Annotated in this window: 66 protein-coding genes and 1 other RNA gene (1 of these 67 only partly in view); 44 read left to right on the forward strand and 23 right to left on the reverse strand. The window is 42.2% G+C overall.

Features of this window, described 5'->3' with window-relative positions; translation table 11 throughout:
- Nucleotides 1-53: 53 nt before the first annotated feature.
- The 7 genes from dusA to AOG27_RS16725 all read left to right on the forward strand — a co-directional run bounded on the left by dusA (nucleotide 54) and on the right by AOG27_RS16725 (nucleotide 4882).
- The gene (dusA, locus tag AOG27_RS16695) at nucleotides 54-1031 is read left to right on the forward strand and encodes a tRNA dihydrouridine(20/20a) synthase DusA (protein ID WP_082389307.1); all 978 of its coding nucleotides are present in this window, start codon (nucleotides 54-56) and stop codon (nucleotides 1029-1031) included.
- A 248-nt stretch (nucleotides 1032-1279) separates the two neighbouring features.
- Nucleotides 1280-1954 carry a PspA/IM30 family protein gene (locus AOG27_RS16700; RefSeq protein ID WP_054554144.1) on the forward strand — a complete coding sequence of 225 codons (675 nt, stop codon included), beginning with the start codon at nucleotides 1280-1282 and terminating at the stop codon, nucleotides 1952-1954.
- Nucleotides 1955-1964: 10 nt separating this feature from the next.
- The gene (locus tag AOG27_RS16705) at nucleotides 1965-2171 is read left to right on the forward strand and encodes a PspC domain-containing protein (RefSeq protein WP_054554145.1); all 207 of its coding nucleotides are present in this window, start codon (nucleotides 1965-1967) and stop codon (nucleotides 2169-2171) included.
- A 9-nt stretch (nucleotides 2172-2180) separates the two neighbouring features.
- A complete protein-coding gene (locus tag AOG27_RS16710) occupies nucleotides 2181-2507 on the forward strand; it encodes a hypothetical protein (RefSeq protein ID WP_054554146.1) in 327 nt (108 codons plus the stop codon).
- A gap of 80 nt (nucleotides 2508-2587) precedes the next feature.
- A complete protein-coding gene (locus tag AOG27_RS16715) occupies nucleotides 2588-3094 on the forward strand; it encodes a copper chaperone PCu(A)C (protein WP_054554147.1) in 507 nt (168 codons plus the stop codon).
- A gap of 8 nt (nucleotides 3095-3102) precedes the next feature.
- Nucleotides 3103-4089, forward strand: a complete 987-nt coding sequence (locus tag AOG27_RS16720) for a DUF2333 family protein (RefSeq protein WP_054554148.1) — start codon at nucleotides 3103-3105, stop codon at nucleotides 4087-4089.
- Between the two features lie 4 nt (nucleotides 4090-4093).
- Entirely contained in the window at nucleotides 4094-4882 is a 789-nt protein-coding gene (locus AOG27_RS16725) for a TIGR04219 family outer membrane beta-barrel protein (RefSeq protein ID WP_054554149.1), read from the forward strand.
- A gap of 33 nt (nucleotides 4883-4915) precedes the next feature.
- Here AOG27_RS16725 and AOG27_RS16730 read toward each other — a convergent pair whose 3' ends face one another.
- Both AOG27_RS16730 and AOG27_RS16735 read right to left on the reverse strand, forming a co-directional pair.
- Nucleotides 4916-5803 carry a TIGR03899 family protein gene (locus AOG27_RS16730; RefSeq protein ID WP_054554150.1) on the reverse strand — a complete coding sequence of 296 codons (888 nt, stop codon included), beginning with the start codon at nucleotides 5801-5803 and terminating at the stop codon, nucleotides 4916-4918.
- Nucleotides 5772-6350: an SRPBCC family protein gene (locus AOG27_RS16735; protein WP_054554151.1), complete on the reverse strand. Its 579-nt coding sequence runs from the start codon at nucleotides 6348-6350 to the stop codon at nucleotides 5772-5774. Before AOG27_RS16735 ends, AOG27_RS16730 begins: the two co-directional genes overlap by 32 nt.
- 177 nt (nucleotides 6351-6527) lie before the next feature.
- On the opposite strand from AOG27_RS16735, the gene AOG27_RS16740 reads away from it, so the two are divergent.
- The gene (locus AOG27_RS16740; protein ID WP_054554152.1) at nucleotides 6528-8723 is read left to right on the forward strand and encodes an EAL domain-containing protein; all 2196 of its coding nucleotides are present in this window, start codon (nucleotides 6528-6530) and stop codon (nucleotides 8721-8723) included.
- 121 nt (nucleotides 8724-8844) lie between these two features.
- A complete protein-coding gene (locus tag AOG27_RS16745; RefSeq protein ID WP_054554153.1) occupies nucleotides 8845-11022 on the forward strand; it encodes a YgiQ family radical SAM protein in 2178 nt (725 codons plus the stop codon).
- Nucleotides 11023-11099: 77 nt separating this feature from the next.
- Here the strand turns inward: AOG27_RS16745 and mgtE are convergent, their stop codons facing one another.
- The 12 genes from mgtE to AOG27_RS16805 all read right to left on the reverse strand — a co-directional run bounded on the left by mgtE (nucleotide 11100) and on the right by AOG27_RS16805 (nucleotide 20457).
- Nucleotides 11100-12458 carry a magnesium transporter gene (mgtE, locus tag AOG27_RS16750; protein WP_054554154.1) on the reverse strand — a complete coding sequence of 453 codons (1359 nt, stop codon included), beginning with the start codon at nucleotides 12456-12458 and terminating at the stop codon, nucleotides 11100-11102.
- 211 nt (nucleotides 12459-12669) lie between these two features.
- Nucleotides 12670-12942 (reverse strand): HPr family phosphocarrier protein, encoded by a 273-nt coding sequence (locus AOG27_RS16755; RefSeq protein ID WP_054554155.1) that lies wholly within the window; start codon nucleotides 12940-12942, stop codon nucleotides 12670-12672.
- A gap of 13 nt (nucleotides 12943-12955) precedes the next feature.
- On the reverse strand, nucleotides 12956-13801 hold the full coding sequence (gene rapZ / locus AOG27_RS16760) for an RNase adapter RapZ (RefSeq protein ID WP_054554156.1): 846 nt from the start codon (nucleotides 13799-13801) through the stop codon (nucleotides 12956-12958).
- On the reverse strand, nucleotides 13802-14254 hold the full coding sequence (gene ptsN, locus AOG27_RS16765; RefSeq protein WP_054554157.1) for a PTS IIA-like nitrogen regulatory protein PtsN: 453 nt from the start codon (nucleotides 14252-14254) through the stop codon (nucleotides 13802-13804).
- Between the two features lie 3 nt (nucleotides 14255-14257).
- Nucleotides 14258-14545 (reverse strand): ribosome hibernation promoting factor, encoded by a 288-nt coding sequence (hpf, locus tag AOG27_RS16770; protein WP_054554158.1) that lies wholly within the window; start codon nucleotides 14543-14545, stop codon nucleotides 14258-14260.
- 26 nt (nucleotides 14546-14571) lie between these two features.
- Nucleotides 14572-16068 carry an RNA polymerase factor sigma-54 gene (locus tag AOG27_RS16775; RefSeq protein WP_054554159.1) on the reverse strand — a complete coding sequence of 499 codons (1497 nt, stop codon included), beginning with the start codon at nucleotides 16066-16068 and terminating at the stop codon, nucleotides 14572-14574.
- A gap of 106 nt (nucleotides 16069-16174) precedes the next feature.
- Nucleotides 16175-16900, reverse strand: coding sequence for an LPS export ABC transporter ATP-binding protein (gene lptB, locus AOG27_RS16780; protein ID WP_054554160.1), 726 nt, complete (start codon nucleotides 16898-16900; stop codon nucleotides 16175-16177).
- A complete protein-coding gene (gene lptA / locus AOG27_RS16785; protein WP_054554161.1) occupies nucleotides 16897-17418 on the reverse strand; it encodes a lipopolysaccharide transport periplasmic protein LptA in 522 nt (173 codons plus the stop codon). The genes lptB and lptA overlap by 4 nt, the downstream gene beginning before the upstream one ends.
- Nucleotides 17408-17962 carry an LPS export ABC transporter periplasmic protein LptC gene (gene lptC / locus AOG27_RS16790; protein ID WP_054554162.1) on the reverse strand — a complete coding sequence of 185 codons (555 nt, stop codon included), beginning with the start codon at nucleotides 17960-17962 and terminating at the stop codon, nucleotides 17408-17410. Before lptC ends, lptA begins: the two co-directional genes overlap by 11 nt.
- Entirely contained in the window at nucleotides 17959-18510 is a 552-nt protein-coding gene (gene kdsC / locus AOG27_RS16795) for a 3-deoxy-manno-octulosonate-8-phosphatase KdsC (RefSeq protein WP_054554163.1), read from the reverse strand. Before kdsC ends, lptC begins: the two co-directional genes overlap by 4 nt.
- Before the next feature lie 3 nt (nucleotides 18511-18513).
- Complete coding sequence (locus AOG27_RS16800) at nucleotides 18514-19485, reverse strand: KpsF/GutQ family sugar-phosphate isomerase (RefSeq protein ID WP_054554164.1); 972 nt, start codon at nucleotides 19483-19485, stop codon at nucleotides 18514-18516.
- Between the two features lie 3 nt (nucleotides 19486-19488).
- Nucleotides 19489-20457: a calcium/sodium antiporter gene (locus AOG27_RS16805; protein WP_054554165.1), complete on the reverse strand. Its 969-nt coding sequence runs from the start codon at nucleotides 20455-20457 to the stop codon at nucleotides 19489-19491.
- A gap of 248 nt (nucleotides 20458-20705) precedes the next feature.
- Between AOG27_RS16805 and AOG27_RS16810 the strand changes: the two genes are divergently transcribed.
- The 7 genes from AOG27_RS16810 to murA are packed head-to-tail and all read left to right on the forward strand — an operon-like array spanning nucleotide 20706 to nucleotide 25362.
- Nucleotides 20706-21524 carry an ATP-binding cassette domain-containing protein gene (locus AOG27_RS16810; protein WP_082389312.1) on the forward strand — a complete coding sequence of 273 codons (819 nt, stop codon included), beginning with the start codon at nucleotides 20706-20708 and terminating at the stop codon, nucleotides 21522-21524.
- Entirely contained in the window at nucleotides 21517-22296 is a 780-nt protein-coding gene (gene mlaE / locus AOG27_RS16815) for a lipid asymmetry maintenance ABC transporter permease subunit MlaE (protein WP_054554167.1), read from the forward strand. Before AOG27_RS16810 ends, mlaE begins: the two co-directional genes overlap by 8 nt.
- Before the next feature lie 13 nt (nucleotides 22297-22309).
- Nucleotides 22310-22858: an outer membrane lipid asymmetry maintenance protein MlaD gene (gene mlaD, locus AOG27_RS16820; RefSeq protein WP_054554168.1), complete on the forward strand. Its 549-nt coding sequence runs from the start codon at nucleotides 22310-22312 to the stop codon at nucleotides 22856-22858.
- A gap of 32 nt (nucleotides 22859-22890) precedes the next feature.
- Nucleotides 22891-23538, forward strand: coding sequence for an MlaC/ttg2D family ABC transporter substrate-binding protein (locus AOG27_RS16825; RefSeq protein ID WP_371352324.1), 648 nt, complete (start codon nucleotides 22891-22893; stop codon nucleotides 23536-23538).
- The gene (locus AOG27_RS16830; RefSeq protein WP_054554170.1) at nucleotides 23531-23824 is read left to right on the forward strand and encodes an STAS domain-containing protein; all 294 of its coding nucleotides are present in this window, start codon (nucleotides 23531-23533) and stop codon (nucleotides 23822-23824) included. The genes AOG27_RS16825 and AOG27_RS16830 overlap by 8 nt, the downstream gene beginning before the upstream one ends.
- Nucleotides 23825-23829: 5 nt before the next feature.
- A complete protein-coding gene (locus AOG27_RS16835; RefSeq protein ID WP_054554171.1) occupies nucleotides 23830-24087 on the forward strand; it encodes a BolA family protein in 258 nt (85 codons plus the stop codon).
- A 15-nt stretch (nucleotides 24088-24102) separates the two neighbouring features.
- On the forward strand, nucleotides 24103-25362 hold the full coding sequence (gene murA / locus AOG27_RS16840) for a UDP-N-acetylglucosamine 1-carboxyvinyltransferase (protein ID WP_054554172.1): 1260 nt from the start codon (nucleotides 24103-24105) through the stop codon (nucleotides 25360-25362).
- 67 nt (nucleotides 25363-25429) lie between these two features.
- On the opposite strand, the gene AOG27_RS16845 is transcribed toward murA, so the two are convergent.
- The 3 genes from AOG27_RS16845 to AOG27_RS16855 all read right to left on the reverse strand — a co-directional run bounded on the left by AOG27_RS16845 (nucleotide 25430) and on the right by AOG27_RS16855 (nucleotide 28530).
- Entirely contained in the window at nucleotides 25430-26512 is a 1083-nt protein-coding gene (locus AOG27_RS16845; protein WP_054554173.1) for a trypsin-like peptidase domain-containing protein, read from the reverse strand.
- Between the two features lie 98 nt (nucleotides 26513-26610).
- Nucleotides 26611-27963 carry a Do family serine endopeptidase gene (locus tag AOG27_RS16850; protein ID WP_054554174.1) on the reverse strand — a complete coding sequence of 451 codons (1353 nt, stop codon included), beginning with the start codon at nucleotides 27961-27963 and terminating at the stop codon, nucleotides 26611-26613.
- 123 nt (nucleotides 27964-28086) lie between these two features.
- Complete coding sequence (locus tag AOG27_RS16855) at nucleotides 28087-28530, reverse strand: YhcB family protein (protein ID WP_054554175.1); 444 nt, start codon at nucleotides 28528-28530, stop codon at nucleotides 28087-28089.
- Between the two features lie 178 nt (nucleotides 28531-28708).
- On the opposite strand from AOG27_RS16855, the gene zapE reads away from it, so the two are divergent.
- The 8 genes from zapE (at nucleotide 28709) to AOG27_RS16895 (ending at nucleotide 35314) form a co-directional block, all read left to right on the forward strand.
- Complete coding sequence (gene zapE, locus AOG27_RS16860; RefSeq protein WP_054554176.1) at nucleotides 28709-29797, forward strand: cell division protein ZapE; 1089 nt, start codon at nucleotides 28709-28711, stop codon at nucleotides 29795-29797.
- A 331-nt stretch (nucleotides 29798-30128) separates the two neighbouring features.
- Nucleotides 30129-30557, forward strand: coding sequence for a 50S ribosomal protein L13 (gene rplM, locus AOG27_RS16865; protein WP_054554177.1), 429 nt, complete (start codon nucleotides 30129-30131; stop codon nucleotides 30555-30557).
- Nucleotides 30558-30565: 8 nt separating this feature from the next.
- On the forward strand, nucleotides 30566-30958 hold the full coding sequence (rpsI, locus tag AOG27_RS16870; RefSeq protein ID WP_095209788.1) for a 30S ribosomal protein S9: 393 nt from the start codon (nucleotides 30566-30568) through the stop codon (nucleotides 30956-30958).
- A gap of 620 nt (nucleotides 30959-31578) precedes the next feature.
- Nucleotides 31579-32169: a ubiquinol-cytochrome c reductase iron-sulfur subunit gene (petA, locus tag AOG27_RS16875; protein ID WP_054554178.1), complete on the forward strand. Its 591-nt coding sequence runs from the start codon at nucleotides 31579-31581 to the stop codon at nucleotides 32167-32169.
- A complete protein-coding gene (locus AOG27_RS16880; RefSeq protein ID WP_054554179.1) occupies nucleotides 32169-33434 on the forward strand; it encodes a cytochrome b in 1266 nt (421 codons plus the stop codon). Before petA ends, AOG27_RS16880 begins: the two co-directional genes overlap by 1 nt.
- Entirely contained in the window at nucleotides 33431-34168 is a 738-nt protein-coding gene (locus AOG27_RS16885; protein WP_054554180.1) for a cytochrome c1, read from the forward strand. The genes AOG27_RS16880 and AOG27_RS16885 overlap by 4 nt, the downstream gene beginning before the upstream one ends.
- Before the next feature lie 79 nt (nucleotides 34169-34247).
- Nucleotides 34248-34874 carry a stringent starvation protein SspA gene (sspA, locus tag AOG27_RS16890; RefSeq protein WP_054554181.1) on the forward strand — a complete coding sequence of 209 codons (627 nt, stop codon included), beginning with the start codon at nucleotides 34248-34250 and terminating at the stop codon, nucleotides 34872-34874.
- Nucleotides 34874-35314 (forward strand): ClpXP protease specificity-enhancing factor, encoded by a 441-nt coding sequence (locus tag AOG27_RS16895; protein WP_054554182.1) that lies wholly within the window; start codon nucleotides 34874-34876, stop codon nucleotides 35312-35314. Before sspA ends, AOG27_RS16895 begins: the two co-directional genes overlap by 1 nt.
- A 65-nt stretch (nucleotides 35315-35379) precedes the next feature.
- On the opposite strand, the gene dolP is transcribed toward AOG27_RS16895, so the two are convergent.
- Genes dolP through AOG27_RS16915 form a run of 4 tightly spaced genes read right to left on the reverse strand, consistent with a single transcriptional unit; the run spans nucleotide 35380 to nucleotide 38852 of the window.
- On the reverse strand, nucleotides 35380-35946 hold the full coding sequence (gene dolP, locus AOG27_RS16900; protein WP_054554183.1) for a division/outer membrane stress-associated lipid-binding lipoprotein: 567 nt from the start codon (nucleotides 35944-35946) through the stop codon (nucleotides 35380-35382).
- Entirely contained in the window at nucleotides 35946-36533 is a 588-nt protein-coding gene (locus tag AOG27_RS16905; protein ID WP_054554184.1) for an SIS domain-containing protein, read from the reverse strand. The genes dolP and AOG27_RS16905 overlap by 1 nt, the downstream gene beginning before the upstream one ends.
- Before the next feature lie 32 nt (nucleotides 36534-36565).
- Complete coding sequence (locus AOG27_RS16910; RefSeq protein WP_054554185.1) at nucleotides 36566-36937, reverse strand: YraN family protein; 372 nt, start codon at nucleotides 36935-36937, stop codon at nucleotides 36566-36568.
- Nucleotides 36938-36974: 37 nt separating this feature from the next.
- The gene (locus tag AOG27_RS16915) at nucleotides 36975-38852 is read right to left on the reverse strand and encodes a penicillin-binding protein activator (RefSeq protein WP_054554186.1); all 1878 of its coding nucleotides are present in this window, start codon (nucleotides 38850-38852) and stop codon (nucleotides 36975-36977) included.
- Nucleotides 38853-38913: 61 nt separating this feature from the next.
- Between AOG27_RS16915 and rsmI the strand changes: the two genes are divergently transcribed.
- The 3 genes from rsmI to AOG27_RS16925 all read left to right on the forward strand — a co-directional run bounded on the left by rsmI (nucleotide 38914) and on the right by AOG27_RS16925 (nucleotide 41070).
- Entirely contained in the window at nucleotides 38914-39771 is an 858-nt protein-coding gene (rsmI, locus tag AOG27_RS16920; RefSeq protein ID WP_054554187.1) for a 16S rRNA (cytidine(1402)-2'-O)-methyltransferase, read from the forward strand.
- 42 nt (nucleotides 39772-39813) lie between these two features.
- An RNA gene (rnpB, locus tag AOG27_RS17195) (RNase P RNA component class A) lies at nucleotides 39814-40179 on the forward strand.
- Nucleotides 40180-40548: 369 nt separating this feature from the next.
- The gene (locus tag AOG27_RS16925; RefSeq protein ID WP_054554188.1) at nucleotides 40549-41070 is read left to right on the forward strand and encodes a hypothetical protein; all 522 of its coding nucleotides are present in this window, start codon (nucleotides 40549-40551) and stop codon (nucleotides 41068-41070) included.
- Nucleotides 41071-41112: 42 nt separating this feature from the next.
- On the opposite strand, the gene slmA is transcribed toward AOG27_RS16925, so the two are convergent.
- Together slmA and coaBC are read right to left on the reverse strand one after the other, a co-directional pair.
- On the reverse strand, nucleotides 41113-41700 hold the full coding sequence (gene slmA / locus AOG27_RS16930; protein WP_054554189.1) for a nucleoid occlusion factor SlmA: 588 nt from the start codon (nucleotides 41698-41700) through the stop codon (nucleotides 41113-41115).
- 112 nt (nucleotides 41701-41812) lie between these two features.
- On the reverse strand, nucleotides 41813-43006 hold the full coding sequence (gene coaBC, locus AOG27_RS16935; protein ID WP_054554190.1) for a bifunctional phosphopantothenoylcysteine decarboxylase/phosphopantothenate--cysteine ligase CoaBC: 1194 nt from the start codon (nucleotides 43004-43006) through the stop codon (nucleotides 41813-41815).
- Nucleotides 43007-43150: 144 nt separating this feature from the next.
- Here coaBC and radC point away from each other — a divergent pair, with 144 nt between their 5' ends.
- From radC to alr, 17 genes are all read left to right on the forward strand, one after another.
- Nucleotides 43151-43825 carry a RadC family protein gene (gene radC, locus AOG27_RS16940; protein ID WP_054554191.1) on the forward strand — a complete coding sequence of 225 codons (675 nt, stop codon included), beginning with the start codon at nucleotides 43151-43153 and terminating at the stop codon, nucleotides 43823-43825.
- Between the two features lie 273 nt (nucleotides 43826-44098).
- Complete coding sequence (gene rpmB / locus AOG27_RS16945; protein ID WP_036973115.1) at nucleotides 44099-44335, forward strand: 50S ribosomal protein L28; 237 nt, start codon at nucleotides 44099-44101, stop codon at nucleotides 44333-44335.
- A gap of 11 nt (nucleotides 44336-44346) precedes the next feature.
- A complete protein-coding gene (rpmG, locus tag AOG27_RS16950; protein WP_022946036.1) occupies nucleotides 44347-44502 on the forward strand; it encodes a 50S ribosomal protein L33 in 156 nt (51 codons plus the stop codon).
- A gap of 228 nt (nucleotides 44503-44730) precedes the next feature.
- Nucleotides 44731-45072, forward strand: coding sequence for a 30S ribosomal protein S6 (rpsF, locus tag AOG27_RS16955; RefSeq protein WP_036973113.1), 342 nt, complete (start codon nucleotides 44731-44733; stop codon nucleotides 45070-45072).
- Nucleotides 45073-45139: 67 nt separating this feature from the next.
- Nucleotides 45140-45442 carry a primosomal replication protein N gene (priB, locus tag AOG27_RS16960; protein ID WP_036973732.1) on the forward strand — a complete coding sequence of 101 codons (303 nt, stop codon included), beginning with the start codon at nucleotides 45140-45142 and terminating at the stop codon, nucleotides 45440-45442.
- Between the two features lie 12 nt (nucleotides 45443-45454).
- A complete protein-coding gene (rpsR, locus tag AOG27_RS16965) occupies nucleotides 45455-45682 on the forward strand; it encodes a 30S ribosomal protein S18 (RefSeq protein ID WP_002962753.1) in 228 nt (75 codons plus the stop codon).
- Nucleotides 45683-45717: 35 nt separating this feature from the next.
- The gene (rplI, locus tag AOG27_RS16970) at nucleotides 45718-46170 is read left to right on the forward strand and encodes a 50S ribosomal protein L9 (protein WP_054554192.1); all 453 of its coding nucleotides are present in this window, start codon (nucleotides 45718-45720) and stop codon (nucleotides 46168-46170) included.
- A gap of 303 nt (nucleotides 46171-46473) precedes the next feature.
- On the forward strand, nucleotides 46474-46905 hold the full coding sequence (locus AOG27_RS16975) for a type IV pilin protein (RefSeq protein WP_327077894.1): 432 nt from the start codon (nucleotides 46474-46476) through the stop codon (nucleotides 46903-46905).
- A gap of 5 nt (nucleotides 46906-46910) precedes the next feature.
- On the forward strand, nucleotides 46911-47363 hold the full coding sequence (locus AOG27_RS16980) for a GspH/FimT family pseudopilin (RefSeq protein ID WP_054554194.1): 453 nt from the start codon (nucleotides 46911-46913) through the stop codon (nucleotides 47361-47363).
- On the forward strand, nucleotides 47360-47761 hold the full coding sequence (locus AOG27_RS16985; RefSeq protein WP_054554195.1) for a type IV pilus modification PilV family protein: 402 nt from the start codon (nucleotides 47360-47362) through the stop codon (nucleotides 47759-47761). Before AOG27_RS16980 ends, AOG27_RS16985 begins: the two co-directional genes overlap by 4 nt.
- On the forward strand, nucleotides 47758-48282 hold the full coding sequence (locus AOG27_RS16990) for a prepilin-type N-terminal cleavage/methylation domain-containing protein (RefSeq protein WP_054554196.1): 525 nt from the start codon (nucleotides 47758-47760) through the stop codon (nucleotides 48280-48282). The genes AOG27_RS16985 and AOG27_RS16990 overlap by 4 nt, the downstream gene beginning before the upstream one ends.
- The gene (locus AOG27_RS16995) at nucleotides 48275-50023 is read left to right on the forward strand and encodes a DUF7305 domain-containing protein (RefSeq protein WP_235523717.1); all 1749 of its coding nucleotides are present in this window, start codon (nucleotides 48275-48277) and stop codon (nucleotides 50021-50023) included. Before AOG27_RS16990 ends, AOG27_RS16995 begins: the two co-directional genes overlap by 8 nt.
- Nucleotides 50024-50164: 141 nt before the next feature.
- On the forward strand, nucleotides 50165-50716 hold the full coding sequence (locus AOG27_RS17000) for an RNA polymerase sigma factor (RefSeq protein ID WP_054554197.1): 552 nt from the start codon (nucleotides 50165-50167) through the stop codon (nucleotides 50714-50716).
- Complete coding sequence (locus tag AOG27_RS17005; RefSeq protein WP_082389308.1) at nucleotides 50703-51188, forward strand: hypothetical protein; 486 nt, start codon at nucleotides 50703-50705, stop codon at nucleotides 51186-51188. The genes AOG27_RS17000 and AOG27_RS17005 overlap by 14 nt, the downstream gene beginning before the upstream one ends.
- Nucleotides 51189-51199: 11 nt before the next feature.
- Nucleotides 51200-52141, forward strand: coding sequence for a DUF4097 family beta strand repeat-containing protein (locus AOG27_RS17010; RefSeq protein ID WP_054554198.1), 942 nt, complete (start codon nucleotides 51200-51202; stop codon nucleotides 52139-52141).
- Nucleotides 52142-52252: 111 nt separating this feature from the next.
- Nucleotides 52253-53632, forward strand: a complete 1380-nt coding sequence (gene dnaB / locus AOG27_RS17015; protein ID WP_054554199.1) for a replicative DNA helicase — start codon at nucleotides 52253-52255, stop codon at nucleotides 53630-53632.
- Nucleotides 53632-54509 carry the 5' portion of an alanine racemase gene (gene alr / locus AOG27_RS17020; protein ID WP_054554200.1) on the forward strand. It continues 202 nt past the right edge of the window, so 878 of the gene's 1080 nt are visible here — the first part of the coding sequence; its start codon is at nucleotides 53632-53634; its stop codon lies beyond the right edge, outside the window. The genes dnaB and alr overlap by 1 nt, the downstream gene beginning before the upstream one ends.

Genomic DNA, 54509 nt, shown 5'->3' on the forward strand with positions numbered 1-54509 from the left:
ATTAGGTAATTTAAGTTGCAAGTAAATGCATTGATCTTTAAAGGGGCCATGTTATGAGCACAACGACATTAAACCGCCGTTTTTCCGTGGCACCCATGTTAGATTGGACTGATCGTCACTGTCGAACCTTTCACCGCAAAATGACTAAGCATGCTGTGCTTTACACTGAGATGGTGACAACCGGCGCTATATTATTTGGTAAGGGCGATTACTTACATTTTAATGAGCATGAAGGTCCAGTGGCATTGCAACTTGGTGGCTCAGATCCTGAAGCGTTGGCTAAGTGTGCAAAGTTAGCAGCAGAGCGCGGTTATCATGAAGTAAATTTAAATGTTGGCTGTCCGTCTGACCGTGTGCAAAATGGTCGTTTTGGTGCTTGTTTAATGGCTGAGCCTAAACTGGTTGCTGACTGCGTTGCTGCAATGAAGGCCGAAGTGACTATTCCTGTTACAGTTAAAACGCGCATTGGTATTGATGAGCAAGACTCGTATGAGTTTTTATGTGCTTTAATTGAAGCGAGTCATGATGTTGGTTGTGATGACTTTATTATTCATGCGCGTAAAGCGTGGTTAAATGGCTTAAGCCCAAAAGAGAATCGTGAGATCCCACCTCTGGATTACCCGCGCGTTTATCAGTTGAAGAAAGATTATCCGCAACTGCACTTAAGCTTAAATGGTGGCGTGAAAACAATTGCTGATAGTGTGGCTCACCTTGATTATGTTGATGGCATCATGATTGGTCGTGAGGCGTATAGTAATCCGTTTATTTTGTCTGAGGTCGACGAAAATATTTATGGTGATGAAGCCTTTACGCTAAGTCGTCATCAGGTTGTACGCTCGATGTATGACTATATTGAAGATGAAATGAGCAAAGGCGCTAACTTTTGGCATATTGCTCGCCATATGTTGGGGATTTTCCAAGGCCAACCTGGTGCGCGTGGTTTCAGACGCCACCTTTCAGAAAAAGGCCATGGTAAAGCGGCCGATTTATCTGTTATGGATAAAGCTTTAAGTTTTGTCCCAGAAGCCTAATCACAAGCCTATTAAAAATAGCCTATTTAAAAGCCACATTTTGTGGCTTTTTTTGATCCTAAAATTTAGTGAAAAAGTTAATTATTTAGTCAAATTAGTTATTTTTCATTCAGTCACTAGTCAGCCTGAATCTAAATTTAATTAATCTAACTTATTGTATATAAATAATAAATTTATTTTATTCGTTAGTTGGCACAAGAATTGGAATCTCCTAGCTGTATTAACCCAATAATCAACAGGAGAGTCACATGGGTGTATTAAATCGCGTAAATGACATTATTCAGGCAAACCTTTCTGCAGCATTAGACAAAGCTGAAGATCCTGAAAAGTTACTTAATCTTCTCGTGCAAGAAATGCAGGATGCCCTGACTGAATGCCGTGCAACTGCTGCGACATTTTTAACGCAAGAAAAACAAATGAAGCGTGAAATTGCAGCGAAACAAGCGAAAGTAGCAGACTGGCAAGCGAAAGCAGAAAAAGCGTTGAGTAAAGATCGTGATGATCTTGCCAAAGCAGCATTAGTTGAAAAGCAGCGTTTAACGACAGAAATCGAAGCACAACAAGCTGAAATGGATAAAGTGGCAGAGTCACTCGCTAAATTGACAGAGGATTGTCAGCGTTTACAAAACAAGCTTGCAGATGCAAAAGCCAAACAGCTGACTTACATGCAAAAAGAACGCGTTGTTACAGCACGCTTAAAAGTAAAAGAGCAGCTGCATAGCAGTAAAGTTGAAGATGCATTAGCACGTTTTGACTACTTAGAGCAGCGCGTTGAAAACATTGAGTCGCAAGTGGAAGCGTATGAACTTACACAAGGTGATGCTGCAAATTCAACAGCAGCACAAATCGCAGCCCTTGAGAAAGATGAGGCTATCGATAAAGAGCTTGCAGATTTAAAAGCAACGATGAAGCAGTCGGCTTAGGAGGTTAATGATGAATACTTATCACACATCGACACGTTGGTACCGTGATCTAAGTAACAAAAAGATCTCGGGTGTGTGTAGCGGACTCGCTGCGCGCTTGGGATTCCCGGTATGGTCAACACGCTTGGTCATGATCATATTACTTATTCAAATGCCGCTGTTAATCGGCGTGGGTTATTTAGTGGCTCATTGCACTTTACCAGTGAAAGGTTACTAGGAGTAGAGCATGAAAACGTTAGCTATCATCATTTTGGCAATGTTATTACTATGCACTGATGCAGTTTCATTTGTATCCTTTGACTCATGGCAATTACCATTGTCAATTGCTGACATGAGTTGGGCTGGGCTTGAAGTCATCGGTGCAATAGTGGCAGTCATTGCCGTCGTTGCAGGTGTGGCGTTATTTACTATTGGCCTACTTGGCGCAGGTGTTGTTGCTTTGATTGGTGTTGTGCTTGCGTTTTTATTTGGCTCAGTAATGATTGCATGGCCACTTTTACTTATCGCGGCATTATGCTGGTTGATTGCCGATAACAAAAAATCGCCAGCTTAAGGTACGAATAAACTGCCTTAATACATAAAATATGCTAAATTTAGCGGGTAAGTTAATGTCTTAACAAGGATTAAAACATAATGAAACTGTGGCCCGCACTCTCTTTTCTTACCGCAAGCTTATTCTTTAGTACTTTTTCATCTGCCCATAGTGGTCATGACCACAGCGATGTTGCCGAAGTTACTGTAAGTAACGCGCAGGTACGTGAATTTTTACCAGCCAGTAAAGCAAGTGTTGCTTATCTGACCATTACTAACCCAAGTGAACACGCAGCAGTGTTAACTAAAGCAGAGCTTGATGGTTTAGGTCGTGTTGAAATTCATCAACATACTCATGTTGATGGCATGATGAAAATGGAACAGGTTTTATCATTAAAAATTGATGGCCACAGCAGTGTTGAATTTAAACCAGGTGGTTATCACTTAATGGTGTTTGAACCTGAAGAGCAGCTAAAAGCAGGGCAAGAGCGCAAACTCACGCTATATTTTAATGACGGCAATCGAGTTTTTACTCAAGCTAAAGTTGTGTCTTTACAAGAAATGTCTGAACAGGCATCACAAAAAAGTAAAGGGCACTCACATCACTAGGAGATATTATGTCTGAGCATAAAGGAAAAATAGCCAGTGCATTACTTATTATATTAATTATTTTTTACGCGATTGCTGTTTACTGGAGTAGTGAACCAGCTCGTATGGATGTTGTAAGTAAGGCTAAACAAGAAGCGCAGATGCGTGGTGAAAAGTTTGTAACAGGCTATACAACAACCACAACGTTGATCAATGTAGCAAGTACATTATTAAATAAGCCTGGCGGCTATTTATCTAACGATATGATGCCACCGAGCGTAATGATGGATAACATGCCGGCGTGGGAATATGGCGCGCTTGAAATGACCCGCGATTTAGTCTTGTCGATGCGTAAAGATTTCAGCCGTTCTCAGTCTCAATCAACTGAACACGAAGCGTTAAAAAAAGCACAACCGCAATTTAATATTAGCTCGGTAGCATGGGCATGGCCAAGTGCTGAAACTGAGTATCAAAAGGGCATTGATTTACTCGTTGTGTACCGCACTCAAATTGCCGATCAGAACGATCGTGATAGTCAATTTTATGCGCGTGCAGATAACTTACGTGGCTGGCTAAAAGAAGCAGAAAAACGTCTTGGCAGCTTGAGCCAGCGTTTAAGTGCAAGTGTTGGTCAAGATCGTTTGAATACAGATTTAGCAGGTGATACCGCGGCTCATCAAGCAACTTATGCTCCTTTACAGAACCAAGTGAAAACATCTTGGTGGCAAATTGATGATGTGTTTTATGAATCGCGTGGTGCAACGTGGGCATTACTACACTTTTTGCAAGCGGTTGAATATGATTTTGCCGATGTCTTAGAAAAGAAAAACGCTCGTGTTAGTCTGCAACAAATTATTCGTGAATTAGAGGCCACGCAAGAAACAGTGTGGAGCCCAATGATCTTAAATGGCAGTGGCTTTGGTTTTGTAGCTAACCACTCACTGGTCATGGCGAATTATATTTCTCGAGCCAATGCGGCTCTAATTGAACTTAGCGAACTTTTAGCGCAAGGATAAAATGATGAAAAAGTACTGTTTAGCAGCTGCCCTTTCAATGGCCTGTTTAGCTCCAACAGCACAAGCTGATACATTATTAGGTTTATACCTAGGTGTTGATGGTTGGCAATCAGATAACAGTGGTAGTTTTGCTCAAGATGGAAATCTACAAAGCTTTAAATTTGATGATGAAACGTTCACGAGCTACTACGCAGCACTTGAGCACCCAGTGCCGTTAATACCAAACATTAAACTAAAATACACTGAACTTGAGTTAAATGGTTTTGGTGACATACCAAATGGTGATTCATTTACATTCGGTGATAGTGATTTTGTTACGGGGTCAAGGGTAAATACTGTTAGTGATTTCTCTCACGTTGATTATATTCTTTATTACGAAATCTTTGATAATGATTTGGTTTCAATTGATTTAGGTATAAATGCTAAACAATTTGACGGAGAAATTACAGTAACGGGTACTGCGCAAGAAAGTAACCCAAGTACAACTAAGCCAAACACGACTGAGCGTGTTGATTTTTCTGGTTTCGTACCTTTAGTGTATGGCCGTGCTGAAGTTGGTTTACCATTAACGGGTTTAAGCGTTTTCTTTGAAGGTAGCCTACTGGCTATCGACGATAGTAAAGTCCAAGATTACCAAGCGGGTATTGCATACGCTTTACTTGATAACTTAGCAATCGATATGGATATTAAAGCGGGTTACCGCTCAATGACGTTAGAGCTTGATGATATTGATGATATCTACACAGATTTAGATGCATCGGGCCCGTTTGCAGGTATTCAAGTTCATTTCTAATCGAATTTTTCGATTTATTTTTAGCTGGCGGCTTTACTTTAAAGCTTGCCAGCTAACTTCAAATTCATCTTCTAATGATGTTGCCAGTATTTGCTTATAAGCTTTGTTTATTGGTGATGCGATTAGCTTTCTTAACTCGTCACCAGTCTGGGTAAATTTATAGTAACTGAGTACTAAGTCATTACTTTTTGCTTTTAAAATCAAGCGTTGATTCATAAAGCTCAGTATTAGTTCTTGACCAGCTTTTAAAACCGCCGATTCGATTTCTTTTCGATACAGTAAGTTAATATCCATTAGGGTCAGAATGTCAGGAAAACTAACAGGGGTTTTTCCTAAGTTAAATGACACCTTATTACCTTTTCTAAGTAAATCAAACAGCGAGGGTTTCTTGTAAAAGCCGAGTAAAATTAAGTGGCTGTTGTCTTTTTCGTTGAATCCACACAATGATGTACAGCGTTGAAGAGCATCTGCTTCACGTTGAGTCATGTGTTTAAGGGTTTGTAGGCTTTTAATCGAAAAGGTGCCTGGCGATACTGTTTCACCTGCTAAAATTTTTGCCCACAGCTTTTGCATTGAGGAATTAGCTGTGTCTTCACATAAACTTATAAATCGCTCTATCCAATCAAAATCGGGCTGTTGTTGACCCGTGACATCCGGGCAAAACGCCATAGCCATCGCCATGATGGTTTCAATATTTTCTTGGCGTTTAATAAATTGAATTTCTTGGCGAGTGTGAGCGCGCTCCAATAAGCTTGCTTGCGCTTTAATCTGATAGGCTAATTGCTGCTGACCTTGCGCTGAGTAGCTATCATCGCTCGCATGGTTAATCCTAGCCGATGATGCCTTATGAATCGGGTAGCCAAGTTGATTTTCTATAATATTAGCAAGATTAACTCTCGCTTGAGCCGCTTTCACTGTCATTGGGAGCAATAGCCTTGTTTGTTGTTGCTAACTGTGCATGGGTTTTGATGTTATTGAGCGCCAGTTTCACTGTGTTGTTGAGAATATACTGGCTTAATAATGCAAGGTAGCCACCAATGATAGGAGTATTTACTTCACCTTGTAACGAGCACTCAATATTTATTTCATTACCTGCACCTGTAAATTGGATCGTTCCTTGGGCTATATGCTCTTTATTAAATAAAATATTAAAAGTAAGTTGTTCATTATTCTGTTGTGTTATTGTCATTTCGCCATCGCCGAAACGGCTTTGCCAAAATTGGTGTGCCCCAACGCCTTGGCTTGGCTCTAAAACCGTAAACTTGATGTTGGGATCTACGCTTTTCCATGGTTGCCATTTATGCCATTGATTAAAGTCACCGACTAGTTTCGCTATTTCTGAGCTGCTAGCAGTGACCTGTATTGATTTATGAACCGTATAGCGTTGAGAAAGTAATAGCCCAACGACAAGCATAACTAGCGCACTGAGAAATAGGGCTTTTAGAGTTAAAACAAAAAATTTTATCATTTTACCTCGGGCAATAGTTTTATATCTTTCATAACATTATACGTAACCTAGGCTATAATTTATCTGATATGACTATATATGTTCTGATAAATGTATCATAGTTAAGTGACTGAGAGAATTTTATGCATCACTGTAAAATGTTGGTATTTTTACTAGGGTTGCTCTAAGGAATTATTAATGGCATCAGAAAGTAACGACTTTTTGTTTAGTGACCAAGATGAGGAGCAGCTTGTTGAAGAGACTGTCTCTGAGTTTTGGGACGTATTAATAGTCGACGACGATCCTGAGATACATTCAGTGACTAAGTTAGCGCTTTCTGGCGTTGAGTTCTGGGATAAAGGCTTACGATTCCACCACGCCTATTCAGGTTCAGAAGCGCTTGAATTACTTAAAAGTAACCATTCCATTTCGGTAATTTTACTTGATGTGGTTATGGAATCAGATGATGCTGGCCTGCAAGTTGTAAAGCAGGTACGAGAGTGCCTCAATAATCACAATGTGCGGATTATTTTACGTACCGGTCAACCAGGCTATGCACCTGAAGAAAAAGTGATCCGTGAATACGATATCAACGACTACAAAACAAAAACAGAACTTACTCGTAGTAAACTTATCACAGCCCTAGTAACAGCAATTCGCTCTTATGAACAAGTTTGTCAGCTCGAATTTCAAAGCCGTGCTTTAAATAATATTTTGTATGCATCTAAGGCAATTCTTGGTTTTACTGATATTAAAGCGTTTTCGATGGCGGTTATTAAACAGCTTTCGATTATTTTAGATTGCGAACCACAAGGGCTCTTGTGCGGCTCAATTGAAGATGACAATCAGGTTTATGTGCTAGGTGGCTGCGCTGAATACAATGAGTTTATAGGTCAAGGCATTGAACAACTTGATGATGGCCGTATTATCATGCAAGTCAATAACTGCCTAGCCCAAGGTGAGCATCAGCATACAGATGTAGACAGTACGTATTTATTAAAAAGCAAAAACCGCCAAGCAGCTATTTACCTTGAAACTGAGCACACGCCAAGTCCTTCACAACTGCAATTTGCAGAGATATTCTTAACGAACGTCAGTGTAGGTCTTGATAATGTTCGATTATTCAACCGTTTACGTGATGCAGCTTATAAAGATGTATTAACTGGTTTATCGAATCGTAACGATTTTATGAATAAGGTGGAGCGCTACTACCAGCCGGGCAAAAATGACTTTGTCTTTTTACTAATTGATGTTTCGCAATTCTCTGATATCAACAATGGCTTAGGGCAAGAAATCGGTAATTTATTACTAAATGCAATTGTTGATAGGCTACAACAAGAATACCCTAATGCAGAGCTTATCTCGCGCATTGGTGCAGATGTTTTCGGTTTGTTGTTGGCTGCTGATAAATGCGATATTGAGTTACTTCGTGAGCATTTAAGTTTACCATTTAATGCTGGCGAGCATATTTTGCCAATCAACTTTAACATTGGCTTATGTTATCAAGGTGACTTTCAGCAAGCAGGGATCGAGACTTTAAAACTAGGTTACATTGCTTTAAACCAAGCTAAAAAACAATCTGCTGAAACGGTGGTGACTTATACCCCAGACATGGAAGAGAAAATGGCTTGGCGTTTAGGGATCATTAGACAGCTTCGTCAAGACTTCGAACAACGTAAATTAGAGGTTTGGTTTCAGCCGCAACTTGATTTAAATACTCTAGAAATCATAGGTTGTGAAGCGCTACTGCGTTGGCCATCAGGTAATGGTCAGTATATTTCACCAGCGATTTTCGTTCCGATGGCTGAAGATGCTGGTTTAATTGTTGATATAGGGCAATGGGTGCTAGAGCAAGCATGTATGCAGCAAAAGCGCCTTGAAGCAATGGGCTTTGCAATCAGTATTGCCGTAAATGTTTCAGTACCGCAGTTTAAAGTTAAAGGCTATGCTCAGCAAGTAAAAGACACGCTTATTAAATACGATGTAAAACCGCAGTTTATTGAACTCGAAGTGACCGAAAGTGTGGTTATGGATGAGCTAGCTAATGTGATCACCACATTAAAAGAACTTAAAGAGTTTGGTATTGAGATTGCAATTGATGACTTTGGTACTGGCTTCTCGTCGTTAAGCTATTTGCAAAAACTACCATTAGACAGACTAAAAATTGATCGCGACTTTATCAAAGATTTACCTGGTCAAGATTGTCAGGCGATTGCTGCGTTAATTATTTCTCTTGGCGCAAGGTTAGGCTTAAAAACCATTGCAGAAGGGGTTGAAACACAAGCGCAAGCAGATTATTTAGCTCAGCTTGGCTGTGATGAAGTGCAAGGCTTCATGTACGCTAAGCCTATGCCAGAAAAAGAGTTAATTACTTACCTGCAAGCTAAGCAATAGCCAGTTCCAGTCAGTGCATACAAATTAAACAGCGCCCTCCCATGTGAAGGGCGTTTTGTTTTCTATAATAATCTATAAGACTGAGGTATAATTCGCCCCTTTTGTTAGCAGAGTACACTTTATGAGCGCATTAAAAGCCGAGCGAGGCCTGTTTTCTTACCCTAAATATTGGGCTGAATGCTATGGCACGGCGCCATTTTTACCAACCACTCGTGCAGAAATGGACGCGTTAGGCTGGGATAGCTGTGACGTGATCATTGTAAGTGGTGATGCGTATGTAGATCACCCAAGCTTCGGTATGGCTGTGATTGGGCGTATGCTTGAGTCACAGGGTTTTCGTGTGGGTATTATTGCGCAGCCTGACTGGAACTCAAAAGATGCCTTTATGGCGTTAGGTAAGCCTAACTTATTCTTTGGTGTTACAGCGGGTAATATGGACTCGATGATCAACCGTTATACTGCTGAAAAGCGTATGCGTCATGATGACGCTTATACGCCGGGTAACATAGGCGGTAAACGTCCTGACCGTGCGGTAGTTGTATACAGCCAACGCTGTCGCGAAGCTTATAAAGATGTGCCGTTGATCATTGGTGGTATTGAGGCGAGTTTACGCCGTATTGCTCATTATGATTATTGGCAAGAAAAAGTACGCCGTAGTGTATTGTTTGATGCTAAAGCTGACATTTTAATTTACGGTAACGCTGAGCGCCCACTTGTTGAAGTTGCCCACCGTATTGCTGCGGGTGAGTCGGTTGAGACAATTCAAGATATTCGTGGTACTGCGGTTATTCGTAAAGAACCATTACCGGGTTGGCGTGGTAGTGACTCAACTGCAATAGATAAAATCGGTAAGATTGATCCAATTCCAAACCCGTATGGCGCAGATGATGTGGGTTGTAGTAAATCTGAATTTAAAAAAGCAGGTATTGATTTAAGTGCCGAGGCGGCTAAGCCAATCACGATTCAGCCTGCTCGCCCTAAGCCATGGGAAAAGACCTACGTTAAGCTGCCTGCGTATGAGCAAGTAAGTGTGAATAAACCGCTTTATGCTCACGCCTCGCGTATTTTGCACCAAGAAACAAACCCAGGTTGTGCGCGTGCGTTATTTCAACGCCATGGCGACCGCTCTATTTGGGTAAATCCGCCTGCATTTCCGCTTGAAACTGAAGAAATGGATGGCGTATTTGGTTTGCCATATCAGCGTATTCCGCACCCAAGCTACGGCGATGAAAAAATCCCAGCTTATGAAATGATTAAAACCTCGGTGAACATCATGCGAGGCTGCTTTGGTGGTTGTTCTTTCTGTTCAATAACAGAACATGAAGGACGTATTATTCAAAGCCGTTCTGAGCAATCAATTATTGATGAAATTGAGCAAATTCGTGACAGAGTACCGGGCTTCACTGGGGTTATTTCTGACTTAGGCGGACCGACCGCGAATATGTATAAGTTGCGCTGTAAGAGCAAAAAGGCAGAGAGCACGTGTCGTCGTTTATCATGTGTTTATCCTGATATCTGTAAGCACATGGACACGGATCACACCCCAACGATTGAGCTTTATAAAAAAGCTCGAGATGTAAAAGGTGTGAAGAAAATCTTGATCGCGTCTGGCGTACGTTATGACTTAGCCGTAGAAGACCCTCGCTACGTAAAAGAGTTGGTTACCCATCACGTAGGCGGGTACTTAAAAATTGCCCCTGAGCACACTGAAGATGGTCCATTGTCTAAGATGATGAAGCCGGGCATGGGAGCTTACGATAAGTTTAAAGAGCTATTTGATAAATACTCAAAAGAAGCGGGTAAAAAGCAGTATTTGATCCCGTATTTTATTTCTGCTCACCCAGGAACGAAAGACGAAGACATGGTGAATATGGCGCTATGGTTAAAGGCTCATGACTTTAAGCTTGATCAAGTACAAAACTTTTATCCATCGCCGATGGCCAATGCAACCACAATTTATCACACTGAGATGAACTCTCTGCGCAATATTAAGAACAATACTGAGCAAGTGCCTGTTCCAAAAGGCGCACGCCAGCGTCGCTTACACAAAGCGATTTTACGATACCACGATCCTGCTGGTTGGCCGATGATCCGTGAAGCACTAAGAAAAATGGGCAAAGCGAATTTAATTGGTAAAGGGCCGAATTGTTTGGTTCCTGAAGAAGGTCGAAACGAGAAAACAGCTAAAGGTAAGGGCGGTAAAGGCCGTGCAGCACTGACTCGTCATACCGGTTTTAGCCAGTTTAAAAAGGCCAATACCAAACCTAGAGTAGGTAAAAATAAGCAGCGTGCAAAGTAAAAGATATAAATACGGCCCTTAAAGGGCCGTTTTTATTTATACCAATTCGCTTAATTAAGTATTATTGTGAATTGGTATCAGATTAATAGCCAGGTTGCGGTGCCTAAAAAGGCAAAGATACCGACAATATCCGTCACTGTTGTCAGTACGACACTGCCGGCGAGGGCAGGGTCAATTTTCATTTTCTTAAGAATTAATGGAATGCTTGCACCTGCAATACCAGCGGCAACAAGATTCATAAACATTGCAAAGGCCAGCACTGCGCCGAGTTTAAAGTCCCACTGCCATAGGGCAACCACACCAGCAATTAATATCGACCAAATAATGCCATTCAGTGCGCCAATTGCTAACTCCTTAAGTAATAAGAAGCGTTGGTTGGTTTGGTTGATATGACCAACCGCTATACCACGAATAACCAGAGTTAGGGTTTGGCTACCCGCAACACCCCCCATTGAAGGGACGATACCATTGAGTACCGCTAAAATAGGCAAGATTGCTAAGGTGTTTTCGAAAAAGCTTGCCACAATGGCTGCTAACAATGCGGTTAATAAGTTAACCCCAAGCCAAATAGAGCGACGCTGCGAACTTTTTAGCACTGGCGCAAAGGTATCTTCTTCGTCGTCAAGACCAGCAAGGCTTAGCATGCTGTGTTCAGCATCTTCACGGATTACGTCAACGATATCATCGATGGTAATACGGCCAAGCAAGTGAGCGTTATCATCTACAACAGGAGCTGAAATCCAGTTGTGACGCTCAAATAGCTGCGCCACATCGCTTTCATCCATAGAGATTAGGATTGACTCACAGTCTTCATCCATTAAATCATGAACAACTTTATCAGAAGGACTTGTCAGTAGCGTGGTTAACGAAAGCGCCCCTAAAAAGCAGTTATGTTTATCAACTACATATAAATCATCGGTACCCTCTGGTAACTCACCTCGTAAGCGTAAATAGCGCAGTACAACATCGAGAGTAACGTCAGGACGAATGGTTACCGTATCGCTGTTCATCAGGGCACCGGCTGAGCGCTCTTGATAAGAAAGCGCTTGAGTTGCCCTTTCTCTATCTTGCGAGTCCATCGCGCTAACAACGTCTTGATATACGGTATCAGGAAGACTACGTAAAACCTCACCTAAGTCATCGTCGTCCATATCTTCTGTAGCAGCAGCAATGTGCTCAGGCTCCATCTGGGCAATAATGCCAAGACGTACATCTTCAGAGAGTTCTTCTAGAACATCACCACGGACATCTGGGTCAACCAGCTGCCAAAGCATACGACGAATTTTATGGGGAGAAGACTCAAGTAAAAGGGCTGTATCACAAGGTGCCGTTTTAGCTAACATGCCGCGCACTTGAACAAATTGACCACTATTGAGTGACTTGGTCACTTGTTTGAGTTGTTGTAGTGGGTAATCTTGTTCAAAGGCTTCTGGCATTGGCGTCCTTACAACTGAAAAAAGTTTAAATAGGCTATGCAAATACAGCATAGTTGCTTTGTAGTGTATTTGCAGAGATATCGTCGCACTGCGATAAATTTATTAAGAGTTTTGTAATTTAGAAAAGCGAGCGATATAAAAGTAGGATATTTAAAGGGAATTTTAAATATCCGAAGTAAGTTTACCGTAAACCTTGAAGTCTTAGCAAATGCTATTCTTGCTCGTGAAAGCGTTGCGCAATTAATTCGCCGATTGCCGTTAATGCAGCGTCAGCGTCAGGACCTTCGCATACAACACGAACCTCTTTTCCTTGACTACTTTCAAGGAGCATTAACGCTAACACGCTGTCGCCTTCAGCTTCTTTCTCATCTTGAAAAAGTGTAATTTTGGCATCAAATTGCAGTGCTAGTTGCGCTAAAACAGTCGCAGCGCGAGCATGTAAGCCAAGTTTGTTTTGAATTAAAAAGGTATCTTCAGCGTGCATTGTTGGTGCCTAGTTAGATATCTTGTTCGCGGTGGCGAATTTTTACATTCGCATGAGTTTTAGAAAAGCTTTCACCAATTGTTTGCGCTAAGTAAACAGAACGGTGTTGGCCTCCTGTACAACCAATTGCAATGGTTAGGTAACTGCGGTTATTGCGCTCTAGATGTGGCAACCAAGTCTGTACAAAGGTTTGAATCTGCCAAGTGAACTTTTGCACTATGCTGTGGCTAGCTAAATAATCCCTGACAGGCTGATCGAGGCCGGTTAGTGGCTTTAAATCAGGCTCCCAGTGTGGGTTCGGTAAAAAGCGTGCATCAAAAACGTAGTCAGCTTCTTTTGGAATTCCATGCTTAAAACCAAACGACATGAACGTAATAATCAGTTTTTTATCTTTCTTACCTAAAATCTTTTCACGAATTGATTCTGCTAACTGATGAACACTCAAATCAGTGGTATCAATCATAAAGTCAGCGCGGGTGATCAGCACATCAAGCAGGGTTTTTTCTTGTTTAATGGCAAGATCAAGCGGTAAAGAATCAATCGATAATGGATGCAAACGGCGAGTTTCAGAAAAACGCTTAATTAGGGTTTGATCATCACTATCTAGGTAGAATAGTGTTGGGTTTGCAAAACCTGGCAGGTACTCAAGAATATCATTAAACTCTTGCTGCTCTTTCGGTAAGTTACGTACGTCGATACTGACGGCAATTTTGTCATAATTATCAGAAACACTTCGCACAAGCGAAGGCAGTAGGTTGACAGGAATATTATCAACACAGTAGTAGCCTAAGTCTTCAAGAACTCGTAAAGCGACCGATTTCCCCGAGCCTGAGCGACCGCTGATAATTATTAATTCCATTTATGCCTCTGATGCAATTACTTGAAATAGTTGCTGATCGCTTGTAGCACTTCGCAACTGTTTACAAAAATCTTTATCTTTAAGTCTATCAGCAATTGTTGACAAGGTCTTCAAGTGCAACTGGCAATCGCCATCTGGTACGATGAGTGCCACAAAAATATCAACGGGACGATTGTCTATCGCATCAAAATTGATGGGAGATTCACTGACAATAATAAATGCATGAGGTTCATCAGCACCACTCATTCGACCGTGGGGAATAGCTATTCCTCGGCCGATACCTGTACTACCTAACTTTTCCCTGTTCAGAAAAGCATCTAGGATATCTTGTTGAGATAAATGAGGAAACTGCTGGTGAGCTAACTCGCTAATATACTCAAGAATTCTTTTTTTGCTATTAAAAAGGACCGCAGCTTTGCTGCAGTCCTGATTAGTAAGTGAACTAAGTTTCATAATTTAATGTCGAGCTAATTTCTCTTTATGCTTAATGACTTGGCGATCAAGTTTATCGATCAATGAGTCAATTGCTGCGTACATATCTTGATGTTCTGTAGAAGCGAACAACTCGCCTCCGTTTACATGTAAAGTTGCTTCTGCTTTTTGGCTTAATTTTTCTACATCTAAAATGACATGAACATTATTAATATGATCAAAATGCCTTTCTAGTTTTGCGAACTTAGTGTTTACATAGTCTCTTAATGAATCAGTGACTTCTACGTGACGACCAGTTAAATTTAGTTGCATAAGCATTTTCCTTCTATGTAAAACGTCTAAATCAGACTTTTACGCTGATTAGACGGAGGTATTGCTAGAGACTCACGATATTTTGCAATTGTACGTCTAGCTACTTTAATTCCTTGCTCAGCCAATATATCTGCAATTTTGCTATCACTCAATGGTTTAACCGAGTTTTCTGCAGCAACTAACTTCTTGATTAAAGCGCGAATTGCTGTAGAAGAACACTCACCACCATTTTCGGTGCTGACATGGCTTGAGAAGAAATATTTCAACTCAAAAATTCCCCTTGGGGTATGCATATATTTTTGTGTTGTAACCCGAGAAATCGTCGATTCATGCATTTCGACCATTTCAGCGACATCGTTTAGCACCATTGGCTTCATTGCTTCTGGGCCATGTTCAAAGAAAGCTTGCTGTTGTTGCACGATACAGTTGGTCACTTTTAGTAAAGTATCGTTACGGCTTTCTAAGCTCTTAATAAACCACTTTGCTTCTTGTAAGTGAGAACGAATAAATTGGCTGTCGCTACTTGATTTAACAGAGCGAGACATCGCTGCATATTGGCTATTCACTCTAATTTTTGGCATACAATCTGGGTTTAACTCGACTACCCAGCGGCCTTTCACTTTTTTCACTGATACATCGGGTATGACGTACTCAGATTCTTCGCGTACTATGCTATCCGCAGGCTTAGGATTTAAGCTGTGAATGAGCGTCATCACTTCTTTAAGCTCGTTTTCTTTAAGCTTAGTCTTTTTCATTAAAGTGCGATAGTCGCGACTTGCTAATAATTCGATATGCTCAGATAAAACCATTTTAGTTTCAGCTAAATATGGCGTATTGGCATCGAATTGACGAAGTTGTATACACAGGCACTCTTGTAAACTTCGCGCGCCGATACCAACTGGATCGAATAACTGTATTCTTTTTAAGACAGCTTCAACTTCATCGAGTTCGATTTCTTCTTCATCATTATTTTGATTAAAGCTTTCGACAATATCTTCGCAGCTAACCGTTAAAATACCTGAGTCATCGATAGCTTCAACGATGGCAACGGCAATCGCTTCATCGGTAGGACTAAATGGTGTGAGCTGTAGTTGCCACATTAAATATTCTTGCAGTGTTTCTGTTGAAGCACCTTGGTAAATAGACTCGTCTTCAGGCATTGGCCCAGACGATGTTGATGGGGCGGCACTCATGTACTCATCCCACGTAACATCCATAGCTAAGTCATCGCTAACCGTATCCTTACTCAGAGCATCACTGCTTTCTTGCTCGAATTCGCTAGGTGCTTCGTCGGCAGACGCGCTGACTTGTACATCGTCAGACTCCGCTTTTTGCTCATTCTTACCGATGCTTTCTTCGTTGTAATCCGCTTCTTCCACTTCAAGCAGAGGATTACTATCAAGCGCTTCTTGAATTTCTTGCTGGAGATCCAATGTACTGAGCTGCAACAAGCGAATGGCTTGTTGCAGTTGTGGAGTCATTGTAAGTTGCTGGCCCATGCGCAGCTGTAATGATTGCCTCATGTATCCCTAACAATCCTTTTTAAGTTATCGGTAACGGTGAGGACACTGTTATCGATTTATTGTCATTGTATAAGTCTAGCAGATGCTCTAGTCGGTGGCGTAATGGTTACAGCCTGAATTGCTCGCCTAGATAAACATCACGTACAGTTTGGTCAGCTAATACGTGCTCAGGTGTCCCTGATGCAATTAGCTCCCCATGAGAAACAATGTAGGCTTTTTCACAAACATCAAGGGTTTCTCGAACATTATGGTCAGTAATAAGTACACCAATACCACGATTTTTTAGGTGCTCAATAATTTTCTTTATATCTAACACCGAAATAGGATCAACACCAGCAAAAGGCTCATCTAAAAGGATAAATTTAGGATTAGCGGCTAATGCACGTGCAATTTCAACGCGGCGTCGTTCACCACCTGACAGTGCCATACCTTGGCTATCGCGAATATGTTGAATGCTAAATTCATCTAATAAGTTGTTAAGCGTCTCTTCGCGCGTTGTTTTGTTAAGATCTTTGCGGGTCTCTAATATGGCCATCAAGTTTTGGTAAACTGTTAATTTTCGAAAAATAGACGACTCTTGTGGTAGATAACCAATACCTAAGCGCGCACGGCTGTGCATTGGCAAAAGCGTGATATCGTTATCATCGATGCTTATTTTTCCTTTGTCGCTTGGTACGAGCCCTACAATCATATAGAAGGTCGTTGTTTTACCTGCACCATTTGGCCCTAACAAGCCAACAATACTGCCCGCTTCAACTTCAAGACCGACATTTTTAACCACTTGGCGGCCTTTGTAGCTTTTAGCTAAAAGCTCTGCTTTTAATGTGCTCATGGTTGGCCTTTATCGTCTTTTTTATTTTCTACAGGCACTAAAATAGTGTGTACACGATCTGTTGAGTTTTCGTCTTTTTCTGCGCTGATCAGCTGTTGAGCCATATCATAGGTAATGCTTTTTGCCGTTACTTTTTGACCCGCTTGAGTGACTTCAGCTTCGCCATTGAGTGTTAAGAAGCGTTTCGCAACATCATAACGAACTTCTTCGGCGCTGGCGCTCATCACGGTGCCATCAGCTTGCTTTTCTTCGAAGTAAGCTGGTTTGCCTGTAGCGATAATTAATTCGACTGTACCTTCGGTGTCACCGCCATGTGCCTCAAGTCGCTCTGCTGTAATGCGACGATCACCATGCACGATCTCTACGTTACCTTCGAATATGCCAACGCCATCTTTTAGTTTACCGACTTGGCGATCTGAGCTAATGCTAATTTGAGCGCCTGTTTGCTCGGCAGCTGCGCCCGAAAAGGCAATCAATAAGCTTGGGATCAGGAGTAATTTCTTCAGTTTATTGGTCATAGTATATGGTTCGTGTATGGTTAGTTAACTCAACAATTTCGGCTTTTAAATCGGCTTTTAAGCCTTTACCGGTAATTTTTAAATTCGGTCCTGTTAGTGTTACAGGTTGCTTTGAAAACATCGTCATTTTATCAATGTCGACATTAATATTTTCTGCTTTTATATCTTCGATCATACCGTTATGGGTTAAGTTTTTAGCAACTACATCCCCTTCAAAAATCAGCTGATCATTTTCGTATAAAGTAGCTTCTTTGGCTCTTACTTGCCAAACTTGCTGATCGCTATAAATAGTAAAAATAGGTTGTTCAAAAAAGGTAAACCCTAATTGTTGATACAACTCCATTTTTGCAGCTGCCACTTTATGACTAATTTTACCTTGCTCGTCATAAGCTGTTTGCTTTAGAGCAACGGCAGTGTAATCAGGCGTTGCGATGATCTCGTCTTCACTAGTTATTGTATCAGTTGACTGGTTAAAGTACGGGTACCATAACCACACCATGCAACAGACAAAAACAATACTCAGTAAAATACGGGCTATATTCATGCGCTGGTTCCATCGCTAGTTAACGGCTTGCCGTTTTCTAACATCAGTAAATCAGTTAATTCACGCACAGCTCCAAAGCCACCCGGTAATAATGTGGTGTAATGAGCCAGCTTCTTGATAAGCGGGTGTGCATCGTTTACTGCGACAGCAAAGCCAACTTTTTCCATAACTGGTAAGTCTGGACCATCATCACCAATATAGGCAATCTGTTTATCTGTCAGCCCCAGTTTATCCTTTAACTCTTGATAAGCAATCAGCTTATCTTCTTGTCCCTGATAAATGTGCTGAACTGTTAGGCTAGTCATTCGCTGCTGAACTATTTGTGAATGGCGGCCAGTAATCACTGCCACTTCAAAGCCACTATTAATGAGTGCTTTAATACCAAAACCATCTTTAGTATTGAATGCTTTAAGCTCTTCGCCATTATTACCCAAATAAATTCGACCATCAGAAAAAACACCATCAATATCACAGATTAATAGTTTTATTTTTTGAGCACGCTGACTCACATCAGGGCTCAGGGGCTGGTATAGTTCGGCGAATGTCATTGCTTAGAGAACTCCTGCTTTTAATAAGTCTTGCATATTTAGGGCACCAATTGGTGTGTTGCTTTGATCCACCACAATTAAACCATTAATACGTTTATGCTCCATAATATTTAAAGCTTCAGCCGCAAGCATGTCAGGGCGAGCCGTTGTGCATGAACGGGTCATCACTTGGCTAATTGCCGTGTTATGGATATCGATGCGCTGTTCTAAAATACGGCGTAAGTCACCATCAGTGAATAACCCGGCTAACTTTTCATCTGCACCAATCACTGCGGTCATACCAAGGCCCTTGGCTGACATTTCAATCAATGCATCTTTGATGCTTTGGGTTTCGCTAACGATTGGCGTTGCGTCGCCTGCGTGCATCACATCATCTAATGTAAGTAATAAACGTTTACCTAAGCTGCCACCAGGGTGCGAAAGTGCAAAATCGTCGGCAGTAAAACCTCGGGTTTCTAGTAGCGCAACCGCCATTGCATCGCCCATAACCAAGGTTGCAGTGGTGCTTGCCGTTGGGGCAAGGCCTAACGGACACGCTTCTTGGCTAACTTTGATGCACACATGAACATCAGACAGTTTTGCCATTGTTGAGTCTGGGTTGCCTGTTAATGAAATCATTTTTGCGCCAATGCGCTTAATAACAGGGATAATACTGAGTACTTCGCTGGTCTCACCTGAATTTGAAATACACATCACCACATCGTCGCGGGTGATCATTCCTAAATCACCGTGGCTAGCTTCGCCAGGATGAACAAAAAATGCCGGAGTGCCAGTACTTGCAAGGGTTGCAGCAATTTTATTACCTACATGGCCAGACTTGCCCATACCAATCACAATAATACGACCTGTACATTGGAACATTAATTGGCAAGCATTATCGAAATCTTGATTTATATATTGCTCAATTTCTTGTAAAGCTTGTGCTTCAATTTCGAGTACGCGCTTACCCTGCGCGATAAAGCTAGGTTGTGTCATTAATTATCCTACTTGGCTGAAAATATAGCCCTGATATGCAATAAATGCGACTAACAGTAAGCCACCTTCTACTCTATTGATACGACGAGCACCTTTAAAGTTCAATGACATGGCAATCAATACAACGGTTGCTGCAATCATGATAAGTGCATCGCGGTTTGCCGCAGAAGGGTCAATAATTGATGGGTTGATAATACCCGCAAGTGGTAATACGGCGAGTAAATTGAAAATGTTTGAGCCAACGATATTACCAAGCGCTAAATCGTCTTCGTTTTTTAATACCCCTGCAATACAGGCTGCCAGCTCTGGTAAGCTGGTGCCAATAGCAATTATGGTTAAGCCTATTACAAGGTCTGATAGACCAAAATATTTTGCGATATCAACGGCTGATTCAACTAAAAAGTGTGAACTGACTGGTAATAAAATCATGCCGATGATTAACCAAAATATGGCTGATTTGGTACTGACATCGTTCGGAACGTCTTCACACGCCTCGCTGACAAATGGGTCATCTTGGTTTTTAGCACGCAGAGACACAATAACTAAGCCACCAATGAACACCGCAAAGGCAATCATCAATGCAATGCCTTCAGCGAACGAAAAATAGTTATCAGAGAACACATACCAAGCGGCTACAGAGATTAATAGCACCAGCGGCATTTCGCGTTTAAGTGTCATTGAAGATACTGAAAGGGGGCGCAGTAAAGCTGTGACACCAAGTACAAGTAAGATGTTAGTAATGTTAGAGCCGACCGCATTTCCTACCGCAGTATCTGTTTTATCAGCAAGTGCTGCCGATGCAGATACCATCATTTCAGGCGCAGATGAGCCCATAGCAACAACAGTTAAACCAATGATTAGGGTGGGGATCCCCATATTTTTTGCCAGTGCAGCCGCCCCATAAACAAACCGATCAGCACTCCAGACGAGTGCAGCAAAGCCAATAATTAAAATGACAAAAGAAGTCACCATTGTGATACGCCAACATTACTTATACAGATGACTGCAAATAGTAACAAAAGCGAACCTGAAAGTATAAGTAAAAGAATGGGCTGGCAAGCATAAAGCGTGCTTGGTAAGGAAACTAAATTTCAGGTGTCGTTAAGCTCTTTACAGCTAGCTTTAGAATTTATTGATAGAAAATATTACAAAATTTTACGATTTGTTTTTTCCATCTTGACTAAAAAACCCTTAAAATGGCAAAACTAGTGAAAAACGTTATGGAGAGCGACTTGTCGCAATCAATAGTAGAAATCAAGGATGTAACCTTTTCACGGGGCGATAGAATCATATATAAAAATATGAGTTTTAACATTCCGAAAGGCAAGATTACCGCTATCATGGGACCGAGCGGCATTGGTAAAACCACCATGTTACGCTTAATTGGCGGTCAGCTGAAGCCTGACTCTGGTGACATTTTATTTGAAGGCAAAAGCATTCCTAGCATGACTCGCAAGGAACTTTACGCCGCCCGTACCAAAATGAGCATGCTGTTTCAAAGCGGCGCTTTATTTACCGATATGTCAGTGTTTGACAATATCGCCTTTCCTTTGCGCGAACATACTCAGCTTAGCGAAGATTTAATCCGCCTTGTTGTTTTAATGAAATTACAAGCTGTTGGTCTGCGTGGTGCACAAGATTTAATGCCGTCTGAGCTTTCGGGTGGTATGGCTCGTCGTGCTGCTTTAGCGCGTTCAATTGCCCTTGATCCAGAACTTATCATGTATGATGAGCCTTTTGCTGGTCAAGATCCTATTTCCATGGGTGTGCTTGTTAAACTTATTAAGTCACTGAATGAGGTGTTAGGTTTATCATCACTGATCGTAACTCATGATGTAACAGAAGTTATGAGTATTGCCGACCACGTGATCATCATTGCTGATCAAGGAGTGATAGGCGAAGGGTCACCTGAGCAAATGCAAAACCATGAATCTGAGCTTGTGCAACAGTTCTTAAATGGTTTATCGGATGGCCCTGTGCCATTCCATTTCCCAGCTCCTGCGTATGATGATGAATTACTAGGAGTGCATAATGCTTGATCTATTCCAGAAGTTAGGTCACAAAACGCTAGGGCGCTTTGCCGCGCTTGGTCGTTCTACTCAAATGCTGTTTGGTGCACTCGTTAATGTGCCAAACTTTAAAAAAGGCACACCTTTACTTGTTCGCCAATTATATATGGTGGGCTCGCAATCTCTTTTGATCATCATGGTGTCAGGCCTATTTATCGGTATGGTGCTCGCTCTGCAAGGTTACACCGTATTAGTAGGCTATGGTGCTGAAGATAGCTTAGGACCCTTAGTGGCATTGAGCTTATTACGTGAGTTAGGCCCTGTAGTAACAGCATTACTGTTTGCTGGTCGCGCGGGTAGTGCGCTTACTGCTGAAATTGGGTTAATGAAAGCGACTGAACAATTATCAAGTTTAGAAATGATGGCGATCGATCCACTTAAACGCATTATTGCACCGCGTTTTTGGGCTGGTTTTATCAGTATGCCATTGCTTGCACTAATATTTTCTGCGGTTGCTATTATTGGCGCTCATTTAGTGGGTGTTGATTGGCTTGGTGTTGACTCAGGAAGCTTCTGGTCAATCATGCAAGCGCAAGTGTCGTTTCAACAAGATATTGTGAACGGCATGATTAAGAGTTTTGTATTCGCCATGATTGTGACTTGGATTGCACTTTACAAAGGCTATGACTGTGTTCCTACATCTGAGGGGATCAGTAAGGCCACAACAGAAACCGTTGTGCACTCGTCATTGGCAGTATTAGGTTTTGACTTTATTTTAACAGCGGTAATGTTTACCAGCTAATTAGGGTATTAAGATGAATTCACGGAAATTAGAAATATTAGTTGGCTTTTTTGTAGCCCTTGGTATCGCTGCATTTGCATTATTAGCATTTAAAGTTGCGAATGCTGGCATTAGTGGGAGTGGTGAAACTTACCAACTTAACGCAAAGTTTGAGAATATTGGTTCTTTAAAAGCAAGAGCGCCTATCAAAGTAGGTGGTGTGGTTGTTGGTCGAGTTGAATCTATTTTTATCCATCCAAAAGAGTTTGTGCCGGTGGTTAATATGGCGATTGATGCTAATTACTTATGTAAGTTTTCAGACACCACATCAATCTCCATTTTAACGTCAGGTATTTTAGGTGAACAGTATTTAGGTATTAACCCTGTTATTGCCCCAGAATCTGCTGAGCAGCGTTGTATGGGCAATGAAGTGACAGTTAATGAACAAGATGCTGGCTTAGATGAGCTGTTTGGTGTTGAAAGTAAGGCTCTTGCCAATGGTGACTACATTACCGACACAAAATCAGCATTAGTTTTAGAAGAATTGATAGGTCAGTTCTTATTCAACCAAGGAAGTGAATAATTATGTTTAAGAAGTTTTTAGTATGTTTGGGCATGCTGTTGACGTTAAATGTCAATGCAGCTGATGCAAATATTGATTTAAAAGATCCTTATAAAATGGTGCGTAAAGTATCTGATCATACGTTTGCGCGTATTTCTAAAGATCAGCCTCTAATTGCGAAAGATAAAGAGCATTTACGCGTTATCGTTGAAGAAGAGCTGATGCCTTACATAGACTACAAATATGCTGCACTGCGCGTATTAGGTAATCATGTATCAAAGGTGCGCGCTATCGAAGATAAAGAAGAAAAAGCGAAAGCAATTAAAGAGTTGCAGCGCTTTATTGATGTATTTCAAAAATATTTAATCGCCACTTACGCTGGCGTGTTTACACAGTACACTAATCAAAGCGTTGAGTTCGCACCTGCGCAGCCTTTCAAAGGGCAAGATGTCGTAGTAGTGAAAACAAAAATTGTTGAGCCGGGTAAGCCAGATATTAAAATCGATTTTAAGGTACGCGAGGATCGTGATGGTGATTGGCGAGCCTATGACATGATTGCGGAAGGTATTAGCTTATTAGATGCTAAACAAAGTGAATTACAAGGTATTTTACGCCAACAAGGTATAGAATATGTGAGTGATTTATTGGAGCAGAAGAGCCAGTTGCCAGTTCAGTTCAGAGGTGAAGGTGGCAATGAGTAAAGTCGAGATTACTCAACTTGAAGAGAACCAGTTTCGAGTCAGTGGCGAACTGACTCGAAATTCAATTGGTCGTGAACGGCTTCTGAACGTTAAGCCAGATACTAAGCATAAAACATGGTATTTTGACCTTTCTGGGCTTTCTAGGGTTGACACGGCGGGCTTAGCTTGGTTAATTCACTCTTTCGCAGAATTAAAGCAGCAAGGCATTCACCTTGAACTGCAAAATAGCCCTGAGCAATTGCAAAACTTAATGCAGTTGGGTCAGGTCACAAACTTATTTGAGTGAGATTTATGGAAACGAGCCAAGTCGAAACGTTATTACGCGACGAATTAAAACTAGATGAAGTGATTGTTAAAGCAAATGGTAGCCACTACGAAGTGATTGCTGTTGGTGAGTGTTTTGATGGTTTATCTCGCGTGAAGAAGCAACAGTTGGTTTATGCTCCGTTAATGTCAACAATCTCAGACGGTACAATCCACGCTGTATCTATCAAAGCGTTCACACCGACTGAATGGAAACGCGAACAAAAATTTATTTTACCTCAATAGTCGCAGGGCCTCCTAATGGATCAATTTGTTATTCAAGGTGGCACCTCGCTGGCAGGTGAAGTCACTATTTCTGGCGCTAAAAATGCCGCTCTTCCAATTCTTTTTGCTGCGCTTTTAGGGCAGGGCAAAAGTACCTTTAGTAATGTTCCTCGTTTACGCGATATCGGCACCACAGAAGCCTTGTTAAAAACGCTGGGTGCAAATGTCGAATGGCAGCAAGACAAACTAATCATTGATGGTGCGACGGTTGATAAAACGCTTGCACCGTACGAGCTGGTAAAGCAAATGCGTGCCTCTGTGCTTGCATTAGGCCCTTTAGTTGCCCGTTTTGGCCAAGCGCAAGTATCACTGCCAGGTGGTTGTGCGATTGGTGCCCGCCCAGTTGATATCCATATTCAAGGCCTCGAGCGCATGGGCGCTATCATCAAGGTTGAAAATGGTTATATCAACGCTAAGGTTGATGGTCGCTTAAAAGGTGCTGAAATCTTTATGGAGATGGTCAGTGTTGGCGCAACAGAAAACTTACTAATGGCAGCAACGCTGGCTGATGGTAAAACTGTACTTGAAAATGCCGCTCGCGAACCTGAAATTACCGATCTTGCTAATTGCTTAATTGCGATGGGTGCGAAGATCAGCGGTGCAGGCACTAGCCGTATCGAAATTGAAGGGGTTGAGTCACTATCGGGTTGTGAGTACAGCATTCTTCCTGATCGCATTGAAACAGGTACCTTCTTGGTTGCGGCGGCAATGGCTGGCGGTGAAGTGCTTTGTAAAAATACAGACCACCATAGTCTTGATCCTGTGATTGAAAAACTACGCGCTACCAATGCCTTGGTTGAAGTCACTGATAACAGCATTTATCTTGATATGCGTGGCCGCGAATTAAAAGCAGTTAATATTAAGACTATGCCACACCCGGGTTTCCCTACCGATATGCAAGCGCAGTTTACAGCTTTAAATGTGGTAGCGAAAGGCAGTGCAACCATCACAGAAACGATTTTTGAAAACCGTTTTATGCACGTACCAGAGTTACAGCGTATGGGCGCAAACATTCGCTTAGAAGGTAATACGGCAATTTGTGGGGATACAGAAAGCCTATCAGGCGCGCAAGTGATGGCAACTGATTTACGTGCTTCAGCGAGCCTTATTTTGACAGGGATCGTTGCTCAAGGTGAGACTATTGTTGACCGCATCTATCACGTAGACCGTGGTTATCAACGCATTGAAGATAAGCTGAGTGCGCTAGGTGCTAATATCAAGCGCCATTCAAGCTAATCGCTAAGACTTCCAAAAAAGGCCTAACACTTGTTAGGCCTTTTTTGTATCTGTATTACCTAAGTAACTACTGCTCGTCTTCGAGTTCTGCAACAGTCACCATTATTTTTAAGATTTTGCCATTGCGATATACTTCAAACTCAAGTTCTTTTCCTGGCTCTGTATTGGCCAGTTTCTCGAGCACTTGTTGTGGGTTTGCTACTGCAATACCGCCAATTTTAACTACAATATCTGTTTCTCTAATACCTGCTTTCCAGGCTGGGCCAAATGGATCAAGTTGAGAAATACGCATACCTGCAACAGGCGTAAAGTTATCGCTAACATCTTTACCTGTACTATCAATGCCGGTGCCACTAAAGCCTAAATAGCCACGTACGACACGGCCATGCTTTATTAGTTTATCCATCACATCTTTGGCAATCGAGTAAGGCACCGCAAAGAAAATACCCTGAATATCGAGATTTTCATGAGTTTTAAATTGTGCCGAGGTAATACCGACTAAGTCACCTCTTGAATTGACTAACGCGCCACCTGAGTTGCCCACGTTAATCGCAGCATCCATCTGTAATAGGCTGCTGTAAGGGCTATCGATTAAGTTTTGTTTACCCGTCGCACTGATAATACCTTGGGTAATGGTTTGACCTAAGTTAAGCGGGTTACCTATCGCTAAAACAACATCACCTACACGTGGTTTAAATTTATCGTTCACTGGAATTTTTGGTAAATGCTCAGCGCTGATCTTTAACAGTGCTAAATCTGTTTGAGTATCAAAACCAATCACTTGTACATCATAAAAACGACGGCCATCAGCGAGCGTAACAATAATGAGGTCGGCATTTTTGATTACATGGTAGTTAGTCAAGATATAGCCGTCTTGGGTCATGATCACACCAGAGCCAAGAGCTTGAACGGTGTTTTGACGTTTATAGCGCGGTTGATTGGAAATGCTTTCTGAAAAAATAGTAACAACCGACGGCGCTGCTTTTTGTACTGCATCAGCAAAGCTCATATGTTCAGAGGATATCGCTGCAGGTAAATTCATATCTGGTAACAGTGTGCTACGAAGGCTTGGGCTAAATAAAACCACTAAAAAGGCAATGCCTAAACCAGTGAAAAGCGGTGGAAGGATAAATTTTAAAAGTTTCAGCACAGTATTCTTATTATCAGTGAGCAATCCCTTAATGATGGCACAAAAAAAATAACAGCGGCAAGCACCGCTGTTATTTTTTCATGATTTATCAACTAGGTTTACTGAATAAGTACGAAAATAAGCTCTCTACCTCGTTTAACACCTAGTACGATGTTACCTTTGGTATTTTCGATGATCTTATTCATGTCGCGGATTGTTTCAACGCGTTGACGGTTCACTTGCATGATCACATCACCTTCTTCAAGGCCGACACGAGCAGCTGGAGAACGCGCTTGTACGCCGGTTACTTCAACACCCTTACCATCACTCTTCTGGGTATTTTCTAATGTCGCTCCTTGGAAAGCTGGGTGCGTTTCTTCGCCAGCAGCAGTCGTTGCTGATGCACCATCTAATGTGACATTAACGGTTTTGATTTTGCCATCTCGGTAAATGCCCAGTTTTACTTTTTTGCCTTCGCCAAGGGTAGCAATTTTACTGCGTAATTCATGGAAACCACTAATTTCAGTACCATCAACGCTAATGATTACATCACCCGCTTTGATACCCGCTTTACTTGCTGCTGTATCATCCATTACTTGCATAACGTAAGCGCCTTGTTTTACGTCTAGCTGTTGTGCTTTAGCGAGGCCTGCATCAAGTGGTCGACCTGAAATACCCAGCGAGCCACGACGCACTTCACCGTGCTCGATGATCTGGTCAACAAGGTTTTTCATCATGGTAGATGGAATGGCAAAACCAATCCCCACATTACCACCTGATGCACCTAAGATAGCAGTGTTGATACCAATCAGTTCACCATTAAGGTTCACTAACGCGCCGCCTGAGTTGCCTTGGTTGATAGCTGCATCGGTTTGAATAAAGTCTTCATAGCCCTCTATATTTAAACCGCTACGGCCAAGGGCACTGACGATACCTGATGTTACTGTGTGACTTAGACCAAATGGATTACCAATGGCAACTGCGAAGTCTCCTACACGTAACTGATCTGAATCGGCAATTTTAAGCTCTGTTAAGTCTTCAGCATCAATTTGCAGCAAGGCAATATCTGACTCTTTATCACTACCAATTTTGGTCGCGTCATATTCGCGGCCATCTTCTAAGGTCACCACCATTTTTTCGGCATCTTCGATAACATGGTTATTAGTAACCACGTATCCTTCGTCTGCATCAATGATCACACCTGAGCCTAGGCCACTAAATTCACGCTTTTGACTGCCACCACGAGGAACACCAAAAAAGTCATCAAATGGAGTCGCACGGCGGCGAACTTCTTTGGAGCCTGATACTTGAATGCTCACCACGCCCGGTGTGATTTGCTCAAGCATAGGTGCGAGGGTTGGCAATTGTTGACCATTTACAGCAACAGGAAGTTTTGCCATTGAAATTGCAGGGCTTAATAATAAGCTAGAAGATAAAATAGCAGCACTGATAACAGATAATTTCATTTTCATAGTCTGGGTTTACTCCACTTCAGAGATAAAGCAAAAACTAAAAAGGGCTGCATAAGCAGCCCTTTTCTTGGTTTAGATATAAAGCTGTTATATCTAATGACTATGGGGTCAAAAAAAAGTTCATCAAGAGGCTTTAGAATGTTCTGAAACTTTCTCTGAGCCAGTGAACAAGCCCGTTTCACCAACAACATAGTCAGCAGGCTGAGCTTCAGCACTTGAACGATCGCCTCTGCGGTCTTGTAATGAGTTTTGTAATTGCTCAGTTGTTTCTTTAGAAAAGAACGGCTCATTTGGGTGCTGTTTTTTATCAGCAAGTAGCAGTTTATTTGTATCTTCTACATGGTTCAGTAGCTGGTCGTAGTTATCTTTCATTTTAGATACTAGCTTACCTGTGCTCGCTAGATGATCAGCTACATCTTGACGATATTGTTCAAGTGCATTGTTAGCTTGCTCGACTTGTTGTTCTAGTTCGTCTTGCTTAAATTGTTTTTTGGTTACAAAAGCACCAATGAAGAATGCTGAAATTGCAACGATGATTAGAATACCTATCCAGGTAATTGTGCCCATAAATCTACCCCTTTGGGAAAAAATAACAAAAACAAATGCTTTAAAAGCATTTATAGTCCAATCATTATTAAAATATGCTTAATTTGATTGTGAAATCATACTGCGGGCTAATATACCCTGAGATACGATGCGTGTTAATATACTGTGCAAATTTAACTGTGTTTTATTGTAACGACCTATGACTCCTTGGCAGAAATACCAACAAGATTTACAACGTGAAGACTTTGTACATGATGCAGCGCAAGAAAATGCAGTGCGCCATTTGCAAAGACTCTATGATGACCTAACGGCAGACAAACCGGCCGCGAAGGGGTGGTTTGCCAAACTATTCTCTAAAGATAGCACGCCAAGTATAAAAGGGCTGTATTTTTGGGGCGGAGTAGGTAGAGGTAAGACCTATTTAGTTGATACGTTCTACGAAGCTTTACCTACTGATCGTAAGATGCGTGTGCACTTTCACCGTTTTATGCATCGCGTGCATGATGAGCTGAAAAAGTTAAAAAATACCAGTAATCCATTAAATGTGGTTGCAGATATCTTTAAATCAGAAACAGATATTATCTGTTTTGATGAATTCTTTGTGCAAGATATCACTGATGCAATGCTGCTAGGTGGTTTGATGGAAGCCTTATTTGAGCGCGGCATTGTGCTGGTAGCTACGTCAAACATCGTGCCTGATGAGCTGTATCGAAACGGTTTGCAACGTGCACGTTTCTTACCAGCAATTGAGTTGGTAAAAGCCAACACCGAAATTGTTAATGTAGACTCGGGGGTTGATTATCGCTTACGTACCCTTGAGCAAGCCGAAATTTTCCATAGTCCGCTTGATAAGCAAGCTGATGATAATTTATTTGAATACTTCGATAAGTTGTCACCTGAGCCGGGTGTGCTCGATAAAGAAATTGAAATTGAAGGGCGGATGATCAAAACCCGTAAAGTGTCTGACTGTATTGCTATGTTTGAGTTTAGTGAACTATGCGAAACAGCCCGCAGCCAAGTTGATTACATGGAAATAAGCCGACTTTATAACACGGTGATTTTGTCGAACGTAAAAGCTCTTGGGCAAGCCAATGATGATGCCGCACGTCGTTTTATCGCGTTAGTGGATGAATTCTACGAGCGTCATGTTACGCTGATTATCTCTGCTGAAAAGCCAATAACCGAGCTATATAGCGAAGGTAACTTAAATTTTGAATTTAAGCGCTGTATTAGCCGACTACAAGAAATGCAATCGTTAGAATACTTAGCAAAAGAGCATTTAGCGTAGTAGAGCTGTCAGCTTTCAGCCGAACGGTGTTGAATGTAAGGCGCGCCAAGCAAGCGTGACGCCTACGATTGATGTAGGCGTGAAATTTATTTCGCGCGCACTTAGCTGATAGCCGATTTTCTCGAATAAAAAACAACCATCATATAGCAATGTGGTTCAAGTGCTGGTATACTCCCGCGTCTGCCACGTTGCGTTCTATTGCCAGATATTAGTTTAGCCTCTAATTGATGGCTCAAAGTCTTAAACTCGAAGGGGTTAAAGCATTCAACTTAGAGCGGTAATTAATAATAATTACCTGTGGTTTTAATTAAAAAACATTGGATTTTAATAAATGAAAACGTTTGTTGCTAAGCCAGAAACAGTAAAACGTGACTGGTACGTAGTTGACGCTGAAGGTAAAACTTTAGGTCGCATCGCTACTGAAATCGCTCGTCGCCTACGCGGTAAGCATAAAGCTGAATACACTCCTCACGTAGATACTGGTGATTACATCATCGTTATCAACGCTGAGAAAGTTACTGTTACTGGTAATAAAGCAAAAGACAAAATGTACCACGCACACACTGGTTTCCCAGGTGGTCTTAAGTCTACTACTTTCGACAAGCTTCAAGCTGCAAAGCCTGAAATGATCATCGAAAAAGCTGTTAAAGGCATGTTGCCACGTGGTCCTTTAGGCCGCGCAATGTACCGTAAACTTAAAGTTTACTCAGGTACTGAGCACAACCATGCTGCACAACAGCCTCAGGTTCTAGACATTTAAGGAGCACTATCATGGCAAATCAATACTACGGTACAGGTCGTCGTAAAAGTTCAAGTGCTCGCGTATTCTTACGCCCAGGCACTGGTAACATCGTAATCAACAAGCGCTCTCTAGAAGAGTACTTCGGTCGTGAGACTGCTCGCATGGTTGTTCGTCAAGCACTAGAGCACGTAGAAATGACTGAAAAGTTTGACCTACACATCACTGTTTCAGGTGGTGGTACAACTGGTCAAGCTGGTGCTATCCGTCACGGTATCACTCGTGCACTTATGGAGTTTGACGAGTCTCTACGTCCTACACTTCGTAAAGCAGGTTTCGTTACACGTGATGCACGTAAAGTTGAGCGTAAGAAAGTGGGTCTTAAGAAAGCACGTAAGCGTCCACAATTCTCAAAACGTTAATATTTACGTTTATCAGAATACCAAAAACCCAGCTTCGGCTGGGTTTTTTGTTTTTGGAGCTGTCAGCTTTCAGACGTCAGTTTTTAGCTGATCGAGAGAGGGCTTAGTTATTTATGCTTTTAAACAACAATAGCTTTACATTCATTTCTCGGGTTTTAAGCTTTTGATAGCTGAAGTACAAAAAACTACCTTTTTTCGTTCGATATTTAACCGCTGTTAATAATTAGTACGTATTACAGTAAAAAAACTTCAAGATTTAGCAAAATTAGCTTAAATCCATCAGTTAATTGATGAAATTTTTTGCTACAATTGGGGGGCAAGTAATGTGAGTGAGTTCAACAACAGCTAATGCAGAATTCTGTTTCCTCTTAGTGAGGTTGATCTTGGTCAGTATATTGTTTTTTTATATGCGTTATCATAACTAGCGGCTTCATACTCGAGCTAACCTAAATTAATAATCTATTAAATAGGGTTTATTCGAGCATGAGACTGTGAATAACCTTGTTTTAATCAAGGGTTTTAATTATGATCGCGTCTATTTTGAAATTTCTAAAAATTAACCTGCTGTAACTGATGTTCTCAATATGGCAAGTGTTGGGAATCATAGTGGAGATAAGTGGATGAGCAATGCGCCTGTAGACAATGGCCGACGTCGCTTTTTAACCATAGCTACCTCTGTTGTTGGTGGTGTTGGTGCGGCTGGGGCTGCTGTTCCTTTTATTGCGTCTTGGAATCCAAGTGAGCGAGCTAAATCTGCGGGTGCGCCTGTAGAAGTAGATATCAGCAAGCTTGAGCCAGGACAATTAATACGTGTTGAGTGGCGAGGAAAACCTGTTTGGGTTATTAATCGTACACCAAGAATGCTTGAACAGATGAAAGAACATGAAGGTCAACTTCGTGATCCTGCGTCTGAAGAGCCTCAACAACCTGAATCATCAACCAATGAATATCGTTCGCAACGTCCTGAGATCTTCGTTGCTGTTGGTATTTGTACGCACTTAGGTTGTTCTCCTAGCTTCCTACAAGGTGGCTTTGGTGAGAAAGTAGAGGGCACAGACGACGGTTTCTTCTGTCCGTGTCACGGTTCTAAATTTGATATGGCTGGTCGTGTATTCCAATCTGTACCTGCACCATTAAATCTAGAAATTCCTCCGTATACCTTCCTTGATGACACGACTATTCTAGTCGGTGAAGAAAAAGGAGTGGCGTAATGTTTGGTAAAATTATTGGTTGGATCGACGATCGTATTCCAATGACACGTGTTTGGAACATGCATATTGCACAGTATCCAGCACCAAAAAACTTTAACTTCTGGTACTTCTTTGGCTCTCTAGCCATGTTAGTACTTGTTAACCAAATCGTAACTGGTATCTGGTTAACAATGAACTTCGTACCATCTGCTGAAGGTGCTTTCGCATCGGTAGAATACATCATGCGTGATGTTGAATACGGTTGGTTACTTCGTTACCTTCACTCAACAGGTGCATCAGCGTTCTTTATCGTTGTATACCTGCACATGTTCCGTGGCATGATCTACGGTTCTTACCAAAAACCACGTGAATTACTGTGGTTATTCGGTATGTTCATCTTCTTAGCGCTTATGGCTGAAGCTTTCATGGGTTACTTACTTCCTTGGGGACAAATGTCTTTCTGGGGTGCACAGGTAATCATTTCACTATTCGGTGCGATTCCGGTTATTGGTGATGATTTAACGCTTTGGATCCGTGGTGACTACGTAATTTCTGGTGCTACGCTTAACCGCTTCTTTGCACTACACGTAATTGCATTACCTTTAGTAATCGTTATCTTAGTATTCTTACACATTGTTGCACTACACGAAGTGGGTTCAAACAACCCAGATGGTGTTGAAATCAAGCGTAAGAAAGGCACTGTAGCTGAAGAAGATAAGCCTAAATTCAAATTCCACGAGTATTACACCAACAAGAAAGACATTGTTGATGCAATCCCTTTCCACCCTTACTACACAGTAAAAGATATTGTGGGTGTGGTTGGTTTCTTAATCTTATTCTGTTGGGTTGTATTCTTTATGCCTGCGATGAATGGTTTCTTCTTAGAAGCGCCAAACTTCGAAGCAGCTAACCCGCTGAAAACACCAGAGCACATTTTCCCAGTTTGGTACTTTACGCCATTCTACGCAATCCTACGTGCAATCCCTAACAAGTTAATGGGTGTTGTGGCGATGGGTGCATCTATCGTAGTGCTTGCGTTACTACCTTGGATTGACCGTGGTTCGGTTCGCTCTATTCGTTATCGTTGTGGCTTACACAAGTTAAACATCGCACAATTCGTGGTAACTTTCGTTATCTTGGGTTGGGTTGGTGCTACACCACAAACTGATTTCAAAACGCTGTTATCGCAAATCACGACTGTGACATACTTCATGTTCTTCGTATTGTTATTTGTTTACAGCAAGAATGAGAAAACTAAGCCATTACCAACGAGGTTGACGAAATGATGAAAAAGCTAATTATCGGTTTATTCGCATTGTTGCCATCGTTGACAATGGCAGCAGGTCCTTCGGTTCCTTTAATGGATGCGAACATTGACCTTAAAGATAACGCATCTTTACAGCGCGGTGCTAAATTGTTCATGAACTACTGTCTTGGTTGTCACCAAATGCAGTATCAACGTTATGAGCGTACGTTCCGCGATATCGGTATTCCTACTGAGATTGGTCAAGAGCAATTAATTTTTGATGGCTCAAAAGTAGGTAGCCACATCAAAAATGCGATTGATAAAGATGACGCAGCTAAATGGTTTGGCGCAGCGCCACCGGATCTTACGCTTGTAGCGCGAGTTCGTGGTACTGACTGGATCTATACTTACCTGAAGTCATTCTATAAAGATGAATCTCGTCCGTTTGGCGTAAACAACGTTGTTTTCCCATCGGTAGGTATGCCACACGTTCTTCAAGAACTACAAGGCTTACCAACACCAATCACTGAAGAAGTGGAAGAACATGGTCACACAGTGACTAAAGTTGTTGGCGTTGAGACAGATGGTTCTGGTGAAATGAGTGTTGACGAGTACGATCGTGCTGCTCGTGACTTAACTAACTTCTTAGCTTACGTTGGCGAGCCGTCACGTTTAGAGTCAGAAGCGTTAGGTCTAAAGGTAATTGGTTTCCTAGTGATTCTATTTATCTTGGCATTCATGCTGAAGAAAGAATACTGGAGAGATGTTCACTAATCCTGGGCATTTTGAAAGGTAGTTTTGTGATAGGGGCTTAAGCCCCTATTGCTGTTTTTGTAATATAATGGAGGTAGGCATGGCCGTAGCTGCCAATAAGCGCCCTGTAATGACCCTGTTTTCTGGTGCTAACTGTATGTATAGCCATCAAGTACGTATCGTACTTGCTGAAAAAGGTGTAAGTGTTGACATTCACCTGGCTGAAAAGGATAACCTGCCAGAAGCACTTCATGAGATTAACCCTTACGGTACAGTACCAACACTGATCGATCGTGAGCTTGGTTTATATCAGGCAAACATCATCATGGAATACCTTGATGAACGTTTCCCTCATCCTCCACTAATGCCAGTTTATCCGGTTATGCGTGGCCGTAGTCGTCTGATGATGCATCGTATCGACACGGATTGGTATAGCCTAGCTAACAAAATCACTAGCGGTAGCAGCGAAGCTGCGCAAGCACGTAAAGAGCTGACAGAAGCGTTACTTGCAATTGCACCAATCTTCTCTGAAGCACCTTACTTCATGAGTGAAGAGTTCAGCTTAGTTGATTGTTACTTAGCACCATTACTTTGGCGTTTACCTGAGCTTGGCATTGAGCTTAATGGTGCAGGCGCGAAAGAGCTTAAAGAATACATGTTGCGTTTATTTGAGCGTGAATCATTCCAAGCTTCACTAACTGAAGCAGAGCGTGAGATCCGTTTATAATGACGCCTAATCGTCCTTATTTACTACGCGCTTTCTTTGATTGGATTGTTGATAATCAGTGCACACCACACTTAGTGGTTAACGCTGATTTTCCTGCTGTACAAGTACCAACACAGTTTGTGCAAGACGGTCAGATCGTTTTGAACATTAGCCCATCAGCGGTAACACAATTTGCAATGGACAACCAACAGCTTAGCTTTAATGCGCGCTTTGGTGGTCAACCAATGCAAGTGTACGTACCTATGGGTGCTGTGCTCGCAATTTATGCACGTGAGAATGGTGAAGGGACTGTATTTACTGCAGAAGAATTCATCGAGGACGAAGACGATTTTGCTCCGGTATTAGAAAGTGTTGAAACACCTGACGATATTACGCCAGATGATGAACCACCTGCTAAACCAGAGAAGAAAAAAGGTGCTCACTTACGAGTGATTAAGTAACCTCAGTCAGATAAAAGAAAACCCGCTATTTAGCGGGTTTTTTATTATCAATTTGCGGTTGGGTATTATAAATATTCAAACACTTTAATAACACGTTCAACGCCTGATACGTTACGTGCTACATCAACCGCCAAATTCGCTTCAGAATCGCTCACTAAGCCCATTAAAAAGACTTCGCCATTCTCTGTTACTACTTTGATGTTATTGCTGCTGATGCTTTCTGTGGTGAGTAATTGCGTTTTCACTTTAGAAGTTAACCAAGAGTCGTGCGTTTGCGTACTCATACCAATATTTGAACCAATGCGAATTTGGTTGTGGATTTTACGAATGCCATCAACGCCTTCAATAGCGCGTTGTGCTTCGTCTTTCATTTCTGCGTTAGCAACTTGGCCAATCATAAGCACAATGCCATTAACGCTAATGACGTTAACGTTAGCAAATTTATGTAGGCGCTCATTTTCGCTGATAGCAATAGAGCTTTTAATTTCGATGTTGTTATCGTCGATTTGTGAACCGATTGTGCGGCGATCATTCGCGGCAGTTACAGCACCCGCTGTACCGGCGACAACGGCAGCTGCACAGCCTTGCAGCAATAAAACGGTACTAATAACAATTAAAGACTGTTTAAACATTAATTTTCTTCCTGTGGGAATAAGGTTAAATCGATAAGTTCACTGAGGCAGTGCAAATTCACTAAATGCGACTCAACGATACGGCTTGGGCGCTTTGATGGCACACGAATTTCAACGTCATTTGGGCCAAGTAAGCCAACTAATTCACCGCCGTCATCACCAACAAGCACAATCACTTTCATATCACGAGTCAGTGCCGCTTCAACTGCTGAGATAATTAGCTTTTCATTACCATTAACTGCAATTGCTAATAAAAGGTCGCCTTGCTGAGCAAATGCACGAATTTGTCGTGCAAAGGTTTCGTGCTCATCGTTATTGGCTGCTGCGCCTAAGTTAACTTGATCTTGTGCAAGCGCAACTGCGGGTAGGCAAGGGCGCTCGGTTTCATAAAAGTTAATTAATAGCCCTGCCATGTGCTGTGCCAACATATGACAGCTAGGAGTGCCACAACATAACAGCTTATTGCCGTTAATGAGGCTTTGTGCAATGGTGAATGCTGCTGATTCAAGTGCGCTTGGCAGTACTTCACCTGCCGCTATTTGAACTTGAATATTTTCAGTAAAGATTTTTTTTATCGTTTCTTGCATAACCTACCAAATTAAGCCGACGCCAAACGGCGTTAGTAAACATTTTTAAACCAGTTTAGGGTGCTGTTAAGCTCACCTGTTATAGCGACATAATCTATCCGCATAGACTGGTTTGAGATCTTTTTCTCGGCAAGATAATGGCTAATCGTGCGCCTTAATCGTTGCTGCTTTTGTTTGCTGAGCGCATAGTTTGCGCCACCACGCAAGGCGTTTTTTCTAAATTTTACTTCTACAAATACCAGCGTTTGCCCGTCACGCATTATTAGGTCTAGCTCACCGTATTTACATAAGTAATTGCGTTCAATGGCTTTTAAACCATATTGTATTAAATATTGTTCAGCCTGTTTTTCGTAATACAGGCCTTTTTCGCGGCTATTTTGCCATAATTGCTTAAACCAAGACATAGCTTCATCCTTGAGCTATTACTACGTTTTAAAAAGATTATTCAGCAGCGTTAATTCCAAAGGCAGATTGCATAAATAATGGAATTGGTTGCTCAGTCGCTAAATCAACCGCAATAATTTGTTTATTTTTGTACTGTGCCCAATCTAAAGTGCGCGTAACATAGCCATTGCTGGCAATGCTCAGTTGACCACTGATACCACTAAAGCGTTTACCTTGCACCATGCTTAATTGCTTCACATCACCTAGCATACTGGCTGCATCGAATGCCATGGCAAATAAGCGCTGGCTTATATCTGCGTTTTCTGGCCATAAACTTTCGTATTGCTGGCGTAAATTGTGTTGTTGAATTTGACCATCAAGCATCCAAGGTAGTTCCGTAAAATAAAGGCCATCTAAATCGCCTTTGTCGGTTCTATCGATTTGCTTACTGTGGCTTTTTGAGCTGGCATAAAGCGGAATACGCTCAGCAAAAGTACTTACGTTTACGTCTAAATAGGGCTTGATTAAACGCGTTTCAGTAGCATCACCTAAAATATAAATCACATCAATGTCGCTGCGCGAGCGAGTTTCACTTTCAACTTCTTGCTTGAATAACGATTTGGCAACTTTAATACGCTCTTTGCTTTGGTCTACTTCAAGTAAGCCAGTGATTGTTTTCGGCATGTCGTCTTTACCAGAGTAAAGCCCAATTTGCGGTTTAACTTCGCTGTAGCGTTGCCACTGCGTATTGAAGTATTCAACTAGGCGTTGGCCGTTACTATTATTTGGCGCTAGCAGCATCGGCTTTTGATAGCCCGCTGTTAAAAATCGCTCTAACGCTTGCTGAACTTCATGTTCAGGACTTAAAGCAAAGAAAAAGTGCTGCTGTGAAATTCGCTCACCATCAAAGGTGTTTAAATGCATCACTGGGTAATCAACTAGTGTTTGAGCGTTGGTTAGCTTTTCGATATTAGTTTTTAATAAAGGGCCGATAACAAAATCAGCATTAAATTCGCTGAGTTTAAGTGTAATTTCAGCGGCTGATAGCGACTCATCAATAAATAATGTTTGTTCTAATGATTTTCCATCTAAGGCAGCAAGCACACCTGCTTTTAGTGCATCACCTAATCGCTCATTGGCGCCTGATTGAGGGAGTAGTACTGCGAGGCGGTTTACATTTAAAGGTTCAATTTGTACTAGCTCTGTTACCTTTTTAGGCAGCACCTCAGCTGCTGGGTGACCCGGGTAGCGACGCAGCCAGTTGTTCATTGCTTGATGAAGCTCAACAGGCGCACCTAAATACACTTGGTGATAGAGCGCTAAATTGACCCAACCTTGTTGCACCACAGAGCCACGATTAAAACGCTCAAGTGCGTACGATGAAAGCTGGGTTAGGCTTTGCCATAAATCTTTGTTTAGATTGGCAACGATAAAATTGTTTTCGCTGCTAAGTGTTGATGCTTTAAAAAAGAAAGGCATTGCTCGTTTTGGCATGCCTTGCGATGCATAAACACGCGCAGTTAAATATTGGTGCCACGCTTGATGTTCAGGCTGGCTTAACTGTGGCTCGAGCTGCTGTAACTGAGCTAAAGCTAAATCACTTTTGCCTTGATGCTCTTGTGCAAGAGCAATGTAAAGTTTGTTTTGAATTTGGTCTACACTTGGGGTCGCTTCTAGTTCAAGGCAGACTTTTTCTAGTAGTGCCCAGCGCTCCTCACTGATAGCCGCATCACGCGCAGTGTATAAAAGCTGTATTTTATCGGCACCTTGACGGTTTAGCGCCGCTTGGTACATAGATTGTGCGTCGGTTAGCTGTGATAGGGCAATACTCGATTGGCCCGATTGATTTTCTGCACTATTTCGAGGTTTTTCGGTTGTGCTACAAGCCGATAACCCTGACAATACAATTAATAGACTAACAAGTTTAAGTCGCACAATGATTTCCCGATACGTTAACGCGATTTGCTTATATTACTGACTGACGCAGGAGACCTCAATGTTAAATGAGGACAATTCAGATAAAATCGGCACTCTTTACATTGTTGCCACGCCTATTGGTAACTTTGATGACATCAGCCAGCGTGCCATCCAAACCCTATCTGAGGTTGACTTAATAGCCGCTGAAGATACTCGTCACACAGGAAAGTTGTTAAGCCATTTTAATATCAAAGCAAAAACCTTTGCTTTACATGACCATAACGAGAAACAAAAAGCGCAACAAATTGTAGATTGGTTAGAGCAAGGAATGAATATTGCGCTGGTATCTGACGCCGGCACGCCACTTATTAGCGACCCAGGTTATGCGGTGGTTAATTTATGCCGTGAACAAGGCGCGCACGTCACGCCGGTGCCGGGGGCATGTGCTGCAATTACCGCGGTGTGTTGTTCTGGTTTACCAACAGATCGTTTTCAGTTTATTGGTTTTACACCTGCAAAGAGTAAAGCAAGGCAGAGCTTTTTTATCGAAGCGGTAAACTCAGGTATTACTAGCATCATGTACGAAAGTACCCACCGTATAATGGCGAGCCTTGATGATTTAGAAGCAGCTCTCGGTGCAGAGCAGCCAGTAGTGTTTGCCAAAGAACTTACCAAAACTTTCGAAACTTTTTTCAATGGCACAGTTGCCGAGCTAAAACAGTTCTTAACGGATGATCCCAATAAGCAGCGTGGTGAAATCGTACTGATGCTACCGGGTAAAGCAAAGCAAAGTGACGATATTCCAGAAGATGCGCGCCGCATGCTAGGTTTACTCGAAGCCGAAATGCCACTGAAAAAAGCCTGTGGTGTTGTGGCTGAGTATTTTGGTTTGAAGAAAAACGCACTTTATAAAGCAATTATTGACGAAAAAGACTAATTCTTTACTGCATAGACGTGCGCGCTCAGGTATACTGCGCGCCGAGTCAGCCGAGATAATCGCTGCCTGCAACGAAAATGCGCAGGGGGAGGAAAGTCCGGGCTCCACAGGGCAGGGTGCCAGCTAACGGCTGGGGGGCGCGAGCCTACGACAAGTGCAGCAGAGAGGAGACCGCCAACTTCGGTTGGTAAGGGTGAAAGGGTGCGGTAAGAGCGCACCGGGCCACTGGTAACAGTTGGTTGCAAGGTAAACTCCACCCGGAGCAAGACCAAATAGGGTTCTATCATTTTAAATAATGAACGCGTGGCCCACGTGAGAACCGGGTAGGTTGCTTGAGCCATAGAGCGATTTATGGCCTAGACGAATGATTATCCACGACAGAACCCGGCTTATTGGCTGACTCACCAAATTAAAGAAAGCCCGCAGTGAAAACTGTGGGCTTTTTTCTGGGTGTTTAAAGTTATTTAGAAAATCCACTCCGCGCATACAAAACAGCGGCTTATTGGCTGACTCACCAAATCATATTAAAGCCCGTAGTGAATGCTACGGGCTTTTTTCTTTCTATATCTTTACGTAATTAAGAAAAACCACTCCGCTCAACATTCAAAATGAATCATCATTCTTTGCTCTTTAATCTCGATTACCCCTTTAAGTTGTTTAACCATTCTCTGCAATCTAGGAATATTTCTTAGGCTTACTAAGAAAGTCACTCATTATCATAACGGCTTGTTCTTCATATCCTTTAAGTCTGATTTACTTTTGCTTAAAGGATTGAAAGTGAGTGTTATTGAGGGCAGTACTAAGGAATTTGGCAATACGACTATTCTACTTCATAGCTTGGGTTCTTCTTGTTATAGAATCGAATGGTATAGCCGGATGACGGGCGCATCGACGAGTTTAGCGAGGCTCACGCAAGGCAAGTACGTTGTTATTCGTAAATGGGCGCAAGTTAAAAATATGGCCGATGTTTCGAGTGAATTTAGTAGTCGAAATAGTGCGTTGATACACTTTTTAAATAACGTTGATATTGTTAAATCCCATGATGACTGGATCAGTGCCGCTAAGCAGCATTGTCTAAATTTGTTTGTTGAAAATGAAGGGCTAAAACCAGTTACTAAAGCGAGTTTCCCTAAACCGAGGTTGCAAGGAGCAATAGGAAAAGAAGTTGTTGTGAAATCGAAATTGGGTGAAAGGGAAATTGCTCAGGGCTTACTATTGCAGCTTGTTGGTAACCAGGCCGAAATTCAATTAACTAACTCAAAAAAGAAATACTTTTCAAATCAAGTGTATATAAGGTAGGTATTAAGCTGGTAGTTAAACTACCAGCTAATAAAGCTTGAACTACAACCAAATCTTTTGTAACTCTGGCCACTGCTTTTCAAATTGTGCACTGGGTTTTGCTTTAAAGTCGCTGCGCACGAATTGGTTCATCTTACCTTCTACATAGGCGAGTAAGAAGTTGGCTAGGGTGCTTTCGTCTGACTGGAATGCTTTACCTTCGCGCAGTTTGCGCTCGCGTAGCACTTGCTTGAACTGAGTTTCTAGCTTTTCAAATAAGCCTTGTACACGTTCACGTAAACGCTCTTGTTCACCTTGTAAGGCATCACCGGTCAAAATGCGGGTAATGCCCGGGTTTTTCTCGGCGAAGGCTAACAATAACAGCAAAATATTGTAGACACGTGTTTGGCTTTCTTTCTCATTTTCTAAAATGAGGTTAATGCGTGATAACAGGGTATCTTCAATAAACTCGATTAGGCCCTCAAACATCCGTGCTTTACTCGGAAAATGACGATATAACGCAGCTTCAGACACACCGACCTCAGCCGCGAGTTTTGCGGTTGTGATACGTTGACCTGGGCTGGTTTCTAACATTTGTGCGAGTGCTTGCAGAATCTGCTCTTTGCGATTACTTCTTTTTGTCGCAGGCATGACCATTCCTTTCTTATAATTTATTACTTGCGCTGTTGGGAGTCAGACAAGCCATTTTTTGTGCAAATGAGTGGCTTATGTTAATGTTTTATTCAGTTTCTTTCCAGCATTTTTACAAACGCTTGGCAAGCTCAGTCATTACGCTCATGGCTAAATCTTTTTTACTTCCCATTGCTAAATCTAGCTGCTCATTGTGCCAGAAGAGTGTTAAAGCATTATGATCAGAATTAAAGCCAAGGCCTTCTTTTGATACGTCATTTGCGCAGATCATATCGAGGTTTTTGTTCTTTAATTTACCTTGAGCATAGCTTGCAACATCTTGAGTTTCTGCCGCAAAGCCAACGGTATAAGGGCGGTTTTCGCTAAGCGCAGCGACATTAGCGATGACATCTGGGTTCTTAACTAAAGTGAGGGTCAGTTCATCACCTTGCTTTTTCATCTTTTGCTCATGAATTGCAGCTGCACGGTAATCAGCCACTGCTGCACAGCCGATAAAAGCATCCGATTGCGCGGCCAGTTCCATTGAGGCGGTGAGTAATTGCTCAGCACTTTCTATGTTAGTAAGCAGGGCATTAGCAGGTGCTTTAATTGTTACGGGGCCTGAAATCAGGTTTACTTTTGCACCTAGCGCAATTGCAGCTTCTGCAAGGGCATAACCCATTTTGCCTGAGCTGTGGTTAGAGATATAACGAACTGGGTCGAGGGCTTCTCGGGTTGGTCCTGCAGTAATCGTGATAGTTTTGCCTGCAAGTAGTGGCTCTACTTCAGGTTGTGTACAAAGCGCGACTAACTCATGAGGCTCTAACATGCGTCCTGCGCCTACATCACCACAGGCTTGCTCGCCTTTACCTGGGCCCCAAATAGCCACGCCACGCTCGTTAAGTGTGGCAAGGTTTGCTTGTGTAGCAGGGTGGGCATACATTTGTTGGTTCATGGCAGGTGCAACCGCCACTTTTGCAGGGGTAGCCAGTAGTAGGGTCGTCAGTAAGTCATCTGCAATACCCATGGCCATTTTCGCTAAAATATTACTGGTTGCAGGGGCGACTAAAATAAGGTCTGCCCATTTGGCAAATTCGATATGACCCATTGCGGCTTCTGCTGCTGGGTCGAGTAATGAATCAGAAACAATCTCACCGCTTACCGCTTGCATAGTCAAAGGAGTAATAAAGTGTTTGGCTGAGTCGGTCATGACGACTTTTACTTCACAGCCTTGATCTTTTAAACGGCGAACAAGTTCTGCGCATTTATAGGCTGCAATACCACCACTCATACCTAACAGGATTTTTTTATTTACTGATTTTGTCATTACGTGAAATTTAACCTTTGTCGATATGGGCTAACGATAGCAAATCTTTACCGATAGCATGAAGTTTTCTTTTCTACAGACAGGAAAAAACTAAATTTTATAGTACAGTTTAATATATGGAATAGTTGTTTTAAGGATGAAGCAATGCCATTAACCGATTTACCTTTATCAGCAAGGCCGCGGGAGAAGTTACTTGCCCAAGGTGCCAAAGCACTCTCAGATGCAGAGTTATTAGCAATATTCTTACGAACCGGTGTGCCGGGCATGAATGCCATTGAACTGGCTGAGCATCTGCTCGATATTAATAGTACGCTGCATGACTTATTTAATGCATCTGAACAAGAGTTTTGCGCTCAAAAGGGTTTAGGGGCTGCTAAGTATGTGCAGCTTCAAGCAGTGCTTGAATTAAGCCGGCGCTATATGCTTGAGCAATGTAAGCGCGAGGTGTTATTTACTTCGCCACAAGCCGTGTATGACTATTTAACTATTCAGTTACGTGGCTTACAGCAGGAAGTATTTATGGTGCTGTACTTAGATAGTCAAAACCAGTTGATTAAAGACGAAGTACTTTTTTACGGCACTATTAATGCCGCGTCTGTGTACCCCCGTGAAGTGGTTAAAGCAGCGCTGCGTAATAATGCGGCGGCACTAATACTTGCTCATAACCACCCAAGTGGGGTGGCTGAGCCTAGTCAGGCCGATAAATTGATCACCACTAAATTGCAGCAAGCTTTAGCCTTAGTCGATATAAATGTGCTGGATCACATCATAGTGGGTGGTGAAAATTGTGTTTCGTTTGCCGAAAGAGGGCTTATATAGAGCCAACTGTATTAGAGAGTGTGTTAAAAATGAGCAGTTTAGGGCGATTTTAGAAATTAGTTTAATTTAAATGCAGTTTTTACTTTCCCTAAGGGCATTCGATCTTTATAATTAGCCGCTATCAAATTTACACATGAGCTGATTGGATAAGATCTGTTACTTGATCTTTGCCTGTATAAGCTGTATAAAGAGCGCCCTTCGATTTATCCCGGGGCACAAATACTGGCCTAAGGGAAAATTAAGCTCGAGCGAAGTTATTGGAGATATATAGACATGTCTAAAGTATGTCAAGTTACAGGTAAGCGTCCAGCGGTTGGTAATCACCGTTCACACGCGAGAAACGCGACTAAACGTCGTTTCCTACCTAACCTACAAACTCACCGTTTTTGGGTTGAAAGTGAAAAACGTTTTGTAACACTACGCACTACTACTAAAGGTATGCGTATTATCGATAAAAAAGGCATCGACGCGGTTCTTACAGAAATCCGTGCTCGTGGCGAAAAAGTTTAAGGAACTGAATCATGCGCGATAAGATCCGTTTAGTTTCAACTGCTGGTACTGGTTTTTTCTACACTACCGACAAGAACAAGCGTAACATGCCTGAAAAAATGGAAATCAAAAAATACGATCCTAAAGCTCGTAAACACGTGATTTTCAAAGAAGCTAAAATCAAGTAATTTTAGTTTTCAGAATATCAAAAACCCAGCCTCGGCTGGGTTTTTTGTTTTTAGCGTTTAGAAAACCTTAATAGGGCACAATAATCTAGCTTGGCTTGCTGTTTTATCTTGCTTAATTATCAATCTAAGCGTAAAATGCGCGCTCATTTCGGCTTATTAAATTTAATTCCTTGCCTTAAACCGACTGGCCGAAACGGTAGAAGGCTCTATTAACCGTAAGGAATATCCATGCGTCATTACGAAATCGTATTCATGGTTCACCCTGATCAGAGTGAGCAAGTACCTGGTATGATCGAACGTTATACTGGTTCTATCACTGAAGCTGGTGGTACTATCCACCGTCTTGAAGACTGGGGCCGTCGTCAATTGGCTTACCCAATCGACAAGCTTCACAAAGCTCATTATGTTCTTATGAACGTTGAAGCACCTACTGAAGTAATCAGCGAGCTAGAAACTACTTTCCGCTACAACGATGCAGTGCTTCGTAACTTAGTTATGCGTACTAAAGACGCTGTAACTGAAGCATCTCCTCTTGCGAAAGAAGAGAAGAAAGAAGCACCAGCTGCTTAATCGTTTTGAGTTCAAGCATGGCGCTTGCAGTTGAGACAAAAAGATGAGCCAACCGCTTAATCCTTATATGAATCAGCTGACACTATCTGGGGTTGTTTGTAAAACACCTAAATATAGTCAAAGCCCTGCTGGTATACCGCATTGTATTTTTGTTCTTGAACATAAATCGATGCAAGTTGAAGCAGACCTTAACCGTAATAGTTATGTCAGGCTTCAAGTTGTTGCCAGCGGCACGCCAATGCAACAACAAACTCAACAATTGCACGTTGGGCAACAAGTGCAAGTGACGGGGTTTTTAAATCGTCACGAAGGCCGAAACGGCTTAAGCCAATTGGTCTTGCATGCTCAACATATAGAAAGAATTTTTTGAGGAATTTTACTCATGGCACGTTATTTCAGACGTCGTAAGTTCTGCCGCTTCAAAGCGGAAGGCGTACAACAAATCGATTATAAAGATCTAGCTACTCTTAGAAACTATGTTACAGAAAGTGGCAAAATCGTACCTAGCCGTATCACAGGTACTAGCGCTAAATATCAGCGTCAGCTAGCAACTGCTATCAAGCGTGCTCGCTACTTAGCCCTTCTTCCATACACTGACTTACATAAGTAAGCAGCGGATTAACAGTTTTTAAAAGGTGTAGAGACATGCAAGTTATTCTACTAGACAAGATCGCAAACCTAGGTGGCCTAGGTGACCAGGTTGTAGTTAAATCTGGCTTCGCACGTAACTTCCTTTTCCCACAAGGTAAGGCAGTTCCTGCAACTAAAGCTAACATCGAAACTTTCGAAGCACGTCGTGCTGATTTAGAAGCTAAGATCGCTGAAGATCTAGCTGCTGCTCAAGCTCGCGCTGACAAGTTAGAAGCATTAGCTGAAGTTACACTAGTTTCTAAAGCTGGTGACGAAGGCAAGTTATTCGGTTCTATCGGTACTCGCGACATCGCTGAAGCTATTTCAGCTGTTGGCGTTGAAGTTGCTAAATCAGAAGTTCGTTTACCTCTAGGTACTATCCGTGAGACTGGCGAATTTGACGTAGCAATCGCAGTACACTCAGACGTATCGGCTACTATCAAAGTAATCGTTATCGCTGAAGCTTAATAGCAATATTAAGTAAAAAAAGCCGCACTTAGGTGCGGCTTTTTTGTGCCTGAAATTTATAAATTGTAGCATTTTGTACCGCTATTGCTTCTTCAGTTGCCATCCAATAGTATTGGTTTCTATATTTTAAACATACAAATACTAATCCCATATTATTACCTATTTTAAGAACATACGTTCTTTTTTCTTAATTTCTTTGTTCTTATTAGTATAATCGAATGAGTAAAAGTAAATTGGTTAAAATTGACACTGACAACGCTGTCATTTATATTGTGCTGGTTAAAAAGTATTAAGGGGTTAAGGTTGAGAAGTGCATTAGTATCACATGGAATGGGCAAACAAACAGGCTTTACACTAGTTGAAATTCTTATCGTGATCGCTATTTTAGGGATTCTGTATAGCGTAGCACTGCCAGCTTACACTGAGCACATGCAACGTAGTCGCCGTGCAGATATTCAACAAGAGTTACTGCAATACAGCGCCAGTCTTGAACGAATTTATTCACGAAATGGCGGCTACCCCAATGCATTTGCAACTCAAAATACTGACTATTACAACCTTACTTACACAGCAACAGATAAAGTATCAGGTGCTGTAAGCGATTTTAAAAATCGTGGCTACAGTTTAAAAGCCGCTCCTAAATCGGGTTCGGCGCAAGCGAGTGATCGCTGTGGTGACTTAACCGTTAAACATGATGGTAGTTATAGCGCTTCATTTAGTGATTGCTGGGAGTAACACAATTGCGTCGAATTGCAGGGTTTACCTTAATTGAGTTAATGGTTGTGCTGAGTGTTATTGGCATTATGGCAGCCCTTGCTTTCCCGTCTTTTAGTCAGCAAATTTTGCAAGATCGCGTCGTAACTACTGCAAATCAATTAAATAGTGCTTATAAATTTGCACGCAGTGAAGCGGTCAAACGCGACAAACCTATTAACCTAGTTGTTAGTAATAATAGTTGGCAAGTGACCCTCAACGAGGGCGGCGTAGACACGGTTTTAAAAGAATTTTCGGTCACAAAAAGCGGCGTTGCCGTCAATTTAGTCGCATTGGCCATTAGTGCCAGTGGCGAAGTTGATAAACAAGCTGAAATTTTAGTGAAAGATGAGCACACAAATACCACTGATTACGTGATGTGTGTGCTTAAAAGTGGCCAAAACTGGTTAGTAGAAAATTCACAGCGAGGATGTGCATGAATAAGCAGGCAGGCTTTTCATTATTAGAAGTGATGATTTCAGTGGTGATCGCTGGCATCGCATTATTAGGCTTGGCGGCAGCGCAGCTAAAATCGCTGCAATATGCAACCAATAGTTTTGATTACACTGTGTCACTTATTCAAGGGCAAAACACCATTGAGCGTTTGTGGCCGCGTATTTGTGAAATTCAAAAAACCAATACCGCACTTTTTCAAGACGCGATATTTAGAGCTTCGCTCGCTCCACAAGTGAGTGATTATCAGCTGACGATCCCAGCTACTTACAGTGATGACATGCAAATTAATGTGGCTTGGGTTGATAAACGCATGACAGACAATGCAGAAAATCAAATTAGTCTAAATGCCAGTTTTCCTGATTTAACGGCAGTGTGCTCATGAATAAACACGTTCAGGGTTTTACCTTAGTTGAACTGATGGTGGCATTGGCAGCTGGCGCTTTTTTATTAGCGGGAGTGAGCTTGTCTTACTCGGCGATTAAAAGCACGATTGAGGTGAGTAAAGAGCTGGAAAACGCTCAAGAAGTGATTCGCTATACCAGTAAAGTATTCAACCGCAGCATAAAGCAAACACAACTAACACCGACCATCAGTGCAGATAAAAGCACGATTACCATTATTCAACCTAGCGGGGTGATTGCTTGTGATGGCTCTGCGACAACTGCGCAGGTGGTTGAAGTATATAGCTTAAATGGTAGCAACTTAATGTGTTCACTCGATGGTGCTGCCTCAGAGCGATTACTGACAGGAATCGAAGCTTTGTCATTTGATATCGCCGGTGATCTTGTCACAGTCACTGTAAAGCCAAATGATTTACCAGCTCAGTTCGGTAATGGTATTAACATTGATATTGCCTTAACTAATGCAATATTAGTCAAAGCATACGGAGCTGGCAGTGTATAACAAGCAAAATGGTTTTACCCTAATTACAGTGTTGATCTTGACCAGTATGGCTAGCATAGTGGTGCTTAGTTCGCTACGTGAAAACGTTGTTCAAGAACGTTTAAGTGGCAACTTTCAAAAGAAATTAAACAGCCGCTTAATGGCTGAAAAAGGTGTGTTTGAACAAGCTAAGTTACTGCAACAAACCTTGAATGATGAAGGTGTATTAGCGGTTGAAGATTTGATCAGTAAAACCAGTAACGCATCGGGCTCTGGTGTTATTGCTGATGATGCCATTTTTAATGCCAGTTTAAGTCAAAACGCTGCTGGTGAGCTTGAAATTGCAAGCTTGGGGCAACGATTTGATGGTGACGCGCAAAGTAACTTAGTCGCCCGTTTTGCAGTACAAGGTGCGAAAGGTAGTTCTGTTTTCACTAATGCGATGGTGGGCTGTAAGGGAGTCGATTTATCGGGCAGTGGTAGTATCGACAGCTATGATTCGAGTAAAGGCAGCTACGAAGAAACAAAGTCGAATGATGGTGATGTTTCAACCATTGCTGGCGATTCAGATGTAGTGCTATCGGGTCATTCACCGATAAAGGGCGATGTAAAAGCGACCGGAGTTATTTACTTAAATGGCTCATCACCAATTATTGGTAATATCCATTCGAACTCCGGTGTTTATATCTCTCCTGGCAGTGGTTTACGTGTAGACGGTAATGTCTATACCCGTGGTTATTATACCCATCGTGGCGGGACTGTTTCGGGGGTTGTGCGAGCCAATGGTGATGCAAAAATGCAGTGGTCAACATTCATCACGAATAGCCAAGGCGAAGCGTTGGATATTATGTATGGCGGTTCAGGCGATTTTAAAGATACCAGCAATAACCAGCAAGATGGTGTGCATTATAGTGATCGTAAATTTAACGTGAACCCGAATGTTGAACCGGTAACTGTAGCCGATCCAGCTGCACCTGATTATGACCCTACAAACCCAGATACCAGTTGCGACCCGTTAATTTTGCCAGAGAAAATGACAGGCATCACAGACCAAGTAAGCAGTTACAGCTCTATTTCTGTAGGTCCTACGCAACAATTTAAGCTTAATACTGAAAAGGGCTATTTTAGTCGCGGTGGTAGCCAAGTTATTATGCCAAGCCTTGCTGATGTTTTCTTGTTTAACTCTAAAGCACAGAACCAAGCTAATGGTAGCAATAGCAAAGAGTATATTTTTGCTCTTGATAGACTCAAAATGACCAGTGACGGCAAAATGGAAGTTTCTGGTGGTGATGTTATTTTATTGATTGATGGTGACTTTTCGATGGCGGGGAGCACAACACTGACTATTAAAAAAGACAGTAGTTTAACTGTGTTATTAACCGGAAAAGTCAATATTGGCGCAGGCGCAAAAGTTATTACTGAGCAAGAAGGATTAACTACTAGTGGTCATCCGTCGTTATCATTCTACTCATCATTTAATGGTGTAAATGGCGTGCAATTTAGCGGTGCTGCGAATTTATATGCGGCTATTTATGCCCCTTTGACAACGGTGAAGCTATCGGGAAGTGGTGAGCTGTTTGGTAGTGTACGTGGCTCTACAATTACCGCAACAGGGGGCAGTGGTGCTCACTATGATGCGGGTTTATTACAAGTACAAAATGGCGGCACGCCTGCTTCTTCGGCACGTATCGTATTTTTAGGTTGGAGCTACAAAACCGCAGAAACAACTGAAGAAGAAAGCGAAGCATCACCTGCCGAATAACGCAAATCCCCAAATAAAATTGTGTAAGCTCAATTATTTGTAGCTTACACAAAAAATTTAATTTCATTTAAACCTTTTGAATCCCTCCTTACGTCTAATACACTAAATTCACAACAATAATCATAAAGGACAACATCCAGGATGTTGATAGATGCAGAACAAGCGTTCGCCCAGCAAAGTGAGCATGCCTTGATAGAGCGCGTAAAAAGCGGTGATCAAGCAGCCTATGCAACACTTTATGAGTTGCATGTGAAGCGGGTTTATAGCCTATGTTTGCGATTGCTTGCAGACAAAGAGCACGCCGAAGATGCAACACAAGAAGTGTTTGTACAGTTGTGGCACAAAATTGCTAACTTTGATGGACGCTCACAATTTTCGACTTGGTTACATAGTGTTACCAGCAATATTGCGATTAGCTACATTCGCAAACATAAAAGCTGGTTTCAAAAAGTAGTGAGTTTTGAACAAAGCGGTATGGATGAGCAAAGCGCAGCAGATTGCGACGGCTTTAACGGCCTCGACAAATTAGTACTGAGACTACCTGAGCGAGCACGTATGGTGTTTGTACTCCATGCAATTGAAGGTTATCGCCATGAAGAGATAGCAAGCATGCTTGATATGGCGGTCGGTTCAAGTAAATCGCAATTTCACCGTGCAAGGCAGTTATTAAAAGAGTGGTATGAAAATGAGTAAGCCAGAATTTGAACAATTTTTAAATGACTCGCTTAACCATAAGCAAGATATTAGCCCAGACAAAGATCTCTGGCCCGGTGTTGAGCGAGCAATTGCAACAGGGCAACCAGAGCAAACTGAGAAGCCAAACCATGGCTGGAATAAACTCGCTGCAGTTGCCGCTTGTTGTATTGCCGCACTATTGACCGTACAGCTTTTTGTTGGCCAAGGTGAGCCAAATAGCATGATGGCAATGAGCGATTATTTTACTAAGCAAAAGCAAGGTTTGTTGGTGCAGTATCAAAATCAACCTGCACTAACCGATAACTGGCAGCAACAACTAAAAGAGTTAGAAGAAGCCGAAAGTGCCATTAAGCAAGCACTTGAGAATGAACCTGAAAACCCAGCTTTATTACAAATGCTGTCGCAGGTTTATCAGCAACAACTGGACTTAATTAACAAGGTGCATGCACCGAAGTGGCAAACGATTTAGGAGTGACAATTATGAAATTACTAGCCTTAACTTTAGGATTACTGCCACTGATGGCAATGGCAGGACAAACCATTAATGAACAAATTGATGTACCTGCAAATAAACGCATTTTTATTGAAAACCAACGTGGTGATGTACGCATTGAAGGGTGGGATAAACCACAACTTAAAATCGAAGGTGAGCTTGACGATAAAGCACAAGGCTATCGTTTAGAGGTTGAAGGCAGCCGTGTTGAATTTATCGTAAAAATGCCGCGTAACTTAGGTGGCTGGAATAGTGGTGACGGTTCTCGTTTAACCATTTACATGCCAAAAAGCAGTGAGCTTGAATTTGCTGGGGTGAATGTCACAGTTAGTGCTAAAGAGCTTGAAGCGGGCGCAGAGATTGATACCGTCAACGGTGATATCACAGTGCAAGATATTCGCGGCAACATGAGCTTTGAAACGGTCAATGGCGATGTAAATGCCCACGACTTAAACGGTGATATTCGCTTTGAAACCGTTAATGGTGAAATTAACGATAAAAACTCACAAGGTGCTTTACGCTTTACCGCGGTGAATGGCGACATTAAGTCAAAAACCAAAGCACAAGATGTGCGTCTTGAAAACGTAAACGGTGATATCGACTTTGCTTTTGATGCAATTAAAAAACTGCGCATCAATACTGTAAATGGTGAAGCAGAAGTACACATCAATAAGCTGCTAGCAGATGCCAATATTCGTTTTGAATCAGTCAGTGGTGATGCCGAGTTTTACTTCCCTGCAGATGTATCGGCAACGTTTGAAATTGAAGCTCACGCTAACGGTAAAATCGTTAATGAGCTTAGTGATGACAGAGCAACGAAGGCGAAATACGGCCCATCTAGCGACTTAGAATTTAGTATTAACGGTGGGGATGCTGATATAGAAATGGATACGATTAGCGGACGCATTGAACTTCGTAAACAGAAATAACGATTACAGTTCACTCAATTACAATAAAGCGGGAAGTTTTCCCGCTTTACTATTTGCAGAGCCTTAGCAAGTAGATAGAATAGAGCCATTCAATTTTAGTTTTGTGATGTTATGGCCAAACCAGATAAGCAAGTCGATACGTTAAAAGTCCCTCCCCATTCAATTGAAGCTGAGCAATCTGTTTTAGGTGGTTTAATGCTTGATAATCAAGCGTTTGACCGTGTTGCTGAGTTAGTGGTTGCGCAGGATTTTTATACCCGCACCCATAAGCTCATTTTTGAAGCAATGGTGAATCTTGCTGAAGGGGGTGATCCAATCGATTTGATCACTATTTCTGAGAGCTTAGAGAAAAACAATCAGTTAAGTAGTGTTGGTGGTTTTGCCTACCTTGCTGAAATTGCCAAGAACACGCCAAGTGCGGCGAACATTGATGCTTACGCGAATATCGTACGAGAGCGTGCTGTTATTCGTGAAATGATTGGTGTTGCAAACGAAATTGCAGAAGCTGGCTTTAGCCCCGAGGGGCGTACTAGTCATGACCTGCTCGATTTTGCTGAAAGTAAAGTATTCAAAATTGCTGAGCAGCGTAGTAAAAGCACTGAAGGCCCACAAAACTTACACAGTATCTTAGAAAAAACCGTTGATAAGATTGAAGAGCTTTATCAGTCGCCACAAGATGGTGTGACAGGTGTAAGTACCGGCTATACCGATCTGGATAAAATGACGGCGGGTATGCAGCCTTCTGACCTTATCATTGTGGCGGCACGTCCATCGATGGGTAAAACAACCTTTGCGATGAACTTAGCCGAACACGCCGCTATGACCCAAGACAAGCCTGTACTTATTTACTCATTAGAGATGCCTTCAGAGCAAATCATGATGAGGATGCTAGCATCGCTAGGTCGTATTAACCAAACTAAGGTGCGTACCGGCCAGCTAGATGATGACGATTGGGCGCGCCTGTCGTCAACCATGGGCTTGTTGATGGAAAAAGGTAAGATGTATGTTGATGATGCATCGGGCCTAACACCAACAGATGTGCGTTCACGTGCACGTCGTATTGCCCGTGACCATGGCGGTATTAGTATGATCATGGTCGATTACTTGCAGCTAATGCGTGTGCCAAGCTTGTCGGATAACCGTACCTTAGAGATCGCTGAAATCTCTCGTTCATTAAAAGCACTGGCAAAAGAACTGCAGTGTCCGGTTATTGCACTATCGCAGCTTAACCGTACCCTAGAGCAACGTGCCGATAAACGCCCAATCAACTCCGACTTACGTGAATCAGGCTCAATCGAGCAGGATGCCGACTTAATCATGTTTATTTACCGTGATGAAGTATATAACGAAGACAGTGCAGAAAAAGGCGTGGCCGAAATCATCATAGGTAAGCAACGTAACGGCCCAATCGGTAAAGTACGTTTAACCTTCCAAGGTCAATTCTCGCGTTTTGATAACTACGCGGGTCCAGCTATGGACGACGAATACTAATGCGCTTAGCCATTGCCGAAATCAACCTACAAGCACTTGCTCATAATTTAGCGCAAGTGAAGCGCTTTGCGCCTGGTTGCAAAGTAATGGCGGTGCTTAAAGCCAATGCCTATGGCCATGGCTTAGTTAAAATTGCCCAATACCTAAATGATGCCGACGCATTTGCGGTTGCGCGAATAGACGAAGCGTTAGCGCTACGTGCAGGTGGACTGACAAAACCGATTGTACTGCTTGAGGGGTTTTTTCATCAAGATGATTTACCTATCTTGCTTGCCAATAACTTTCAAACCATTATTCATGATGAAAATCAGCTCGCAACGCTTGAAAACACAAGCCTTGATGCACCAATTGCATGCTGGTTAAAGGTGAATACGGGGATGCATCGATTGGGTATTGCGCCATCGCAATTTGAGTCTTTCTACAGTCGCTTAAAAGCAAGCCAGAATGCCCGTGATGACATTAAGTTAATGACGCATTTCTCGTGCGCCGATGACATCAATGATGAAAAAACCGCTCAGCAAATTGCCTTATTTAATTCATTGGCAGATGGCAAAAACGAACAGCATTGCCTTGCAAATTCTGCTGGCATTATTGCTTGGCCAAAAGGCCATGGTGAGTGGATACGCCCTGGCTTGATGCTTTATGGCGTATCACCGATGCTTAATGGTGTAGGGCAACAGCACGGATTAGAGCCTGTTATGCGTTTAACAACGCGAGTTATCGCGATACGCGATGTTGATGCCGATCAGTGTGTTGGCTATGGCGGACGCTGGCATAGCGATAAACCGACTAAGCTTGCGGTGGTTGCGATGGGCTATGGGGATGGTTATCCACGCCATGCCGAGCAGGGCACGCCTGTGGTTATCAAATCACAACG

Origin of the sequence: Pseudoalteromonas lipolytica (assembly GCF_001306915.1) — a bacterium.
In the GTDB taxonomy this organism is placed as follows: domain Bacteria; phylum Pseudomonadota; class Gammaproteobacteria; order Enterobacterales; family Alteromonadaceae; genus Pseudoalteromonas; species Pseudoalteromonas simplex.

Excerpts from the sequence above, each read along its gene's own strand:
- AOG27_RS16880 (WP_054554179.1), top strand. The coding sequence starts at position 32,169 with ATGTTTGGTAAAATTATTGGTTGGATCGACGATCGTATTCCAATGACA.
- mlaD (WP_054554168.1), top strand. The coding sequence starts at position 22,310 with ATGAATTCACGGAAATTAGAAATATTAGTTGGCTTTTTTGTAGCCCTT.
- lptC (WP_054554162.1), bottom strand. The coding sequence starts at position 17,962 with ATGAATATAGCCCGTATTTTACTGAGTATTGTTTTTGTCTGTTGCATG.
- AOG27_RS17005 (WP_082389308.1), top strand. The coding sequence starts at position 50,703 with ATGAAAATGAGTAAGCCAGAATTTGAACAATTTTTAAATGACTCGCTT.
- AOG27_RS16705 (WP_054554145.1), top strand. The coding sequence starts at position 1,965 with ATGAATACTTATCACACATCGACACGTTGGTACCGTGATCTAAGTAAC.
- ptsN (WP_054554157.1), bottom strand. The coding sequence starts at position 14,254 with ATGAAACTTAGTTCACTTACTAATCAGGACTGCAGCAAAGCTGCGGTC.
- AOG27_RS16805 (WP_054554165.1), bottom strand. The coding sequence starts at position 20,457 with ATGGTGACTTCTTTTGTCATTTTAATTATTGGCTTTGCTGCACTCGTC.
- rpsR (WP_002962753.1), top strand. The coding sequence starts at position 45,455 with ATGGCACGTTATTTCAGACGTCGTAAGTTCTGCCGCTTCAAAGCGGAA.
- AOG27_RS16800 (WP_054554164.1), bottom strand. The coding sequence starts at position 19,485 with ATGACACAACCTAGCTTTATCGCGCAGGGTAAGCGCGTACTCGAAATT.
- AOG27_RS16835 (WP_054554171.1), top strand. The coding sequence starts at position 23,830 with ATGGAAACGAGCCAAGTCGAAACGTTATTACGCGACGAATTAAAACTA.
- rpmB (WP_036973115.1), top strand. The coding sequence starts at position 44,099 with ATGTCTAAAGTATGTCAAGTTACAGGTAAGCGTCCAGCGGTTGGTAAT.
- AOG27_RS16775 (WP_054554159.1), bottom strand. The coding sequence starts at position 16,068 with ATGAGGCAATCATTACAGCTGCGCATGGGCCAGCAACTTACAATGACT.
- sspA (WP_054554181.1), top strand. The coding sequence starts at position 34,248 with ATGGCCGTAGCTGCCAATAAGCGCCCTGTAATGACCCTGTTTTCTGGT.
- AOG27_RS16735 (WP_054554151.1), bottom strand. The coding sequence starts at position 6,350 with ATGATAAAATTTTTTGTTTTAACTCTAAAAGCCCTATTTCTCAGTGCG.
- AOG27_RS16755 (WP_054554155.1), bottom strand. The coding sequence starts at position 12,942 with ATGCACGCTGAAGATACCTTTTTAATTCAAAACAAACTTGGCTTACAT.
- dolP (WP_054554183.1), bottom strand. The coding sequence starts at position 35,946 with ATGTTTAAACAGTCTTTAATTGTTATTAGTACCGTTTTATTGCTGCAA.
- petA (WP_054554178.1), top strand. The coding sequence starts at position 31,579 with ATGAGCAATGCGCCTGTAGACAATGGCCGACGTCGCTTTTTAACCATA.
- AOG27_RS16745 (WP_054554153.1), top strand. The coding sequence starts at position 8,845 with ATGAGCGCATTAAAAGCCGAGCGAGGCCTGTTTTCTTACCCTAAATAT.
- hpf (WP_054554158.1), bottom strand. The coding sequence starts at position 14,545 with ATGCAACTAAATTTAACTGGTCGTCACGTAGAAGTCACTGATTCATTA.
- kdsC (WP_054554163.1), bottom strand. The coding sequence starts at position 18,510 with ATGACATTCGCCGAACTATACCAGCCCCTGAGCCCTGATGTGAGTCAG.
- AOG27_RS16850 (WP_054554174.1), bottom strand. The coding sequence starts at position 27,963 with ATGAAAATGAAATTATCTGTTATCAGTGCTGCTATTTTATCTTCTAGC.
- AOG27_RS16905 (WP_054554184.1), bottom strand. The coding sequence starts at position 36,533 with ATGCAAGAAACGATAAAAAAAATCTTTACTGAAAATATTCAAGTTCAA.
- mlaE (WP_054554167.1), top strand. The coding sequence starts at position 21,517 with ATGCTTGATCTATTCCAGAAGTTAGGTCACAAAACGCTAGGGCGCTTT.
- rpsF (WP_036973113.1), top strand. The coding sequence starts at position 44,731 with ATGCGTCATTACGAAATCGTATTCATGGTTCACCCTGATCAGAGTGAG.
- lptA (WP_054554161.1), bottom strand. The coding sequence starts at position 17,418 with ATGACCAATAAACTGAAGAAATTACTCCTGATCCCAAGCTTATTGATT.
- rapZ (WP_054554156.1), bottom strand. The coding sequence starts at position 13,801 with ATGGAATTAATAATTATCAGCGGTCGCTCAGGCTCGGGGAAATCGGTC.
- rpmG (WP_022946036.1), top strand. The coding sequence starts at position 44,347 with ATGCGCGATAAGATCCGTTTAGTTTCAACTGCTGGTACTGGTTTTTTC.
- priB (WP_036973732.1), top strand. The coding sequence starts at position 45,140 with ATGAATCAGCTGACACTATCTGGGGTTGTTTGTAAAACACCTAAATAT.
- AOG27_RS16810 (WP_082389312.1), top strand. The coding sequence starts at position 20,706 with ATGGAGAGCGACTTGTCGCAATCAATAGTAGAAATCAAGGATGTAACC.
- AOG27_RS16825 (WP_371352324.1), top strand. The coding sequence starts at position 22,891 with ATGCTGTTGACGTTAAATGTCAATGCAGCTGATGCAAATATTGATTTA.
- coaBC (WP_054554190.1), bottom strand. The coding sequence starts at position 43,006 with ATGACAAAATCAGTAAATAAAAAAATCCTGTTAGGTATGAGTGGTGGT.
- AOG27_RS16715 (WP_054554147.1), top strand. The coding sequence starts at position 2,588 with ATGAAACTGTGGCCCGCACTCTCTTTTCTTACCGCAAGCTTATTCTTT.
- AOG27_RS17000 (WP_054554197.1), top strand. The coding sequence starts at position 50,165 with ATGTTGATAGATGCAGAACAAGCGTTCGCCCAGCAAAGTGAGCATGCC.
- zapE (WP_054554176.1), top strand. The coding sequence starts at position 28,709 with ATGACTCCTTGGCAGAAATACCAACAAGATTTACAACGTGAAGACTTT.
- AOG27_RS16700 (WP_054554144.1), top strand. The coding sequence starts at position 1,280 with ATGGGTGTATTAAATCGCGTAAATGACATTATTCAGGCAAACCTTTCT.
- rplM (WP_054554177.1), top strand. The coding sequence starts at position 30,129 with ATGAAAACGTTTGTTGCTAAGCCAGAAACAGTAAAACGTGACTGGTAC.
- AOG27_RS16710 (WP_054554146.1), top strand. The coding sequence starts at position 2,181 with ATGAAAACGTTAGCTATCATCATTTTGGCAATGTTATTACTATGCACT.
- AOG27_RS16740 (WP_054554152.1), top strand. The coding sequence starts at position 6,528 with ATGGCATCAGAAAGTAACGACTTTTTGTTTAGTGACCAAGATGAGGAG.
- radC (WP_054554191.1), top strand. The coding sequence starts at position 43,151 with ATGCCATTAACCGATTTACCTTTATCAGCAAGGCCGCGGGAGAAGTTA.
- AOG27_RS16720 (WP_054554148.1), top strand. The coding sequence starts at position 3,103 with ATGTCTGAGCATAAAGGAAAAATAGCCAGTGCATTACTTATTATATTA.
- AOG27_RS16990 (WP_054554196.1), top strand. The coding sequence starts at position 47,758 with ATGAATAAACACGTTCAGGGTTTTACCTTAGTTGAACTGATGGTGGCA.
- slmA (WP_054554189.1), bottom strand. The coding sequence starts at position 41,700 with ATGCCTGCGACAAAAAGAAGTAATCGCAAAGAGCAGATTCTGCAAGCA.
- murA (WP_054554172.1), top strand. The coding sequence starts at position 24,103 with ATGGATCAATTTGTTATTCAAGGTGGCACCTCGCTGGCAGGTGAAGTC.
- lptB (WP_054554160.1), bottom strand. The coding sequence starts at position 16,900 with ATGAGCACATTAAAAGCAGAGCTTTTAGCTAAAAGCTACAAAGGCCGC.
- AOG27_RS16725 (WP_054554149.1), top strand. The coding sequence starts at position 4,094 with ATGAAAAAGTACTGTTTAGCAGCTGCCCTTTCAATGGCCTGTTTAGCT.
- AOG27_RS16830 (WP_054554170.1), top strand. The coding sequence starts at position 23,531 with ATGAGTAAAGTCGAGATTACTCAACTTGAAGAGAACCAGTTTCGAGTC.
- AOG27_RS16855 (WP_054554175.1), bottom strand. The coding sequence starts at position 28,530 with ATGGGCACAATTACCTGGATAGGTATTCTAATCATCGTTGCAATTTCA.
- dnaB (WP_054554199.1), top strand. The coding sequence starts at position 52,253 with ATGGCCAAACCAGATAAGCAAGTCGATACGTTAAAAGTCCCTCCCCAT.
- rsmI (WP_054554187.1), top strand. The coding sequence starts at position 38,914 with ATGTTAAATGAGGACAATTCAGATAAAATCGGCACTCTTTACATTGTT.
- dusA (WP_082389307.1), top strand. The coding sequence starts at position 54 with ATGAGCACAACGACATTAAACCGCCGTTTTTCCGTGGCACCCATGTTA.
- AOG27_RS16895 (WP_054554182.1), top strand. The coding sequence starts at position 34,874 with ATGACGCCTAATCGTCCTTATTTACTACGCGCTTTCTTTGATTGGATT.
- mgtE (WP_054554154.1), bottom strand. The coding sequence starts at position 12,458 with ATGCCAGAAGCCTTTGAACAAGATTACCCACTACAACAACTCAAACAA.
- AOG27_RS16910 (WP_054554185.1), bottom strand. The coding sequence starts at position 36,937 with ATGTCTTGGTTTAAGCAATTATGGCAAAATAGCCGCGAAAAAGGCCTG.
- AOG27_RS17010 (WP_054554198.1), top strand. The coding sequence starts at position 51,200 with ATGAAATTACTAGCCTTAACTTTAGGATTACTGCCACTGATGGCAATG.
- AOG27_RS16730 (WP_054554150.1), bottom strand. The coding sequence starts at position 5,803 with ATGACAGTGAAAGCGGCTCAAGCGAGAGTTAATCTTGCTAATATTATA.
- AOG27_RS16885 (WP_054554180.1), top strand. The coding sequence starts at position 33,431 with ATGATGAAAAAGCTAATTATCGGTTTATTCGCATTGTTGCCATCGTTG.
- AOG27_RS16985 (WP_054554195.1), top strand. The coding sequence starts at position 47,360 with ATGAATAAGCAGGCAGGCTTTTCATTATTAGAAGTGATGATTTCAGTG.
- rplI (WP_054554192.1), top strand. The coding sequence starts at position 45,718 with ATGCAAGTTATTCTACTAGACAAGATCGCAAACCTAGGTGGCCTAGGT.